The sequence below is a fragment of the Kitasatospora sp. NPDC048365 genome (assembly GCF_043200835.1).
Lineage (GTDB): Bacteria > Actinomycetota > Actinomycetes > Streptomycetales > Streptomycetaceae > Kitasatospora > Kitasatospora terrestris.
In genome coordinates, this window is record NZ_JBICYJ010000003.1 from 165,544 (window position 1) to 220,159 (window position 54,616).

Below are 54,616 nucleotides of genomic sequence, written 5' to 3' on the forward strand. Positions count from 1 at the left end.
ACGTCACCCGGCCGTGGATGAACGCGCCCATGGTGCGCAGCTCGTCGTTGAGGAAGCCGTGGAGTTCGTCGTCGACCCGGTGCCAGTCGATCCGGCGGTCCGGCCGCTCGATGTAGCCGTCCAGGGAGACCGACATCATCAGGATGATCTTCCGCATGGCCGTCCTCGCGCGCGATGGGATGGGGGCCGTTTCACGGTATGCCCCGGGGCCGACGGCGGACGGGATGCCAGGATGCGTGTCATGGGGCCGACGAGCGGTGGCGGGCAGAGCTGGGAGCCGGAGGCGGAGGGCGTGCTGCGGCTGCCCTCCGGGCGGCTGGTGCGCGGACGGGCGCTGCGGCGGCCCGTCCCGGACGGCCCCCGGCCCGCCTGGGGCCTGTACCTGCTGGGGCGGCCGCCGGCGGGGACGGCGTGGCCGCAACGCTGGGTCCGCTGGCCGGACTTCCGGCTCCCGGCCGATCCGGCCGACTTCGCCGCCGCGCTGCGCGAGCTGTGGACCCGGGCGGAGCACGAGCGGGTCGAGGTCGCGTGCGGCGGCGGCCGCGGCCGCACCGGCACCGCCCTCGCCTGCCTCGCCGTCCTCGACGGCGTCGCCCCGGCGTCGGCCGTCGGCTTCGTCCGCGAGCACTACGACCCGCGCGCGGTCGAGACCCCCTGGCAGCGCCGCTTCGTCTCCCGCTTCACCGTTGCCCGGTGACCTGCCGTCGGGTGGGGCGGCGGGGGTGTCGGTGGGCGCTGCTAGGGTCGCGATCATGATGAAGCGCGTGCCGTTCACCGGGGACGAGAAGACCAGCCTCCACGTCGCGCTGGACCGGCACCGGGACGCGGTGCTGTGGAAGCTCGACGGGCTGGACGACGAGCAGTTGCGCCGCCCGATGACGCCGGGCGGCAACAGTCTGCTCGGGCTGGTGAAGCACCTGGGCGGCGCGGAGTTCGGCTGGTTCAGCGGGGCGTTCGGCCGGGAGACCGGCCCGCTGCCCTTCGACCTGGACGCGGACCAGGACTCCGACCTGCGGATCGAGCCGGACGAGACGACGGCGGGCGTGCTGGCGTTCTACCGGCGGGCGTGCGAGGCGTCGGACCGGGTGATCGCCGAGCTGGCGCTGGAGGACACCGGCACCGCGTGGTTCGGCGAGACGGTGTCGCTGCGCTGGGTGCTGATCCACATGACGACGGAGACCGCCCGGCACGCCGGCCACCTGGACATCATGCGTGAGCTGCTGGACGGCGCGACGGGCGACCACAACCGGAAGTGATGGCCCGTCAGGCGGTGCGGGTCTCCGGTGTGAGCAGGACGTAGTCCGCGCCGGACGGGTCGAGGCAGACCGCGAGCCGTCCGACGCCGGGTGTGTCGTCCGGCCCCATCTGGACGGACCCGCCGCCGGCCATGCTCGCGGTCACCGCCGTGTCGCAGTCCGCGACCGCGAAGACCGGGTGCCAGTACGGGCGTCCGCCGGTGAGGACGAGCGCCTCGGCGGGGAGTTCCATCAGCCCGCCGTGCATCCGCTCCATCGGCTGCCCGGCGGGGGTGATCATGCTGTAGGTGCCCCCGCCGTCGGGCAGTTCCGTGTCGTCGTAGCGCCACCCGAAGACGCGCTGGTAGAACTCGCGGGCGCCGGCCGCGTCGGTGGTGTACAGCTCGACCCAGTTGAGGCTGCCCGGGCGGTCCACCGCCTCCAGTCCGGGCGACTTGCCCGGCTTCCAGACGGCGAACTGCCCGCCCAGCGGGTCGCTGAACTGCGCCATCCAGGCCCAGCCGCCGGCGTCCATCGGTGGGACGCGGACGGTGCCGCCGGCCTCCTCGACGGCCCGGGCGGTGGCCTCCACGTCGTCGGTGCGGAAGTAGATCATCCAGGCCGAGCGGGCGCCCTCCTCGGTGAGCCGCCCGATCGCACCGACCGCCTCGCCCTCCGAGCTCAGCAGACCGTAGGAGCCCTCCTCCTCGTCGGCCTCGGCCCCTTCCTCGGCGGCGATCGGGTGGTACTTCCAGCCGAGCACCGAGCCGTAGAAGGCCGCGGCGGCGGGCGGGTCGGGTGCGCCGAGGTCGATCCAGCAGGGTGAGCCGGGTACGAATTCGGTGGTGATCATGGCGATTCCCTCCGGTGGATCTTCGCGAACCATTCCGAATTTCAGACTGGCCCATCGGAGGTGGATCCGCGCGCTCCGGAAAGGTGTATCGCCGGGCGCGCTGGAAATGATCTCCGGGGTCGTGCGTGCGGATATCGCGAAGATCCCCGGCCGCTCTGCGTGTCGGGTGCACACCCGGGCAAGCGGACAGGTAGCGGACCGGACCACCCCGCGCCCGGAATTCGCGGAATATCCGCCCCGCAGCCGCGAAATCGTCACCTCCGGCGCGATTGGCGGGCGTGAGGCTGGGCAGAGGCCGCATGGCCCGCAAATGACCGGGGGAAAATCTTCGCCGGCTCCACCGGGACCGACATCGCTTTTGTCGCAGTACAGCAGCAGAAAGGCACGGGCGTGGCACTCAGCGTGAGCTACGGGGAGCGGTACGGCTGGACAGTGGTCCAGGTCGCGGGGGAGATCGACATCGCCGGGGTGGTCGCCCTGCGCGAGCGCCTCCAGCGGCTGGTCACCGACGGCTGCCTGCACCTGGTCGTCGACATCGGTCGACTCGACTTCTGCGACTCCACCGGTTTCGCGGTGCTGGTCGCCACCCGGCGGATGCTCGCCGCGCGCGGCGGCCGGCTGCGGCTCGTCCTGCCGCCGGCCGAGTCGCACACCCGCAAGGTGCTCGCGCTGTTCGGGATCGAGCGGATCTTCGACGTGCACGAGTCGGTGGAGGACGCCCTCTCCGACGCCCGCACCGTGCCGGGCGCACCGCAGGACGTGGTGCCCCGGCAGCGGGACACGGCGGCGGCCGCCACCGAGTGACCGGACGGGCCGCGCGCTACATCGGGGTGCCGAAGTCCTGGGTCCACCAGGGGCCGCCGCTGCCGGTGTGGATGCCGACGCCCATTTCGGTGAACGAGCAGTTCAGGATGTTGGCGCGGTGGCCCTGGCTGTTCATCCAGCTGGTCATCACCGAGGAGGCGCCCTGCTGGCCGCGGGCGATGTTCTCGCCCCAGCGGCTCCAGCGGTAGCCCGTCGCGTCGATCCGCTGCTGCGGGCCGACGCCGTCCGGGTTGGTGTGGTCGAAGAAGTCGCGCGCCGCCATGTCGTCCGAGTGCCGCTGCGCGGCCTGCTGGAGCTGCGCGTTCATCCGCATCGGGCCGCAGCCGTTGCGGGCGCGCTCGCTGTTCACCAGGTCCAGCACCTGCTGCTGGGCACTGGCGGTGGGCGTGCGGGGCGCCGGGGAGGAGGAGACGGCCGTCGGGGTCGGCGTGGGGGTGGGGGGCGGGGTGGGCGAGGGCGTCGGGGTCGGCGTGGGGGAGGGGGAGGTCACGGCGACCGGAACGACCGCGGTGGTGGCCGGCGGCGCCGCGTCCGGCTGGGCCGGGGCGGGGTCGGGCCGGCCGATGGTGAGGACGCCCGCGATCACGACCACCACCGCGGCACCGCCGACCGCCAGCGGCTTGCGGCCGCGCGGCGCGACCCGGCGGCGCCCGCCGCCACCGGCCCGCCGGTGCGAACGCAGCGCGTGACCACCGCCCGAGCCGCCCGCACCCGTGCCGCCCGCGCCCGAGCCGCCCGCACCCGAGCCGCCGCCGGCGCCACCGGTGGCGAGGCCCGCCGTGCCGCCGCCGCTGCCCGCGGCGGCGGTGAGCGCCCAGGTGGAGTGGCCGAAGGCGTCCGGGATCGGGATCATCGCCAGGCCCGCCAGCAGCCCCTCGGCCGGCATCAGCCCGTCGCGCATCCGCCCGCAGCCGTGGCACTCCTTCGCGTGCCGGCCGATCCGCTTGCGCCACAGCGCGCTCGGCGCGCCGTCCCAGCCGGCGGTCAGCTCGGCCAGCCACGGGCAGGGCGGGTTGACGGCGAGCGCGCGGACGACCACCCGGGCCGCCTCCAGCTGCGTCTTCATCCGCTGCACCCGGACCGCGGCGTGCGCGGGCGATATCTCCAGGGCGGCGGCCAGCTCGGCGCGGCTGAGCTCGCCGGCCGCCTCCTGCCACCACAGGGAGAGCAGGTCCTGGTCGCCGGGGTCGAGCCAGCGGGTCGCCTCGGCGACCTCGCGGCGCTGCTCGGACAGGCCGAGCCGGACGATGGTCAACCCCACGAAGTCGGAGCCCGGGTCGGCCATCCCGTACGCCGAGTCGATGTCGTCACCCGGCAGGGTGGGCTGGGCGTCCCGGTGGCGGCGGCGGATCTGGTTCATCGCGATCGCCACCACCCAGGAGCGGAACCCGTACGGGTCGCGCAGCCCGGGCAGCCCGTCGACCGCGCGGAGCATCGTCTCCTGCACCACGTCGTCGGTGTCCGGGTGCCCGGAGAGGGCGCGCCCGACGATGTTGTAGACCAGCGGAAGGTGCCCGCTGATCAGCTCGGCGGTCGCCTGCCGGTCGCCGAGCTGTGCCTGTCCGACCAGCGCCGCTGCGCGTTCGCTCTCCACTGCGCGGTCCACCTCTGTGTGTCGCCTGTCCGGTCCTGCCCTCACGTACTGGGAGATCCGGCGGCCGGGCCCCGATAACGAAAACCTGTTTGGAAAAATTCGAGCCGGCCTGGCCAGGGACCCTAGCCCACCGAAAACCCGGTGCGTCGCGCCGGGTCGGTGCGCCACCCTGGCGCGATGACGGGATCCCTGATGACGACGGCCGCCGAAGGCGCGGCGGCAGGCCTGGGCGTGGCGATGCCCCTGGGTGCGATCGGGGTCCTGTTGCTCCAGGAGGGGCGGCGCGGCTGGCGGCCCGCCGCGAGCGGGGCGGCGGCGGTCGCGGTGGTGGACGGGCTGTACGCGGCCGTGGCAGTGCTGGTCGGGCCGCAGCTGGCGCGGGCGCTGGCCGGGTACGAGGGCTGGGTGCGGCTGCTGTCGGCGGCGCTGCTCGCGGTGATCGCGGTGCGCGGGCTGCTCTCGCTGCGCGGCGCCGCGCAGTCGGCGCAGGCCGGGCCCGGGGAGGCCGCGGGCGAGGGCGGCGCGTTCCGCTCCTTCGTCCGGTTCGGGCTGCTCACCCTGGTGAACCCGATGACGGCGCTCTACTTCACCGCGCTGATCGCGGCCCGGGGCAGCGGCGGGTCCGGCGGGTCGGGCGGGGCGGTGTACGTGGCGGCGGTGTTCGCGGCCTCGCTGCTGTGGCAGGAGCTGCTCGCCGCGGCCGGTGCGCTGGCCGGGGCCCGGCTGCGGCCGGGGGTGCGGCGCGCCACGTACGCGGCCGGTTACGGACTGGTGGCCTGCCTGGCGATCCGGCTCGCCTGGCCGGGCTGAGCGTGTACGGAGAGTGTCCGTGCGGGAGGCGGACCGTGGCCGGTGTGGTCCGGCCCATAGCGGCGGCGGTTGACGGTGGGCGCAGCGTCGAGCGGCGGTCACGGACCGTCGACGCCACCCGTCCGAGTGGCTCCGAAACCGGGTGAAGCGGGTCACTCGGCGCCGCGACCGGCCGCGTGAAATGCGGCCCGAGCGTTGCCGGCGAGCGCGCTGTACCGCCGGTAACCATGCTCTGAGCTGCGAAGACCTGCGAATGCTTGGCATGGGTGCCCAAGACCCGTAACTTCGAAACCGGTGCAGGGCGCACCACCCGGGATCACCCGAGCAGGACAGACTCCCCGGCGCGGCGAACACGCCGCCCGCAGGGACGCGGGGTGACCGAGGCGCAGGCCGACCGACCGGTTCGGCCGACCGCCCGCGACAACAGGTACGAGCGAGGACGGGCTCTTCCGAGCCCTGGTTCCGCCTGCCTGCCCCCGGGACTTCCGAAAGGAACCGTATGATCTTCCGTAACGAGACCGCCACCGCGACCGCCACCACCGAGAACGGCGGCCGCAAGCGCAACCGCCTGCGTGCGGCCATCGTCGCCGGCACCGCCGTGGCAGTCCTTCCGGTGGCCGGCCTCGTCGCGGCGACCTCGGCTTCCGCCGCGCCCGTCTCCACCTGGGACAAGGTCGCGCAGTGCGAGTCCACCGGTGACTGGTCCATCAACACCGGTAACGGCTTCTACGGTGGCCTGCAGTTCACCTCCAGCACCTGGGCCGCGTACGGCGGCACCCAGTACGCCGCGCAGGCCAACCAGGCCACCAAGGCGCAGCAGATCTCCGTCGCCGAGAAGGTGCTGGCCGACCAGGGCCCGGGCGCCTGGCCCGTCTGCTCCGTCCAGGCCGGTCTGACCAAGGGCGGCGCCGCGGCCGAGGTGGACACCTCCTCGTCCTCCACCGCCGCGAAGTCCACCACCTCGAAGTCGACCACCGACTCCTCGGCGTCGACCGGCGACTCCTCGGCCAAGGCCTCCCGCTCCGAGAGCCGCGCGCAGGCCCCGCAGGCCCAGCAGGCCCCGCAGGCCGCCGAGCAGAACACCGCCGCCGGCAGCTACACCGTCAAGTCCGGTGACACCCTGAGCGCCATCGCCGGCGCCAACGGCACCAGCACCGACGCGCTGTACGCCAAGAACGCCCAGACCATCGGGTCCAACCCGGACGTGATCTACCCCGGCCAGGTGCTGAGCGTCTGACGCACCGCCGAAACGTGGCCGCCCCTTGTTGTCGGGAAGGGGCGGCCTTCGGCATGCCCGGAAACGTTCCGCCGCCGGGCCTAGGTCGCATGATCGGCATGGAACTGGCCTCGCTCCGCTCCTTCCGCGAGGTCTGCCGGCAGGCGTCGATCAGTGGCGCCGCGCACGCGATCGTGGCGCTCGCCGCGTACCGGCGCGAGCGGCCCGGCGTGCGGGTCGCTTTCGCCGAGGAGGTCACCCCGCGCCTGCTGCCCGCGCTGTGCGAGGGCGAGCTGGACGTGGCGGCGGAGTCGTTCCTGCCGGCGCTGCGGGCGGCGGCCGCCGAGGTCGAGCAGGCGGCGTAGGTCCCCGGCCGCTCGGCGGTCCGGTCAGTACGTGGTCCGGTCAGTACGTGGTGCGTGCCTCGCGGCGGGCGGGCAGGACCTCCTCGACCGCGCTGGTGCCGGAGCCCTCGCGGGACTCCCACGCCCAGGTCTCGTCGAGCCGCAGCCGGCCGTCCGCCAGCCGGGACAGTTCGCTGACGCAGCGTCCGCTGCTGGTCTCCCCGGCCTGGTTGAGCTGGACGTACCGGAATTCCAGGGTGTCGCCGACCCGGGTGCCAACCAGGTGGCCGTGGACGATCTCGCCGCCCTGGTACGAGGCCCAGACCCGGCCGTCCTGCTCGCGGTAGCCGAACCGGGTCGCCGTGTCGACCTCACCGGTTTCGGCCCGGCCGGTGGGGGCGAAGGTCAGTCCGTCGAGGGAGGGCAGCATCGCGGGGCTCCTTCCGGGGAGGTGGAGCGCCCAGTCGATCACGTCAAGGCCCCGCCGGGTGGGGCCTTTTCGCATGGTGGGACGGCCGGCAGCCCGGGGCGCGGCTCAGAGGTAGTCCTCCAGCCGGGCGACGGCGAAGCCCTGCGCGGTGGCGGCGTCCAGGAACCGGCGCAGCATGTCGGTCATGGTGCCCTTCCAGCTGTCCGGGCCGCGGAAGTGGGTGAGGACGATGTCGCCGGGGTGCAGGCGCTGGTCGGCGTAGCGGTACTCGAGGTGGTCGGCGAACGCCTCCTCGTTCCACAGCGGCACGGCGGTGATCCCGCACCCGGCGGCGATCCGCAGGCTGGTCGCGGTGTACTCGCCGTACGGCGGGCGGAACAGGCGCGGGCGGGTGCCGATCTCGCGCTCCAGGCGGTCCTGCTGGCCGCAGATCTCCTGCTGCTGGCGGGTGTCGTCCAGGCGGCGCAGGTCGGGGTGGTTGACGGTGTGGTTCTGGATCGCGACGCCCTGCCGCTCCAGCCGGCGGAAGTACTCGTAGTCGGAGCGGGCCAGGTAGTCGGAGAGGAAGGCGCTGACCGGCACCTCCAGTTCGGCCAGCATCCGGCTGAACTCCGGGTCCTTCTCGGCGCCGTCGTCGACGGTCAGGAAGACCACCTTGTCCTGGGTGGGCACCCGGTACACCACCGGCGGCAGCCCGGCGGTCCGCTTCACGCCGGGGCCCTCGGCCAGCTCCGGTCTGCTACTGGGCGCGGCCGGGGCGCGCAGCGGGACGGCGGCCAGGCCCCAGCGGCGGGCGGTCTGGACGCGGCGCTGCGCGGCGGCCTCGCGCTGCGCCGCGGAGGCCTGGGCGTTCAGCTCCTGCCGGTCGGCGCGCTCCGGCTGGGCGGCGGGCCGCCCGGCCGGGGGAGCGGCGGGGACCTGGGCGGGCGGCGGTGCGGCCTGCTCGGCCGAGGTGCCGCAGCCGGTCAGCGCGGCGGTCAGGACGGCGCTCAGGCAGGCGGCGCCGGTGAGCGCCCGACTACGGCGGGTGGATGATCCGATCGGCATACCGGCGGATCGTCCCCATGCCACGACCGGACCAACCAGCTCTCACCCGGACGGCCCACGGGTGCCCGGCCCGGCAGCGGTTGACAGCCCCCGGCGGCGCGGCGTACAGAGAAGAACATGCGCCAGGGCGTGCCGGCGGACCCGCACAGCCCGCCACCCCTCGGCGGCAGCGACCGGCCCGACCCGTCGCCTGCCGCGACCCCCGACGTCCTCCTGCCCCCCTCCGACGAACTGCTGCAGGTCCTGGACGGGCCGCCGGCCGGAGCCTGGGCCGAGGAGGTCGGGCCGCTGCTGGCCGACACCCTGGTCCAGGCCGTCCGCACCACCGCGGCCTACGGCGGCGTGTTCTACCTGCGCTCCGCCGACCGCCGCTCGCTGGTGATCAGCGCCGTCGCGGGCGTGCCGCTGGCCCTGCTCGACGCCTTCCGGCGGATCCCGGTCGCCGCCCCGCTGCCCGTCGCCGAGACCTACCGCACCGGCCGCACCGTGCTGCTCTCCGGCGCCGACGACGCGATGCGGCGCTACCCCCGGCTCGCCGTCGGCATGCCCTACGCCTACGCCTCGGCGGCCGTCCCGATCGTCGACGGCGAACAGGTCTTCGGCGTGCTCTCCGTGCTCTGGCCCGCCTCCCCGGCCGGGCCGCCGCCCGCCGCCCGCCGCCAGCTGCGCGCCGCCGCCCACCGGATGGGCGCCGCCCTCGCCCCGTTCGGGGAGCGGGTGCACGGTGACGGCTACCCCGCCGCCGTCTCCCTGCCGGACCCGAGCGGCGGCGCCCTGCGGCTGGGCTTCTTCGAGTGGGACCTCGCCGACAACCGGCTCAGCGTGGACGACGAGCTCGCGACGATCCTGGGCATCGAGGACTTCGACGGCCGCGGCGCCACCCTGCTGGAGCGGATCGTCCCCGAGGACGTCGACCTGCTGCGCCAGACCGCCCGCGCGGCGGCGCGCAGCGGCGGCGGGTTCGCCCGGCAGGTGCGCACCCTGGACCCCAACGGCGGCCACCGGGTCCTGGACCTGCGCGGCCGGGCGGTGGGCGGCGGCTCGCACCTGGTCGTCGCCGTGCTCGACGCCGGCGCGGCCGGCGCCGCGGTCGCCGCCGTCGAACGGCTGCGCGACGGGGTCTTCGCCCTCGACCCCGAGGGCCGGCTCGGCTACCTCAACCGCAGCGCCGAGCTGCTCCTCGACACCGACCGCGACCTGATACTCGGCCGGCACCCCTGGTCGGTCCTCACCTGGCTCGCCGACCCCGCCTACGAGGACCGCTACCGCGCCGCGATGCTCTCCCAGCAGCCGACCGCCTTCCTCGCCTGCCGCCCGCCCGACCACTGGCTCGCCTTCTCGCTCTACCCCGACGCCCACGGACTGACCGGACGGATCATCCCCGCCTCCTCGCCCGGCGACCACCGCACCACCCTCCCCGAGGCGCCCCCGCCGACCCGGGCCAGCGTCGGCGCGGTCTACCACCTGCTGCAACTGGCCAGCGCGCTCACCGAGGCCGTCACCGTGCAGGAGGTCTGCGACTGTGTGATCGACCAGATCCTGCCCGGCTTCGGCGGGCAGGAGATCGCGCTCTACCTGGCGCGCTCCGGACGGATGCACCTGGTCGCCCAGACCGGCTACCCCGCCGGATTCCTCGAACCCTTCGAGGGCACGCCGCTGCGCGCCCGGCTGCCCGGAACCGAGGCGCTGGTCAGTGGCGCGCCGATCTTCTTCGAGTCCGAGGGCGAGCTGGACGCCGCCTACCCCGGCATCACCCGCGACGAGATGCACGCCTGGGCGTTCCTGCCGCTGATCGCCTCCGGCCACCCGGTCGGCAGCTGCATCCTCGGCTTCGAACAGCGGCGGACCTTCACCGCCGAGGACCGCGCGGTCCTCTCCGCCCTCGGCGGCCTGATCGCCCAGGCCCTCGAACGGGCCCGCCTCTACGACGCCGAGTTCGCCCTCGCCCGCGGACTGCAGCAGGCGCTGCTCCCGCACCGGCTCCCCAAGGTCCCCGAACTCACCATCGCGGCCCGGTACCTGCCCGGCACCCGCGGCATGGAGATCGGCGGCGACTGGTACGACGCCGTCGCCACCGCCGGCGGGGTGTGGCTGGTCATCGGGGACGTCGAGGGCCACAACGTCGGCGCCGCCGCAGTGATGGGCCAACTGCGCTCCGCCGCACGGGCGTTCGCCACCGGCGGCAGCTCGCCGCAGGACGTCCTCGCGCGCACCAACCACCTGCTGGTCGACCTCGACGCCGGACTGCTCGCCAGCTGCTGCCTGCTGCGGCTCGACCCCGCCGACGGACGCTACATCGCGGCCCGGGCCGGACACCTGCCCCCGCTCCTGCGCCGCGCGGACGGGCGCACCGAGATCCTCGACGTGGCCGGCGGCCCGCTGCTCGGCATCGACCGCAGCGTCGAGTACCCGGTGACCCGGGGCACCCTCCCCGCCGGGGCGATCATCGCGCTCTACACCGACGGCCTGGTCGAACGGCCCGGCACCGCCGTCTCGGAAGGCATCGACCGGCTGCGCACCACCCTCGCCCACGCCGCGGCCCCCGACCTGGAGGCCCTCGCCGACCTCCTGCTCGGCCGCGCCAGCCGCATCGAGCACCGCGCCGACGACGTTGCCCTCCTGCTCACCCGCCGCGAACCCTCCGGGTAGGCCGTCGCTCCCGGACCACACGGGGAGCCGGCCTCCGTACCGCCCCGTGGGCGGACCCGGCGGGGAGCGACTTTCGTCGGAGGCGGGGGCGACTTTGGAGGGCAGTCGGCGCCGGATCGTCCGGGTTAGCCTCGGCGGGTGAGCGAGACGGTGAAGGGGCTGGTCCGGCGCGCGCTGCCCGGGCCGTGGGACCGGCGGGCCCGGGTACGGGAAGGGGCCGGGGCCCTCCTGCTGGCGCTGCTCGGGGCGGGGATCGAGATCCTCGGCACGGGGCAGCCGCTGCGGGCGGCCGCGGTCGGCGCGGCGACGGCCGCGCTGTACCTGCTGCGCCGGGGCCTGCCCGGCCCGGTGCTGGTCGCCGCGGCGCTCTGCTCGGCCGGGCCGGGCGGGTTCGTCCCGCTGCTCACCGTCGCCGGGTACTCCGCCGGCCGGCGGATCGTCCGCGCGCTGCCGGCCGCCGCCTGGTTCCTCGGCTCGCTGCTGCTGGTACCGGCCACCGCGTTCCTGATCGACCCGGACGACCTGCCGCTGCCCGGCCTGCTCGGGGTCACGGTGACCGGGTTCCTGCTGCTCGCCGTGCTGCCCGGCGTGTTCGGCCGCTACCGCGCGCAGCGGCACACCCTGCTCAGCACGCTCCGCGAGCGCAACGAACAGCTGGTCCGCGAGCGCGCGATGATCGCCCACCAGGCCCGGCTGCGCGAACGCCACCGGATCGCCCAGGACATGCACGACAGCCTCGGCCACCAGCTCGCCCTGCTCTCCGTGCACACCGGCGCGCTGGAGGTGGACCGGACGCTGACCGACCGCCAGCGCGAGACGGTGACCGTGCTGCGCCGGGCCGCCACCGGCGCGATGCGCGAACTGCGCGAGGTGGTCGGCTTGCTGCGGGACGACTCGGTGCCCGAGGCGGGCGGCGTCGACGCGGTGCAGAAGCTGGTCGAGGCCTCCCGGGCCGCCGGCACCGCCGTCGAGCTGCGCCGCGACGGGGAACCGCACCCGCTCGCCGCCGCCACCGGCCACGCCGCGTACCGGATCGTCCAGGAGGGGCTGACCAACGCGCACAAGCACGCGCCGGCCGCCCCGATCACGGTGGCGCTGCGCTGGGAGCCGGACGCGCTGCTGGTCGAGGTGGTCAACGGCCCCGCGCCGCAGGGCGGGCAGCCGGCCGCGGTCAGCGGCGGCCAGGGGCTGACCGGCCTGCGGGAGCGGGCCCGGCTGCTCGGCGGGATGGTGCACTCGGGCGCCGCGCCCGGCGGCGGGTTCCGGCTCGCCGGGGTGCTGCCGTACCGGGCGGACGGCCGGCCCGGCGCCGAGACCGCCGAGGACGAGGACCTGGCCCAGCTGCCGCCCGCCCTCGACCCGCCGCGCCGGCGCAGCCCCGCGCTGGGCTGCGCGTGCGGTGCGCTGGTGGTGGTCGCCGCGGTGCTCGGCGTCCTGGTGTGGGGCGTCGTGCAGTTCATCGAGGCGGCGGAGAACTCGACCGTCCCGCTGAGCGTCTACGAGTCGATCGAGGTCGGGCAGGACCAGGCGGCCGTCGACGCCCGGCTGCCGCGCGGCAGCCGGATCCTCACCGGCGACCTGCACAAGCTGCTGCCCGACGAGCCGCCGGGCGCGGACTGCCGCTGGTTCACCACCGACACCGAGGTGGGCTTCAGCACCACCCAGGACGCGGTGCGGTTCTGCTTCCGCGACGGCGTGCTGATCGACAAGCAGCACGTCCGTGGCAAGGTATAGCCGACCGCCCGACCACCCCCACCGGGAGACTCCGCACGTGATCCGCGTCCTCGTGGCCGACGACGAGCCGCTCATCCGGGCCGGCATCCGGATGATCCTCACCTCCGCCGACGACATCGAGGTGGTCGGCGAGGCCGCCGACGGCCGGCAGGCGCTCGACCTGGCCGGCCCGCTGCGCGCGGACGTGGTGCTGCTGGACATTCAGATGCCGGTCATGGACGGGCTCGCCGCCCTCGCCGAACTGCCCCGGGTGGCGCCCGGCGCCCGGGCGATCGTGCTCACCACCTTCGGCGAGCGGGACAACGTGCTGCGCGCGATCGGCGCCGGCGGCGCCGGGTTCCTGCTCAAGGACACCGCGCCCGGCGAACTGATCCAGGCGGTCCGCGCCGCCGCCACCGGCCACGCCTTCCTCTCGCCCGCCGCCACCCGACACATCGTCGACTCGCTGGCCGCCGGCCCCGCCACCGTCCGCGGCGAGGCGGCCAGGCAGCGCCTCGCCGCCCTCACCCCGCGCGAACGCGAGGTGGTCGACCTGCTCGGCGAGGGCCTCTCCAACGCGGACACCGGTGCCCGGCTCCACATGAGCGAGGCCACCGTGAAGACGTACGTCAGCCGGATCCTCGCCAAGCTCGGCTGCGAGAACCGGGTCCAGGCCGCACTGCTCGCCCGCGATGCCGTCCTGTGACCTGGGTGTGCCTATGATCGCCCGGTGAAACACGAGGTCATCGACACGGTTCCGGTTCTGTGGGCGGAGGCGCCCGGCCCGCTGGAGGCCGTCCTGGTCTTCGGGTGCGGCGCCCGGGACGAGACGCTGCGCACGCTCGGCGTCACCCACCTCATCGAGCACCTGGCGATGAGCACGCTGCCGCGGCTGCACCACGACCACAACGCGTCGGTCGACCTGAGCCTCACCCAGTTCACCTGCACCGGCCGCCCCGAGCAGGTGGCCGCCTTCCTGGAGCGGGTCTGCACCGCGCTCGGCGCGCTCCCGCTGGAGCGGATCGACCAGGAGGCCGGCGTGCTGGCCGCCGAGGGCGGCCGGGTCGCCGACCCGCAGACCGGCGAGCTGCTCTCCCGCCGCTACGGCATCCAGGGCGTCGGCCTGGCCGCCTACCGCGGGCCCGGCGCCGACCGGATCCCGCCGGAGGCCGTCCGGGAGACCGCCGCCCGCTACTTCCACGCCGGCAACGCGGTGCTGGTCCTCACCGGCCCGCCGCCGGCCGGCCTGCGGCTGCCGCTGCCCGCCGGCGAGCGGCCCGTGCGGGGCGCCGCCCAGCCGGTCCTGAACACCGGCCCCTCCTGGGGCGAGGACTGCGTCCCCGGCCCCGGCCTCGCCCTGCACGGCGACCTCGACGACCAGGCCCTGGCCCTCGCCACCCAGGTGCTCGCCCAGCGCCTGCGCGAGACCGTCCGCCACCGGCACGGGCTCTCCTACGACGTCGGCTCCGCCTCCGTGTACACCGGCCCCGGCGCGGGCGAACGGACCATAAGCCTGGACGCCCGCGAGGGCCAGGAGCAGAAGGTTGCCGAGCTGCTCTGGGAGGAGGCCCTGCGCCTCGCCCGCGACGGCGTGACCGAGCAGGAACTGGCGGACGAGGTGGAGAGCCTGCGCGAGGTCTGGCAGGACCCGCGCTCCACCGTGTACGAGCTCGGCGAGGCCGCGGCCGAACTGCTCTTCGACGGGACCTACCGGGCCCCGGAGGCCCGGCTCGCCGAGGCCGCCGCGACCACCCCCGAGCAGGTCCGGCAGGCGTTCGCCGCCGCCCTCGACACCGCGCTCGTCGTCGTCCCCGAGGACGTCGAGCTGGACGTGCGCCGCCCCGACGGCTCGCCGCTCCCGCAGAGCGCGTGCACCGCCACCGCCGACGGCCTGCCCGCCGAGGGCCGGGTCTTCCGCGCCCCGCTGCTCGACCGGCTGCGCTACGGCGCCGCCCGCCGGGCCCGGCTGGTCGTCACCGACACCGGCCTGTACGCCCGGGAGCCCGACGGCACCGTGCACCACGTCCCGTACACCGAGGTGGTCGGCGTCGAGATGCGCGGACCCGGCCGGATCGTCTTCGGCCGCTCCACCTGCGTCATCCCGCTGCTGCCCGACCTGTGGGCCGACCTCGGCCCCGCGGTGCGGGCCGTCGACGACGCCGTGCCCGCCGAACTGCGCTACGCGGCCTCGGCGTTGCGCCCCGCCGACTGACCCGCGCCCGTCCCGTCCTGTCCCGTCCCGTTCCCGACGTACGAGAGAACCACCGTGCCCACCTACGCCGTCGTCACCGCCGCCCCCGCCGACCGGGTGCTGACCGCGCTGCAGAGCGCCAAGCTCGGCGGCTACCTCTACCCCGGGACCGACCGGGCCGGCGGGACGGCCCTGCTCTTCGACCCGCCCAAGCCGCGCTTCGGCCGGATCTCCCGCGGCCGCCTGATCGACCCCGCGTGGCGGCTGGCCGGCGAGCTCAAGGCCTCCACCTGGCTGCTGGAGGCCGGCGACGGCGGGGCGGGCGCCACCGCCTTCTACCCGGGCGGCGGCTACGACTCGATCGGCTGGGCCGAGGACTGGACCCCGCCCGAGGACCCGGCCGCGCGCGAGGCCGACCTGCACGACTGGCACACGTGCTGCGCGAAGGTCGCCGCCAAGGCCGGGCTGCCGGACGTCCACGCGCTCGGAGCGATCCGCAACGACCCCGCGCCGGACGGCACCCGCACCTCGTCCGAGGACCTGCTGCGCAGCCTCTGCGCCCTGGTCGGCGCGCCCGACACGGTCGTCGGGCAGTCGCTGTTCTGCCAGGCCGGCCCGGCCGGACGGGACTTCACCCGCTTCGAGGCCAAGGGCCGCTGAACGCGACACGGCCGTGGCCGGCGGATCCGGAAGGATCCGCCGGCCACGCGTCGTCGATGTCGGTCGGTGTCGGTGTCGGTGCCGGTGGGCGTCAGGCGGCCGCGGGGGCCGGGACGGTGCCGTACTTGTTGGCCTCCGTGCTGCCCTCCTGCGCCCAGAACCAGATCAGCGGGACGATGCCGATCACGGTGATCGACAGCAGCTGCCACCAGCCGGAGCGGCCGGTGTCGTGGAGTCGGCGGGCACCCACCGCGAGGCTCGGGAGGAGCACCGCGAGGGTGTAGAGGTTGTCGATGACCCGGATGCCCAGGATCCGGTCGATGATCGTCAGGACGATCGAGATGACCACGCTCACCAGCGTGAACATCCAGAACTCCCGGCGGTGCGCCCGGCCTTCGAATCCGGCGTAGTTCTTGAGCACCGCGAGGTACCACTCCATGGCCGTTCCCCCTGTTCCCCCAGGACGGTGAGCCAGGTGACCGTACGGCGGGCCGCAAGGGGCGTCAAGGGAGCCGGAGGGGCCCGATGCGTGAATGTGACACGCAACTCCCATGGCAGTGGCGGGTGGTGACGGTGTGTCAGGAGTGCGCCGCGCGGGCGAGCTGCTCCTGGGCGCGGTCGAGCTCCCCGGCGAGCTGCGCGCGCAGGTCCGGCAGCAGGGCGAGCGCGGCGCGGGCGGCGTCCGGCACCGGTTCGGGGTCCGCCTGCGCGGCCGTCACCGCGGTGCGCAGCGGCAGCGTGGCCAGCGCGGTCTCCCACGCGGTGCGGTGCACGCCGGTCGCGTAACGGGCCGTCAGGTACTCGAGCGGCCGGAGCGCCAGCCCGTCCCGGTCGTCCGGGCCGGCGAGGCGGTCGGTCGGCAGCAGCCACGCGATCCCGTGGCGGGCGACGAGCTCGAAGGCGCGGGACTCGTCGGGCGCCGACCAGCGGCCGCCCTCGGTGGCGGCGGCGAGCAGGCGCTCCAGCATCGCCGCCTCACGCGGGCCCTCCGGGCGGTCGGGATCGGCCCGGTCGACGAGCAGCTGCTCCAGGTGGTAGCGCTGGCCCCAGCTGCCCACGAAGCGGTGCATCGCCCCGGCCCGGGTCTCCCGGATCGCGGCGAGCGCCAGCGCCCGGGTCGACACGTCCCGCCGGACCAGCACGGCCGCGTGCTCCGGCTCCGCCCGGCCGAGCGCGGCCCGGACCGACTCGGCCGTCGGACCGTCGTACCAGCGCAGCGTCCAGGAACGGCGGCCCTGGTCGTACTGCGGGGAGATCGCGGTGCGGTACTGGGCGCTCAGGCGGTCCGCGAGCTGGCGGACGCGCGGCCCGAACGAGGGCTGGGGGGTCGGCATGCCGGTACGGTAGCCAGCCGACTCGCGCCACCGCGCGACGGCACGCTCCGGCTCACCTGACCGGCCCCCTGGATCGGGTGATCCGCCGGGCGAAGGAGTGAACCGCCCCGCCGCACCGTGCCCCCGGCCGCGCCGTGACTCCGGCCGCCCCGGTCGGGGTGCGGCGGCGGTCAGTCGGTGAACTCGATGTCCTGGAGGTCGCGGGCGGCGGGACGGTCGAGGAGGACGGCGGTGGCGAGGCCGGTCGCGGTGGGGCCGGCGGTGTCGAGGCGGGTGCGCAGAGCGGCGGTGGCGCGGCGGTGGCGGGCGAAGGCGTAGGTGGAGACGCGGCGGCCGCGGGCGCGCTGGCCGTCGGCGGCCTCGGCGGGGCTCGCGTCGAGCAGGATGAGGTGCAGGGCCCGCCCCTGCCGGGCGGCGGTGCGCGACAGCCAGGTGCGGACCCACGGCAGCGTCCCGCAGTCGTGCACGACGAGCGGACCGCCCGCGGCGAGCGCCCGCCGCAGCCGCCGGTAGTGGAAGACGCGCACCAGCGGCCGGTACAGCGCGTACGGCAGCAGCCGGGGCAGCCGGTGCTCGAAGAGCAGCCGGGAGTGCTGGGAGTCGATGATCGGGGCGCGGGCGCAGCGCCGCATCAGGGTGCTCTTGCCGCCGCCGGGCAGCCCGGAGACGACCACCAGGTCGCCGGCCGGGTAGCCGAGCACGACGGGCGCCGGGCGGCCGCGCAGGTCGTGCAGCCCGCTGGGCCGCAGCGCGCCGGCCGGGCCCACCCGGTCGCCTTGCCCGGGCGTGGTGGGTATGTCCTGCACGTGGACCGTTCTGGCGGAGTCCCGCACCCTGCCTCCTTGCCGTCGTCGGTAGTCTTCCCCGCTCGGGAAAGGAATCACCAAGGGAGCGTAATGCCGTGGCCATGCCCAGGGCGCGGCTGTTTCACGGCTGTGGCCTGCGGGGACGGCTTCGGGACGGAGTTGTGACGACGGACCGGGTGCGGTGGCCCGCTGTGACCCGGTTGTTGCGGTTTCAGGACCGGTCGGGCGATCTTGGCCGGGCCATCCGTGGCATCCTGGGGCGCTGGAACAACCCCGGGCGATCCCCGGGCGGGGACGGGAGCGTGGTGGGGGATGAGGTTCTGCTTTCTGGTCGAGGAGCACTACCGCAACGACGGCATGCCGCTCGACGTGGTGCGCCGGCTGACCGAGTGGGGTCACCGGGTGGACGTGCTGCGCCCCGGTAGTTCGCTGGTCGACCTGGCCGCCGAGGTCCGTTCCGGCCGGCACGACGCCTGGGTGCTGAAGACGGTGTCGGGCGGGCCGGGGCTCGGGCTGCTGGAGGCGGCCGCGGCCGTGGGCCTGACGACGGTCAACGACGCCCGGTCGATCCGTCCGGTCCGTGACAAGGCGCAGGCGGCCGTGATCGCCGCGCACCGGGGCCTGCCGGTCCCGCCGACCTGGGCGGCGGTGGACGTGGCGGAGTTCGCCGCGATACCCGAGGCGCACTACCCGCTGGTGGTGAAGCCCGCCGACGGCAGCTCGGGGCGGTCGGTGCACCTGGTCGAGCGGCCGGAGGAACTCGCCCTGCTGGCCGGACTGGTGGACGGCGAGGGCCTGCTGATCGCGCAGCCGTACGTGCCCAACGCCGGGCTGGACCTGAAGGTGTACTGCGCGGGCGGCGAGCTGTTCGCCACCGAACGGACCTCGCCGCTGCACCCCCACCACCCGCACCGGGAGCGGCCGGTGGCGCTCGGCGCGGAGGTCGCGGCGGTCGCCGCGCAGGTCGGCGAGGTGTTCGGGCTGGACCTGTACGGCGTGGACATTCTGCTCGGCCCGGACGGCCCGGTGGTGGTCGACGTCAACGACTTCCCGAGTTTCCGGCAGGTGCCGGACGCGGTCTCCACGGTGGCCCGGACGGTGGTCCGGCTGGCGACCAACGGCTCCTCCTGGCCGTCGGTCACGGTGCCGGTCCAGTCGGTGCGGGCCGCGTCGTGACGGTCGCCGTCGGACTGCTGACCCACGCGCCGGACCATCCGCTGCTGGCCGGCGCGGCGCAGGTGCTGCGGGCCGGCGGCCACCGGGTGGTGCCGGCGGGGGAGGGCTGCGACGTGGTGCTGCTCAAGGCCCGGACGCCGGCCGCGCTCGAACAGGCCCGGCGGCTGGAGGAGTCCGGCACGCCCGTCCTCAACTCCGCCGCCTCGACCGGGTTCTGCCAGGACCGGGTGGCGATGGCGCGGTGCGCCCGCGACGCCGGACTGCCGTTCGCCGAGACCTCCCACGCCGGCCCGGTCGACCGACTCGCCTACCGGCGGCCGGTGGTGGTGAAGAGCCGGCGCAGCAGCAAGCAGGACCTGGTGGCCCTGGTCTCCTCGGCGCAGCAGCTGGCGGAGCTCGCCGCGCAGTGGCCGGGCGAGGACGTGGTGGTGCAGGAGCCGGCCCCGGCGGACGGCTGGGACCACAAGCTGTGGGTGGTCGGCGGACGGCTCTTCGCCGAGCTGCGCCACTCCGAGCTGGCGGACGGCCCGGTGCGGGCGTCCCGGAGCTTGGACCTCGACCGACTGCCGGACGGCTACCGGGAGTTGGCGTTCTCCTGCGGCGAGGCGTTCGGGCTGGACGTGTACGGCGTGGACGTCCTGGACGCGGGCGGGCGGCCGGTGGTCGTCGATGTGAACGCCTTCCCCGGGGTCCGCGGCCAGGCGGGCGCGCCCGAGGCGCTGGCGGCCCTCGCGCTGGCCACCGCGGCCGGCCGGCACCGCCCCCGGCGGCTGCCGGAATCGGCAGCCTGATGCGGGTGCACAGGCGGGCGTGAACCTGCCAGGATGGCGCGGGTGGAGACGATCACGCGTTCGGCCGGCCAGGCTCTGGGCACCACCCTGAGCGACCCCCTCGACCTCGGCGGCAGCCCGCGCAGCACCGTCCTGCGCTGCCGGACGGCCGACGGCGGGACGGTGGTCCTCAAGGCGTTCGCCGACGAGGAGGGCGCCCTGCGCGCGTTCGCCGCCGAGGCCGCCGGACTCGCGCTCGGCCTCGGCGGCCCCGAGCTGCTCGCCGCCCTCCCCGACGAGGACCGGCCGATCCTGGTGATGACCGACCTGGGCACCGCCCCGACCCTCGCCGACCTGCTGCTCGGCGACGACCCGGACGCCGTCCGGGACGCGCTGCTCGCCTGGGCCCGCGGCCTCGGCGCGCTCGGCGCCGCCTCCGTCGACCGGCGACGGGAGTTCGAGGCGTCGGCGCTCCGCTACGCCCGCACCGAGCTGCCGATCTGGTCGCTCGACCCGTGGCAGGCCCGCAACGCCGAATCGCTGCCCGCGCTGCTGGAGGCCGCCGGCCTCGCGGTCGAACCCGGCCTGGCCGAGGAGCTGGCCGCGATCGGCACGGCCGGCGGCGCGGACTACCCCGCGTTCACCCCCGGCGACACCTGCCCCGACAACAACCTGATCACCGCCGGCGGGCTGCGGCTGATCGACTTCGAGACCTGCGGCTACCAGTCGGTGTTCCTCACCGCCGCGTACTGCCGGATGCCGTTCTCCACCTGCTGGTGCGTCTTCGACCTCCCCGCCGACCTCGCCGACGCCGCCGAGCGGGCGTACCGCGCCGAGGTGGTCGGCCGGTACCCGCGGCTCGCGGACGACACGGTCTGGGAGGCCGGGATCCGGCAGGCCGTCGCCGTGTGGACGGTGGACGCCACCGTCCGGCTGCTCGCCCGCAGCGCCGAGGACCGGCCGCTGCACCGCACCCGGCGGCCCGTCGCCACCGTCCGCCAACTGCTCGTCCACCGCTGGCGCCAGGCCGCCGGACTGACCGAGTACCCCGCGTTCGCCGCCACCATGCGCGCCCTGCTGGACCGGGTCGCCGCCACCTGGGACGCCCCGCCGCTGCCCGGCTACCCCGCACTGGCGAAGCGGTAGGGACGCGCCTCAGCCGGTGACCTCGAAGCCGGAGGCGCCCGAGGGCTCCTCGTCCGAGATCCGGACGTCGCCGACCACCGCGCGGCTCGGCCCGCGCCGGCACCAGGCGATCATCCGCTCCACCGCCTCCGGCTCACCCTCGAACGCGGCCTCCACCCGCCCGTCCGGCAGGTTGCGCACCCAGCCGGCGACACCGAGACCGGCCGCCTCCCGGCGGCAGGTGTCCCGGAAGAACACGCCCTGCACCAGCCCCGACACCAGCACCCGCCGACGGATCACCGCGGCCACCTGCCTCTCCGTTCCCCCGCAGGTATACCGCACCCGCCGCGCCGACCCGGCCGTCCGGGAGGCCGTGTCGCCCGCCCCCGCACCGGAGTTGGGGCCAACGGGTGACTCGGCGAGGCGGTGCTGTGGCAACATGTGGCGGTGTGTCAGATGTGACGATGAGCATACGGCTGAACGACCTCGGCGCTGAGCCGGAGGAACTCGACGAACTGACCGCGGCGGTGCACACCGAGCTGCTCGACACCCCGGTGACCGAGGTGGCGCAGGCCCGCACCGAGGCCCCGGACGGCGCCCGGGCCGTGGACGGCGGCACCGTCGGCGAACTGGTCGTGGCGATGGGCGCCTCCGCGGCGCTGCTGCGCACCGTCGTCCAGGTGCTGCGGGCCTGGCGGGAACGGCGACCCGAGCGGACCGTCGAACTGACGGTCGGCGACGCCACCCTGGTGCTCGGCGACGCCACCGCGGAGCAGCAGGAGCGGGCCGTGGAGGCGTTCGTCGCCGCCGTCCGCAGGGACTGAGGGCGTGCCGGGCCGCCGCCGGGCACTGCTCGTCGCCGTCGACACCTACCTGGACGACCGCCTCCCCGCCCTCGCCACCCCGCTGCGGGACGCCGAGGCGCTGGCCGAGGTCCTGGCCGACCCCTCGCTCGGCGCCTTCGAGGTGGAGGTGCTGGCCAACCCGCGCAGCTGGGAAGTGGCCGAGCACCTGGAGGAACTGCTCGCCGGCAGCGGCCGACAGGACGACGTCCTGCTGCACTTCGGCTGCCACGGCCTCAAGGACGACGGCGGCGGGCTCTACCTCGCGGCGAGCAACACCCGCCCGCAGCGCCTGGTGTCGACCGGCGTCGACAGCGCGGCCGTCCTGCGCATGATGCGGGCCGGGCGGGCGTCCAGCGCCCTGCTGCTGCTCGACTGCTGCTTCGCCGGCGCGTTCGCCCGCGGCACGCTGGCCCGCTCCACCGACGCCCTCGACCTCGGCGAGCGGGTCGGTGAGGCGATCTCCGGCGGCCGCGGCCTCGCCGTGCTCACCGCCTCCAGCGCCACCGAGTGGGCCCTCGAGAAGGACGGTACCGGCCGGCACGGCGAGCCTGCCGCCTCGGTCTTCACCAGCGCCCTGGTCGAGGGCATCCGCTCCGGCGACGCCGACCGCGACGAGGACGGCCTGGTCTCGCTCGGCGAGCTGTACGAGTACGTCGCCGAGCGGGTCCGCGCCGAATCCCCCCGACAGACCCCGGACCGCTGGGAGTTCGGCATCCGCAAGAGCCTGTACGTGGCCCGCAGCCCCCGGCGCGCGGTCACCGAGGGCGAACTGCCCGCCGACCTGACCCGGTTGCTCGCCGAAGCCGACCCGCGGATCCGCGAGATCGGCATCGGCGACCTCGGCGCGCTCGCCCGCAGCGCCGATCTGCCCGTCGCGTTGGCCGCGCTGCGCCGCCTGGAGGAGCTGTCCGGCGACGACAGCCGCCGGGTCTCCACCGCCGCCGACCGTGAACTGGCCGACATCCGGCTGGAGTTGCCCGCCACCCCGGTGGACCTCGGTCTGCTCCGCCCGGGCGCCGCCCGGCCGACCGCCGAACTCGCCCTCGGCGCGCTGCCGCTGGCCGGACTGTCGCGGCTGCGGACCGAGGGCCCCGTCCGCGCCTGGATCGACGGCGACCGGCTGCGGGTCACCGCCGCCCGGGTCGAACCCGGCCCGCTCGACGGCCGGGTGACGCTCGACGGGCCGGTCGGCACGGCCGCGGTCGCGGTGACCGGCTGGGCGCTGCCCGACCCCGCCGGCCTGCTGGACCGGGCGTTCGACCTGGCCCGTACCGTCCACGGCAACCCGCTCGGCGAACTGCTCGCCCTGACCGGGCTCGCCCTGGTGGCCGACCGGTGCGGCGAGCGCCCGCGGGCCGCCCGCTACCTCCGGCCGGTCCCGCACCTGCTGCGCTCACTCACCGACAGCACCCTCCGGACCGCGGCCGGCGCCGGGTACGCGTTCGCGCTCGACCGCGCCGGGGACCGGCCGGGCGCGGTCCGGCACGCCCAGCTGATCCAGGACGCGCAGCGCAGGGCCGTGCGCAGCGACACGGACCCCGGGGAGGAGCCGGACCCGTTCAGGGCCGTCCTCGCGGTCGGAGTCGAGTGGGTGGGAGCCCGGCTCGGCCTGCCCGGCGGGGCGAGCGGCCAGTTGGACCGGGTCCGGGCGCTCGCGGAGGCCGTCGCGGACGGCGACGAGGCGGGCCACGCGTTCGCCCTGACCGCGGTGGCGACGCTGTACGCGGCCGCCGGGCTGCCGCACCGGGCCGCCGATCTGGTCCGGCTGGCCGAGGGCCGCGAACTCGACGGCGAGGACCAACGGATCGTGCGGGTCGCCGGCGCGTGGGCGGGCACCCGGGGCGCCCCGAAGGGACGCCTGGCCGAACTGATCACCACGCTGGCACCGGCCTTCGACGACCTGGAGGCCGGCGAGAAGGGCATGGGCCTGGCCGCGCTCGGTTGGCTCGCCGGCCGGACCGGCGGCCCGGAGCAGGGACGGCCGTACCTGGAACGCGTCCTGGAGACGGCCCGCGCTGAGGGCGCCGCGGCCGGCGACCGGATCATGCTCGGCCTGCTCGCCGGCTGGGCGGCCGCCCACCTGGGCCTGCACGAGCTCGCGACCACCGCCGCCGGCGAGGTCGTGGACGGCGACAGGCTGAAGGACGAGGACGGGCTGGGCCGGGGCCTCGCGCACGTCCTGGCGGCACTGATCGCGGTCATGTCCGGGCGCGTCGACCTGCACCGGCAGTGGCTGGCCCGGGCGGCGGACACCGACGAACTGGCCGACACCGACCGGCTCACCCTCGACTCCACCACGCTCTGGGTGGGCGCTCTGGCCGGCGAACCGGACACCGCGGAATTCCTGCGGCAGGCGGCAGGGCTGCTGGGCCGGGCCCTGGACGACGACGCGGAGGTGGTGGGCCGGCTGGCGATCGTGCTGGCCTCCGCCTGGTTCGGCCTGGCGGGCGGTCCGCCGGCCGAGCTCGTCGCGGAGATGTTCGAGGGCGTCGAGGAGGAGATCGAGGAGCTGGCCGACGAGGTCCTGCAGGACGCGTCGCTCCCCGGCGTCGCCCTGGCGACCGCGTTCGCCTGGGCGGCCGTGCAGGCGGGCGACCGGGAACGGGGGCTGCGCCTGGTCGGCGTGCTGCGGACGGCGGCCGAGCGGTGGGCCGAGGCCGAGCCACTGGCCTCGGCGGCGCTGCTCGGCGCGCTGGCCTGGATCTGCGCCCTCGGCGACGGACGGCCGCACCGGCTGCTCGTCGACGCGGTCCGGGTCCTGCTGCCGACCGAGTGCCGCGGCGACCGGACCGACACGCTCTTCCGGCTGCTCGGCGAGCTCGCCGTCCTGCTGGTGCCAGGCGGCTCGGGCGAGTCCGGCGGCTCCGGTACGTCCGGGGGCTGAGCGGGGGTCAGCGCGGGACCGGCCCGCCGGGCCTCAGCGGCACCAGAACAGGACCGGGGTGCAGGTGGGGGAGGGCGAGGGCTTCGGGCTCGGCGGCGTGGTCGCCTGGGTCGGGGGCGCGGCGGTGGTGGGAGCGGCGGTCGTCGGCGCGGCCGAGGACGGGGTGGCGCTGGCGCTGGGCTTGGCGCTGCTGCTCGCGCTGCGCGAGGGCTTGGCCGTGCCGGCGCTCGGCTTGGCGCTGCTCGGGAGCGGCAGGGCGGTCGAGACGGAGGGCTGCGGCAGCCGGTCGGGCTGCGACGTGGGCGCCGGCTGGGCCGGATCCGCACCCGCGTCGGTGTTCGCGGCGGCGAGGACACCGGCGCCGCCGAGGACCAGCCCGGCGGCGGTGAGCACCGCGATCCGCCGGCCCGCGCGGCCGGACGGGCGTCGGCGCCGGTCGGGGGCGGTACCGGGGGTTTGCGCGAGGGAGCCGGCCGGCCGGACGGCCGGCAGCAGGGCGGTCGACGCCTCCGGCGGGTGCGGCGCCTGTGCCGCGTGCGGTGCGCCCGGCACCGGGCCGACGGTGGCCCGGGCGCCGCAGCCGGGGCAGGAGAGTGCGCCGTTGAGGTAGCGCCGGCACGGCGCGCAGTAGCTCATGGGTGTCTTTCGGCTTCCACGGTTCGGGAGGATCTGCCGAGCCTAGGCATGGCACGGCGACCGGGGACAGGTGCCGCCTGTGAGGCATTCGCGGAGATCTCTTGCGCACGCGAACCGGTGTGTGCAGAGCCGCGGGCGGCTTGGCGAATCCTCGGCCGACACTCTTGACGTGGACATGTGACGGCTCGACACTTCCCCACAGTCGATCCCGGGCATGCACCGTCCGGTCGTGCCCGCACCGCCGGCCCCCAACCGCCGGACCGAGGGAGACCCGCATGAGGAACCGCCGCACCAGCCGTCGCGCCGCCGTCCTCGTCACCGCCGCCGCGACCCTGCTCACCGGTACCGCTCTCGCCCTGCCCGCCCAAGCCGCCCCCACCACCCCCTTCTCCGCCGAGCGCGCGAACGCCGTCGCCGCCGACCTGGACGCCCGCCTCGGCGCCGACCGGACGGCCGGCTCCTACCTCGACGACGCCGGCCGGCTCGTCGTGACCGTCACCGACCGGGCGGCCGCCGACACCGTCCGCGCCACCGGCGCCGTCCCGCGCACCGTCGCCCGCAGCGGCACCCAGCTGCAGGCCGCCACCGCGGAACTCGACCGCTCCGCCGCGATCCCCGGCACCGCGTGGGCCGTCGACCCCGCCACCGACCAGGTGGTGGTCACCGCCGACGCCACCGTCACCGGCGCCGCCCTGGAGCGCCTCCAGCACACCGCCCGCGGCCTCGGCCAGGCCGTCCGCGTCGAGCGCACCGCCGACACCCTGTCCACCCGGCTGGCCGGCGGCGACGCGATCTGGGGCGGCGGCTACCGCTGCTCGCTCGGGTTCAACGTGCGCTCCGGCTCCACGTACTACTTCCTGACCGCCGGCCACTGCGGCAACGTGGTCTCCACCTGGTACGCCAACAGCGGGCAGACCACCAGGCTCGGCACCACCAGCAACTCGCGCTTCCCGAGCGACGACTTCGCGCTGGTGAAGTACACCAACGGCACCGTCCCCCCGTCCGCCGTCGACCTCTACAACGGCACCACCCGGCGGATCACCGCCGCCTCCACCCCGTCGGTCGGCGCCACCGTCTACCGCAGCGGCTCCACCACCAAGGTGCACAGCGGCAAGGTCACCGCCCTCAACGCCACCGTCAACTACGCCGAGGGCACCGTCCGCGGCCTGATCAAGACCACCGTCTGCGCCGAGGGCGGCGACAGCGGCGGCGCCCTCTACTCCGGCAACACCGCCCACGGCCTCACCTCCGGCGGCAGCGGCAACTGCGGCAGCGGCGGCACCACGTACTTCCAGCCGGTCACCGAGGCGCTCAGCGCCTACGGCGTCAGCGTGTACTGACCCCCACCGCCCCACTGACCCCCGCCGGCACGCCGAGGGCGCCGGACCGCGACATCGCGGCCGGCGCCCTCGGCGTTCGAGCCCGGTCAGGCCTCCTGCAGCTGCGCGTACGGCGCGAGCTTGCGGATCGACTCGATGCTCTTCAGGCACTGCTCCCGGCTCTCCTCCGGGTCGCCCGTCACCACGATCGCCCCGTTGCTCGCCTTGAGCCGGAAGCGGTGGTTGCCGGACTCGTCCACGTACAGCTCGAACTTACCTGCCATCGGAATGCGCACCTCTCATCGGGAAGCCCCCTCACTGGGCAACGTAGGGTCACCGTCCCGTGACTGCCCGTCGGAACGAGCATTCGGGTCACTCCGGGTCACGGTCGGGCGGGTCGTCATGGCCGGGGTGGTGGGGCGGTGTAGAGATCGGGGCGTCGGTGGTGCATGCCCGTCGGAAGGTTCGTGCAATGACGATCAGGTCCTCGATGGCGCGCTGTCTCGGTGCCGCGATGCTGGTGCTGGGGCTGACGACCCAGGCCGCGGCGGCGCCCTCGACCCCCGTGCTGGGGCATGCGGGTCGGTGGCTCACCGACGATCAGGGGCGGGTGATCACCCTGCACGGCGTCAACCTGGTGTACAAGAAGCCGCCGTACTTCCCCGCGGCCGGCGGATTCGGGGAGAAGGACGCGCAGTTCCTCGCGGACAACGGCTTCAACGCCGTCCGGCTGGGATTCGCGTGGAACGCGGTGGAGCCGCAGCCCGGGGTCTACGACGACGGCTACATCGAGCAGATCGTGCAGACCCAGCAGTTGCTGGCCCGGTACGGCATCCACAGTCTGGTCGACTCGCACCAGGACGCATTCAACGAGTCGGTGGGCGCGAGCTGGAGCGGGTTCCCGGAGTGGGCGACGTTCCCGGACGGGCTGCCGGTGCAGCCGAACCCGGGCTTCCCGCTGGTCTACTTCACGAGCCCCGCGCAGAACCAGACCTGGGCGAACTTCTGGCGCGACCGCGCCGCGCCCGACGGCGTCGGGGTGCAGGAGCACTACGCGGCCATGTGGGCGCACGTCGCGCAGCGCTTCGCGGACCGGCCCTACGTGCTGGGCTACGACCTGATCAACGAGCCGTGGCCCGGCTGGGACTACCCGACGTGCTTCCCGAACGGCTGCCCGGACTTCGAGCGTGGGGTGCTCGCGCCGTTCCAGGCGAAGGCCATGAAGGCGATCCGGGAGGTCGACCGGAAGCACCTGCTGTTCTACGAGCCCTCCCTGACCAACGACTTCGGCACGCCCGACTTCATGCCGAACCCGACCGGCGACCCCGACGCGGGCCTGAGCTACCACGACTACTGCGTGGGCGAGGACACCTGCGTGACCAACGGGCTCGACCGGGCGGTGGCCGACGGCGTGGCCGCGGTGGTGACCGAGTTCGGCGCCACCACCGACGCGGCGAGGCTCACCCGCCTCGCCGACCGCTTCGACGACAGCATGGTCTCCTGGATGTTCTGGTCCCTGGCGCAGAACCAGACCCCCAACCACCCGCAGGAGCCGCCGACCGGCCCCAACCTGATGGACCCGGCGATCGTGCGGCCGTACCCGCGGGCGGTCGCCGGCACCCCGCAGCAGTGGAACTACGACACCACCACCGGAACCTTCACCCTCTGGTACGGCGCCGCCGGCATCGACCCCGGCCGCCCGGTCGCCGCGGACGCCGTCACCGAGGTGTACCTGCCGCCGAGCGCCTACCCCGACGGCTACCAGGTCCAGGTCCAGGGCGGCACCGTGGTGTCGTCCCCGGGCGCCCGGCTGCTGCAGCTCGCCACGGCCCCCGGGCAGGGCACCGTCCAGGTGACCGTCACCCGCCCCTGAGGCCGTGTCCGGCGCCCGGCGCGCGGGGTGCTCCGGGGCCGTCCGAAATGCGATGGCGGCAGGTGCCTCAGGGGCCCATGATCCGTGTCGGGCGGCCGGACCGGTCGGCCCGGTCGAGGAGGAGCAGGGCGATGGGTGCAGCGGTGAGGATCGCCGTCGAAGGTGTCGTGGGGGAGGCCGACGGGGCGGTCGTGTGCCTGGCCCGGGTGGTCAAGGGCCCGGTGGAGGTCGGTGACGGCTTCGACCGGGCCGTCCTCGCGGACGGGAGCGAGGCGCCGGTGGAGCTGCGGATCGTGGCGATCCGGCGGAGCGGTGTGGAGCTTCGCGACCTCCCGCCGGGCGTGAATCGGATCGAGCTGTCGGGCATGGACGCCGAAGCGCTGCGCGGTGTCCGGGAGTTGAGGGGCCGGACGGAGGGCCCGGTCTGGGTCTGGCCCGCGGACCAGGTCCCCTGGCAGCGGGCGTTCAACGCGATGATCGAGGACCGGGTGGTGACCCGGGAGAACGGCTGCCCGGAGTGCGGGACCGGGACGCTGTACCTGGCGTTCAGCATCGACGGGCCGGAGAGCCGGTGGGTCGAGCGCGGCGAGGCGATGTGCGGCGTGGGGCGGCACTGGCAGTGGTGCGCCCAGTGCAGTACGGCCGAGTACTACTGCCGGGCGATGGTGCCGGAGTGGGCCCGCGCACATGTCGTGGCCGAGGTGACCGGGTGGCGGGATCCGCGCGAGGTGGTGCGACTGCTCGGGCTGTGAGCGCAGGCGCCGGGCCGGCGGCCCACCCGCCGGCCCGTCGGGCCCACCCGCCGTTCCGGCACCACGCGCACCAGGGACCGCACGGTTTCCCGGACATTCCTTCCGGTATCTCCAGAAAGAATTACCACTCCACTTCCTGACGGTCCGTCAGGGAATTTTCGTCGGTTCGACGGCGAAACGCAGCAGCTCAATCGGCGGCGTCCCGAAATTGGATCTCCGCGGTTCATCGTGGTTCACATCGCGTCTATTGACGTGTCATATTCAACCGGGCAGGGTTGCTCCCGCCCGGCCGTCCGGTCGGGACAACAGCGAGCAGGGAGGTTCTTGTGAAGTCGACTGCTGCACTGAAGAAGACGGCCAAGAAGATCACCGTCCGTCGGACCGGCGATGTGCGTCTGACCTCGGCCGCGTGCCAGTGCCCGTACCACGTCAACGCCTGACGGTGACCCTGTGAGTCCACCCGCGCGCGCCGGATCCGTCCGGTGCGCGCGGGTGCGGCGGGAATGCCGGGCAGATCGGTTCATTCGAGGTTTTGGAGCACCGTGAGCGAATCGACCATTGCGCTGTACGAGTTGAGTTTCGTCCCGGAAGGCGACGAGGTGCTGGTCGGCCGACTCGACACCGGCTCGTACGCGGTATTTCCGGCGGACGGCGCGGAGCTGCTCCGGAGGATCGCCGAGGGGATGCCCTTGGGCCGGGCGGCCGAGTGGTACGAGGAGACCTTCGAGGAAGAGGTCGACGTCGAGGATTTCCTCGACACGATCCGTGAATTGGGCTTCGTCCGCGATGCCGGGGCCGAGCAGGCGGACGCCCCCGCGGCGCCCGTCCGGTTCCGCCGGCTGGGCCGCGCGGCGTTCTCCCCGGTGGCGTGGTGCTGCTACCTGGCGGTCGTGGCGCTGTGGGCGGTCGCCGCCGCCGGGCACGGCGACCTGCGCCCGCACCCGTCGCAGATCTTCTTCGTCCGGTCGCTGCTGGTGGTCCAACTGGTGATCACCTTCGGGCAGGTGCCGCTGCTGCTCGCCCACGAGGGCTTCCACATCCTGGCCGGCCGCCGGCTGGGCCTGCCGACCAAGCTGCGGCTGAGCAACCGGCTGACCTACATCGTGGCCGAGACCGAGACCAACGGCCTGCTCAGCGTCGAGCGCCGCAAGCGCTACCTGCCGTTCCTGTCCGGCATGCTCTGCGACGCCGTGGTGCTGGCCGCACTCGGCCTGATCGCCCAGGCCGGCCGCGACGCCGACGGCGCCCTCTCCACCACCGGCCGGGTCTGCCTCGCCCTCGGCTTCACCGTGGTGATGCGGATCTGCTGGCAGTTCCAGCTGTACCTGCGCACCGACCTGTACTACGTCTTCGCCACCGCCCTGGGCTGCTACGACCTGCACGACGCCGCCAAGGCCGTGCTGAGGAACCGGATCTGGCGCCTGCTGGGCCGCCCGGAGCGGCAGGTCGACGAGAACCAGTGGACCGAGCAGGACCGCCGGGTCGGCACCTTCTACGGGCCGTTCATCGTGCTCGGGTTCTGCGTCCTGGTCGGGATCACCGCCTTCGCCAGCATCCCGATCACCCTCGACTACCTGCGGATCGCCGCCCACGCCCTCGGCTCCGGACGCGTCGACGCGCACTTCTGGGACTCGCTGCTGTCCCTGCTCCTGAACGCGGCCCAGGGCGCCACGCTGATCGTCCTCGCCCGCCGCAAGCGCCGCGAGCAGCGCCGGCCCGCGCCTGCGTCCGCGCAGGCCTCCGCGTCCGCGAGCGTCCCGACAACGACCGTCCCGATGGAAGGGTGAACCGACATGCCCAGTCACCGCTGGATCGTCAGCGAGCTTCCGGCGGTGCCGCCGCAGTCGGCGCAGTCTGCCGCCACCGAGATCGTCGCCGGCTGCCACCGGCGCCTGCGCGGGCCGTACACCGGAGTCGACACCGTGCTGCGCGCCGTGCTGCCCGAGGCCGTCCGCCGGTGGCCCGACCTGGTGGACTTCCACCGCGTGGAACTGCTGTACGGGATGCCCGACCTGGCGGACCTGATCGGCCCCGCGCCGCAGACCCTGGCGATCGAGTCCACGTTCGAGGAGCGCACCCGGTTCTTCGGCGCCGGGATGATCCGCTGCATGAGCCAGGGCGTGGTCTCCTTCCTGATCGCCCACGCCGCCCGACTGCGCACGGCCGGCGAACCCGCGCCGCACCTCGTCCTCCACCAGGTGGACCGGGCCGAACCGACCACCCAGGAAGTGATCGCCCTCCTGCTGCGCCGGGCCGACCCCGCCCAGCTGCGGCTGACCGTCCGCACCGGCACCGGCGACCTGCCCGAGGAACTCCACCGCGCCCTCGAACGCTGCGCCGAACGGGCCTGCGAAGTGGACGAGTCGAGCGCCGAGCCGCTCGTGCGTACGGACGAGGAGTTGGTGCGCGCGTACGTCCGCGGCGACTGCGTGTCCGACGACCCCGCCGAGCTGCGCGCCTACCGGGAGGCACCGCCCGAGCTGCGGGCCCACCTGCACGACCGGCGCGCCGAGGAGCTGGAGGCCGCCGAACTCCACCCGGGCGTACGGGTCGGCGCGCTCACGCACCACCGCGAGCACGGCAGCGACCCGTCCGGGGCGGGCCGGACCGCGCTGCTCGCGGCCCAGCGGCACTGCGTCGAGGTCGGGTTCTCGGCGGCCGTGATCGACCTCGGCCTGCGCGGACGCGCCGTCACCGCCCCCGACGTCCACCCGCACGACTTCTGGGAGTTCACCCACCAGGCGGCCGCGGCCTGCATCCCGCTCGGCCGCCACGAGCAGTCGATGGACCTCTACCTCGACGTCATCCAGCGGTTCACGGACCCCAAGGTCCACATGATGACCAGCTACTCCATCGCCATGCTGCACACCCGCTTCCTGCGGCCCCGCGACCACGACCTCGCCCTGCGCTGGCAGAACAACGCCGTCGCCATCGCGAGCATCCTCCCCGACCCCGCCGACCGGCTCACCTACAGCGTCTTCCACGACAACGGCCTCGCCCTGGTCGAGATGCACCGCGGCAACCTCGGCCGGGCCCTGGAACTGGTCGAGTCCTGCATCGCCCGGCTCGACGCGCAGCTCACCGACGCGCAGTGGCGGCTGCACCGCTCCCAACTGCTCTACAACCGGGCCCGGTTGCTCACCGCCACCGACCGGCTGGACGAGGCGTACGCCGACTACTCCACACTGGTCGAACTCGACCCCTACTACACCGACTACCTCTCCGAGCGGGCCCGGATCCACCGCACCCGCGGCGACTTCGACGCCGCCCTCGCCGACTACGACCGCGCGGTCGACCTCGCGCCGCCGTTCCCCGAGCTGTACTACAACCGCGGCACCGCCCGCGTCGAGGCCGGCGACACCAAGGGCGCGCTCGCCGACTTCGGCTACGTCCTGGAAATGGAACCCGACGACCTCGACACCCGGCTCGCCCGTGCCGAACTCCTCCTCGACCTCGAGGAGTTCGAGGCCGCGGACGCCGACGTCACCGCCGGGCTGACACTGCGCCCGCTGGACCCCCGACTGCTCTGCATGCGCGGCACCGTCGCCCTGCAGTGCGGCGAACTCGACCGGGCCCGCGAAGCGCTCGACGCCGCCCTCGCCCTCGACCCCGAGTACCCCGCCGCGCTCCTCAACCGCGCCGTCGTCCACCACGAACAGGGCCGTCACCCCGACGCCGTCACCGACCTCACCACCCTCCTCGACCTGATCGGCGACGACCCCGACGTCCTGCTCAACCGCGGCATCGCCCACCAGGCCGACGGCCGCCCCGACCTCGCCCTCGCCGACTACCGGCGCGCCCTCGCCCTGCCCGGCGCCGACCGGACGGAACTGGAGGCCCTCAGCGCCGAATGCGCCGCCACCGGCTGACGGCAACCGCCGCGCGCCGCACCCGAGCCGCGCGCCGCGTCCGAGCTGCGCGCCGCACCTGAGCCGCGCGCCGCATCCGAGCCGTGCGCCGCATCCGAACCGACCAGCAGAAAGCGGGGCAGCCGCCATGACAGGCCCGGTCAGAATCGCCGTGCTGTGCGGCAGCGCGTCCACCCCCTCGTCCACCGAGCGCCTGCTGCGCCGGGCGGCAGCCCACGCAGAGGCGCTCGGCGCACGGGTGGACCTCTTCACCGGCGAACGCCTCCGGCTCCCGCTCTACGGGACCCCCGGTGCGGCATCCGACGGCGCGGCCCTCGACCTGGTCGCGTCCGTCGCCGTCGCCGACGGCCTGCTGCTGGGATCGCCCTGCTACCACGGCTCCGTCTCCGGCCTGCTCAAGAACGCCCTCGACCACCTGGAGGAACTCCGCGACCGCCCCGCCCCCTACCTCGACGGCCGGGCGGTCGGCTGCCTCGTGACCGGCCAAGGCACCCAGGGCCCCGCGAACGCCCTCCGCACCCTGCGCGACATCGTCCACGCCCTCCGCGGCTGGCCCACCCCCCTCGGCATCACCGTCGACGGCCCCGTCCGCGGCGCCCCCGCCGACCGCGACCTCGAAGCCCGTCTCCACCTCCTCGCCCACCAGGTCGTCACCTTCGCCCAGCACCACCGCACCGCCACCACCCCCGACATCGCGGCCGTCTCCCGCTCCGCGTGACACCACTCCCCGCGGCGCCACCACCTTCGGCCGATGCTCCGTGTCAAAACTCCTTGCCGATCCACGGACGGCGACCTGTCGCCGATCGGCCCGTACCGCCCCCGAACGGAAGCTGTCGTGGTGTCGGAGAGTCCGCGCATCATCGACCTCTGGGTTTCGCCCGAAGACGGTCCTGAGATCAGTGCATGCGCGCCTGAGGCCGGGCCGCCGGCCGCAGCGGGGAAAAGCGGGTGCCATGGGGTGGGGGGCTGGTCTAGCGTCGTGGGCTGCCCTGCCCGCTGCTTCGTGATCGGTGCTGCCGTGAGACTCGCCCTGCCGTCGGTTCTGCGTGACGAGCCGTTGTTCGCCCGGTTGTTCTTCGGGCAGTCGCTGTCGGTGCTGGGTGACCGGGTGACGTTCGTGGTGCTGCCGTTCGCGGTGCTGTCGGTGGGTGGTTCGGCGGCGGACGTGGGGTGGGTGACGGCGGCGGGGCTGGTGCCGCTGCTCCTGCTGGTGCCGGTGGGCGGGGTGTGGGCGGACCGGCTGTCGAGGCACCGGGTGATGCTGGTGGCGGACGCGGCGCGGTTCGCGGTGCAGGCGGCTGCGGCGGCGCTGCTGCTGGCGGGCCGCTGCGGGGTGGGCGAGCTGGTCGCGCTGATGGCGGTGTCGGGGGTGGCGACGGCGTTCTTCACGCCGGCGTCGAGCGGGCTGCTGCCGCTGCTGGTGCCGACGGAGCGGCTGCGTGAGGCGAACGCGCTGCGCGGGGTGGTGATGTCGGGCAGCGTGGTGGTGGGTCCGGCGGTCGCGGGAGGGCTGATCGCGGCGGTCGGTCCGGGTGGTGCGCTGGCGTTCGACGCGGTGAGTTTCGCGGTGAGCGCGGTCTTCCTGGCCCGGTTGAGGGTGGCGCGTCCGGCGGACCGTCCGGCGGAGCGGGAGTCGTTCCTGCGGGAGTTGCGCGAGGGCTGGGACGAGGTGCGCAGCCGCCCGTGGGTGTGGGCGGGCATGGCGGGGATGTCGATGTACCACGTGGTGGTGCTGCCGGCGGTGTTCGTGCTCGGCCCGGTGCTCGCGGACCGCGAGTGGGGCGGCGCGAACAGCTGGGCGCTGGTGACGGCCGCGTTCGGGGTCGGCGCGCTGGCCGGGGACCTGTGGCTGTACCGGCTGCGCCCGGACCGTCCGATGGTGGTGGCGGCCGCCGCCCTGGCGGTGGCGTCCTGTCAGGCGGTGGTGATCGGCTGCGGCGGTCCGGTGGTGCTGATCGCGGTGCTGGAGGCGGTGACGGGTGTCGCGGTGTCGGTGTTCTTCGTGCTGTGGGAGACCGCCCTGCAGACGCACATCCCGGAGCGGTCGCTGTCGCGGGTGAGTTCCTTCGACCACCTGCTGTCGGCGGGGCTGATGCCGCTGGGTCTGGCGCTGGCGGGTCCGTTGACGGAGGTGGTGGGCGTGCGGACGGGGCTGGTGGCGATGTCGGCGGTCGCGGTGCCGTGTGCGCTGGCGCTGCTGGGGCTGCGCTCGGTCCGGACGCTGCCCGCGGAGCCGGTGAAGCCTGCGGGGACCGAAGCGGTGGTGGCGGCCGCGGCCGGCTGACGGCCGGTCATTCGCGGACGACCTCGGCGGCCGGGCGGTCGTGGCGGAGTCCGAGGAAGCGCGGGGCGCGCAGCCGCCCGTCCCGCGTCCACTCGGTGAAGGCGACCTGGGCGACGAGCCGGGGCTCGACCCAGTGCGGTCGGCGCAGCGGCACGTCCTCGCCGAACGGGCTGTCGGCGCGGACGAGCCCGTCCAGGACGGTGCGCAGCGCGTGGAGCGTCCGGGTGTCGAAGCCGGTGCCGACCTTGCCGGCGTACCGCAGCCGTCCGCCCTGGTGGTAGCCGAGGAGCAGCGCGCCGAAGCCGGCCCGGGTGCCCGCCGGGTCGGTGAACCCGCCGACCACGAACTCCTGCCCGGCCTCGCACTTGAGCTTCAGCCAGTCCGCCGAGCGGCGCGGCAGGTACCGGCTGTCCGCGCGCTTGGCGATCAGCCCCTCCCAGCCGGCCGCGCACGCCGCGGCGAGCGGTACCGGCCCGGCGGGCGCCCGCCGGTGCTCGGTGTAGCGCAGCGGGCCGGCGAAGGCGATCGACTCGGCGAGCAGCGCCTTGCGGTCGGTCAGCGGCAGCGCGGTGGTGTCGTGTCCCATCAGGGAGACCACGTCGAAGAGGAAGTACGTGACGGCGACGCCGCCGGCCACCGCGCGGACCGGGTCGTGCAGGCCCATCCGCTGCTGGAGCAGCGCGAAGCTGGTGACGTCCCCGTCGAGGGCGACGATCTCGCCGTCCACGGTGAAGCGCGGGACGGGCTGGGCGGCGAGCGCCGCGACCAGTTCCGGGTAGCCGGCCTCCAGCGCCTGGCCGGTCCGGGACCACAGCCGCACCCGGTCGCCGTCCCGCTCGGCGAGGGCCCTGATGCCGTCGAGTTTCCGTTCCAGCACCCAGCGCTCGTCGAACGCGCGGCGCGTACTCGCCGTGGCCAGCATCGGACGGATCTCCACACCTGATCGTGTACCCGCCGCCGGACCCGGGCCGCGCCCGCCGGACGGGTACGATCGCCGGGTGAACAGCTACTGGCACGTCGTCCTGCCGCCGCTCGCGGGCTGACCGGGCGCGCGACGATCCGACCCGTGTGACGGCCCCGCCGAGGGGCCCGTTGTCGTGCGCCCGTTCCGGAGCAGATCCCGAACGCCCGCGACGACGGAAGAGTCACCGCCGTGCCGAACCGCACTTCCCCGCTCACCCCTGCCCGCACCTCCCCGCTCGCCGTTACCCGCGCCGCCCTGCGGACCGGACCCGCGCCGGTCCTCGGCGCCGCCGTCCTGTGGGGCACCACCGGAACCGCCGCCTCCCTCGCCCCCGCCGGGGCCCCCGCCGCCGCGATCGGCTGCGCGGGCCTCGCCCTCGGCGGCGTGCTCCTCTACCTGACCTCCCTGGCCGGCTGCCCCCGCCCGGCCTGGACCCGCCGCGAACGGTGGCTGCTCGCCGCCGGCGTCCCGGCAGTGGCTGGCTACCCGGTGGCGTTCTACCCGGCCGTCGCCCGCACCGGCGTCGCCGTGGCCACCGTGATCGCCCTCGGCAGCGCCCCGGTCTTCGCCGGGCTGCTCGCCTGGGCCACCGGCCGGCACCGGCCGACCGCCCGCTGGGCCGCCGGGACGGCCGCCGCCGTGCTCGGGTGCGCGCTGCTGGTGCTGGGTGGCGCCGCGGGGCAGATCGATCTGGCGGGGGTGCTGCTCGCGGCGGCCGCCGGGCTCGCGTACGCCGGGTACTCGCTGATCGGCGGGCGGCTGATCGGCGCCGGACGGCCGTCGGACGCGGTGATGGGCGTGCTGTTCGGCGGCGCCGGGCTGGCCGTGCTGCCCCTGGTGCTCGCCCTCGACCCGCGCTGGCTGGCGACCGGCGGGGGAGCCGCCGTGGCCGGCTACCTCGCACTCTTCACGGTCTTCCTCGCCTACCGGCTCTTCGGGTACGGGCTGCGCCGCACCCCCGCCGCGACCGCCACCGCGCTGACCCTCGCCGAACCGGCGGTGGCGGCGGTGCTGGGCGTGGCCGTGCTCGGCGAGCGGCTGCCCGGCGCGTCCTGGTGCGGCCTGGCGGTCCTGGCGGCGGGCCTGCTGCTGCTCACCGCGGGCGAACGCGTCACTGCGGGCGAACGCGACGGCTGACCACCCGTCGGCGGGCTGCCCGTCGGCCGGTCATCCGTCGGCGAGGGCGATGCGGTGGTGGACGGTCGCCGGGTCGCCGAGGTGGGTGACCAGCCAGGTGGCGACGGTGGCGCGGGTGGCGGTGCCGGCGCGGGGGAGTGGACGGTCGTAGGCGGTGAGGGGCTCGGGGGCGGCGGGGCCGTCCTTGAGCATCGGGACGCGCAGGACCGTCCACGGCAGGTCGGAGGCGGCCAGAACGCCCTCCATCCGCTCCAGGTCGTGGTGCACCTCGCGGTAGACGCGGTCGACCACCAGCCGGGTCACCAGCCGTTGGGCGAACGGCAGGTGGTCGCTCTCCAGTCCGGCCGAGGACATCACGAGGACGTGCCGCAGCCACGGCAGGCAGGTGAGTTCGCGGGCGGCGTCGGAGAAGACGGTGGTGGCCGCGCGGCTCGCGGTGCCGAGCGTGGAGACGACGGCGTCCTGCCCGGTGAGGGCGGCGCGCAGCGCGCCGGGCTGCTGGACGTCCGCCCGGACCGCCTCGGGGGTGCCGTGGGCGAAGGCGGGCAGCTTGGCGGGGTCGCGGACGACGGCGGTGACCTGGTGGCCGGCGGCGAGGGCGAGGTCGGTGACGAGCCGGCCGGTGCGGCCGGCGGCTCCCAGGACGGCGATGCGCATCGGTGGTTCCTTCCGGAAGGCGGTGGGCCGACGGGTGGCGGTGGGCGCGCTGTCGGCCTTGGCAATTCAGTCAGACAGGCTGTATGACTGAAACCAGTGAACCACACCCACCACGCCACACCGAAGGGCGAGGAACCATGGACGACACCCGCTACCCCGACCTGGCCGGCCAGGTCGTCGTGATCACCGGCGGCAGCCGAGGCATCGGCGCCGAGACCGCCCGCGCCTTCGCCCGCCAGGGCGCCGCCGTGGCCGTGCTCGGCCGCGACACCGCCGCGCTGGACGCCGTCGCGGACCAGCTGCGCGAGGCCGGCGCGAAGGCGCTCGCCGTCACCGCCGACTGCACCGATGCCGACGCGCTCGCCCGGGCGGCCGCCGCCGTCGCCGAGCGGCTCGGACCGGTCGAGGTGCTCGCTGCCTTCGCGGGCGGCGACGGCTACCCCGTGCCGACCGTCCGGGAGAGCGAGCAGCACTGGCGCTCGGTCCTGGACGGCAACCTCACCGCCACCTTCCTCACCGTCCGCGCCTTCCTGCCCGGCCTGGTCGAACGGCGCCGCGGCTCGGTCGTCACCATGGCCTCCACCGCCGGCCGGCTGCCCAGCGGCGCGAGCGCGGCGTACGCGGCCGCCAAGGCCGGGGTGCTGATGCTCACCCGCCACCTCGCCGCCGAGGTCGCCGCGGACGGTGTGCGGGTCAACGCGATCGCCCCCGGGGCGGTGCGCACCGAGCGGACCGCCGCGCAGATGCCGCCCGAGGTGCAGCGCCAGGTGGCCGCCGCGCACCCGCTCGGCCGGCTCGGCGAACCGCGGGACATCGCCGACGCCGCGCTGTTCCTCGCCTCCGGCGCGTCCGGCTGGATCACCGGCCAGACGCTGGACGTGAGCGGCGGCCGCGTGATCCTCTGACCGGCCGTCCGGGGGATACTGCCAGTCTCACCAGCTCGATCAGACGCAGTGGAGGCGAGGCGATGAGCCCCCGGTCGTACCGGATGGGACAGCGGCAGGCGGACGTCGAGGAGACGCGTGCCCGGATCGTCGAGGCCGCCCGCGTGCACCTCGCCGAGACCGGCGCGCTCTCGCTCGACGCGGTCGCCCGCCGAGCGGACGTCGCCCGCGCCACCGTGTACTACCAGTTCGGATCGCGCACCGGCCTGCTGGAGGCGGTCTGCGACGCGCTCGCCGCCGAGGGCGGCCTGGACCGGCTCCCCGAGGTGTTCACCACCGCCGACCCGTGGCAGGCGGTCGACGGCTTCGTCGCCGCGTTCGGCGACTTCTGGGCTGCCGACCGGCTGTGCACCCGCCGACTGCGCGCCCTCGCCGCGCTCGACGAGGAGACCGGCCGGGTCGTGGCGGAGCGCGACGCCCGCCGCCACCAGGGCGCCCGCGTCCTCACCGCGCGCCTGCCCGACGCCCCCGAGGACGCCGGTGCGCTGCTCGCCGCGCTGACCGGTTTCGAGACCTACGACGCGCTGGCCCGCGAACTCGCCGGCCCCGACGGCGACCTGCGGGCCGCCGTCCCCGCGCTCACCCGCACCGTCCGGGCGGCGCTCAGCCCCTGAGAATGTGCTCCGGGCCGCCCAGCACCGCCCACCAGGTCGACATGTCGTCCTCCGGGTCGTCCGGCCGGACCTCACGCCAGGCCACCGCCGCCTGCACCAGGGCGTGCTCGCCGGGCTCCATCGGCGGCAGCACCCACGCCAGCCCCAGGTGGTCGGGCCGCACCTCGGAGCCCCACTTCGCGGAGTTCCGGTACACCTGCTTCAGCAGCCCCTCCCAGCGGGCCGGTACGCCGTCGCCGGCCCGGTGGCACAGGTCCTCGGCGTCGGGCCCGCCCAGGTGCAGCACGGTCCGCCCGTCGTGGAGCTCGACCGCGGTGAGGCCCTGGCCGCCGTCCCACTGCGCCTCGACCCCGGGCGGTACGGCGGCGAAGGCCGCGGCGAGCCGCACCAGCTGCAGCGGCTCGTGGGCGGTGACCCGCCAGACCGCGCCCCAGCAGCCGTCCACGGGCCGCACGAGGTCAGGGTCCGAGCACGGCGGTTCGAAGGGCTTGACCACCAGCTCCAGCCCGAACCGCGGGTGCGACCAGCGGAGACCGTCGGCCGTCGCCTGCTCCGCCACGCCGGGCACCAGGTGGCCGTCCACCACCGCGGAGAGGCGGAGCACCCCGAGCGGGGTGCGCACGCCGGGGACGGGGACGGTGGGGACGGGATCGGCCATGCCGTGACGCTAGCAAGGCGCCGCAAGGGGTTTCCGGTGTGGAGCTGCCGCCCCGGTGGGGCGGGGCGATACTCGGAGGGCGGGGGACGATCGCGAGCGGAGGTGGGCGAGATGGCCCAGGACGTGAGTGCGGGGAAGCGGCCGAAGCGGCCGAACATGTTCCGGCGCTTCTACGCCTTCGTGACGGCGAAGCACAACACCTCGCTGGTGTTCCTGCTCGCGCTGTCGATCGGGGTGCTCATGGTGGCGGTGCAGTACGACAACGAGCCGGCGATGACGGGCGTCTTCGCGCTGATCTGGTTCGTCACCTTCGTCGGGCTGGTCGGCCAGTTCTGGGGCCGGCACCAGGCGGCGCAGCACCGCCTCGCCTGACGCCGGCCCCGGACGGGTACGGCGTCAGCGGCCGTTCCAGACGGTGGTGATGTTGCAGAACTCGCGGATGCCGTGCCCGGACAGCTCCCGCCCGTAGCCGGAGCGCTTGATGCCGCCGAACGGGAAGGCGGGGTGCGAGGCGGTCATGCCGTTGAAGAACACCCCGCCGGCCTGCAGGTCCCGGACGCACTCCGCCTGTTCGGCCGGGTCGGTCGTCCAGACGTTGGAACTCAGGCCGTACGGTGAGTCGTTGGCGATCGCGACGGCCTCCGCCAGGCTCTCCGCGCGGTACACGGTGGCGACCGGGCCGAACGCCTCCTCGTGGTGGATCCGCATCCCGGGCGTCACCCCGGAGAGCACGGTCGGCAGGTAGTACCAGCCGGTCGGGCCCTCCGGCCGTTCGCCGCCGCACTCGACGACGGCGCCCTGCGCGACCGCGTCGGCGACCAGCTCCTCCAGGTCGGCGCGGCCTTGGCTGGTGGCCAGCGGGCCGACCTCGGTGGCCTCCTCCATCGGGTCGCCGACGACCAGCTCGCGCATCCGGTCGGTGAAGGCGGCGAGGAACGCCGCGTACACCTCGGCGTGCACGATGAAGCGCTTGGCGGCGATGCAGGACTGCCCGTTGTTCTGCACCCGCGCGGTGACGGCCTTGGCGACGGCGGCCGGCAGGTCGGCGGAGGGCATGACCAGGAACGGGTCGCTGCCGCCGAGTTCCAGGACGGTCTTCTTCACCTCGTCCCCGGCGACCGCCGCGACCGCGCGGCCCGCGCCCTCGCTGCCGGTGAGCGTCACGGCCGCCACCCGGCGGTCCCGGATGACGCCCTCCACCCCGGCCGAGCCGATCAGCAGCGTCTGGAAGCACCCCTCCGGGTAGCCGGCCGCCAGGAACAGCTCCTCCAGCGCCAGCGCGGTGCGCGGCACGTTGGACGCGTGCTTGAGCAGCCCCACGTTGCCCGCCATCAGCGCGGGCGCCGCGAACCGCACCACCTGCCAGAACGGGAAGTTCCACGGCATCACCGCGAGCACCGGGCCGAGCGGCCGGTAGCGCACGTACGCGCCGGTGCCGCCCGAGTCGGTGACGTCCTCGGGCGCCGGGCGCTCGTCGGCGAGCAGGGTGTGCGAGCGGTCGGCGTACCAGCGCATCGCCTTGGCGCACTTGGCGGCCTCCGCGCGGGCCGCGCCGATCGGCTTGCCCATCTCGAGCGTCATGGTGCGGGCGATGTCCTCCTGCCGTTCGTCCAGCAGGTCGGCGGCCCGGTGCAGCAGCCGGGCGCGCTCGGGGAAGCCGGTGGTCCGCCAGGACGCGTACGTCCGCTCGGCGAGGGCGAGGCGCCGTTCGACCTCGTCCAGGCTGAGCGGAGCGAAGGTCTCCAGGGTCTGGCCGGTGGCCGGGTTGACGGTGGCGATCGGCATGGCGGGGTCACTCCTCGTCGTCGGGCGGTTCGGGTGGTTCGGGCGGTTCGGGTGTGCGGCGGGCCGGCCGGCGCCCGGGCGGCTGGACGGGCTCGGGCAGCGGACGCGGTTCGGGTACGGGCAGTGTGACCGGTGCGTCCCGGGTCAGCGTGAACGGCTCGCCGTGGTGCCACAGCTCCAGCTCGGGTCCGTCCAGCAGCCGGTACTCGGCCCGCTCGGCCGCCACCTCGACCCGCACCAGCCGCCGCTGGAAGCGCACGGTGAAGCAGAGCCCGGTCAGCCGCTCCGGCAGCCGGGGCGCGAAGGCGAGCACGTCCCCGTGGTGCCGCATCCCGCCGAACCCGGCGACCAGGCCGATCCACGTCCCGGCGAGCGCCGCCAGGTGCAGGCCGTCGCGGGTGTCGTGCTCCAGGTCGGCCAGGTCCATCAAAGCGCTCTCGGCCAGGTAGTCGTACGCCAGCTCCAGCTGCCCCACCTCGGCCGCGAGCACCGCCTGGCTGTGCGCCGACAGCGAGGAGTCCCGGACCGTCAGCGCCTCGTAGTACGCGAAGTTGCGGGCCTTCTGCGCCGGACTGAACGCCTCCCCGCGCAGCTGCATCGCCAGCACCAGGTCCGCCTGCTTGACCACCTGCTTGCGGTACAGCTGGAAGTACGCCCGGTGCCGCCACAGCGGGTACGCGTCCGGCGGGGTCCGCTCGAAGTCCCACACCTGGTGGCCGGTGAACCCCGCGGACTGCTCGTGCACCCCCAGCAGCCCGTTGTACGGCAGCGCCAGGTGCAGCGCCGCGTCCCGCCAGGCCGCCGTCTCCGCGTCGCTCACCCCGAGCGCCAGCGCCAGGTCGGCGTTGCGTTCGGCCGCGTCCGCCGCCGCCCGCAGGTTCTGCTGGGCCATCAGGTTGGTGAACACGTTGTCGTCCACCACCGCGCTGTACTCGTCCGGGCCGGTCACCCCGTCCAGGTGGAACGCGCCCCGGTGGTCGACGTGCCCCAGCGAGTGCCACAGCCGCGCCGTGTGCACCAGCAGCTCCAGGCCCGCCTCCCGGTCGAACAGCAGGTCGTCGGTGGCGGAGGTGTAGCGCACCACCGCGTCCGCGATGTCCGCGTTCACGTGGAACGCTGCCAGTCCGGCCGGCCAGTACCCCGAACTCTCCTCGCCGTTGATGGTCCGCCAGGGGAACGCCGCCCCCTCCAGACCCAGGCGCGCCGCCCGCCGCAGCGCGGCCGGCAGCGTCCGGTGCCGCCAGCGCAGCGCCGGCGCGACCGCCGACGGGAAGGTGTAGCAGAGCACCTGCAGCACGAACAGCTCGCTGTCCCAGAAGCAGTGCCCGTCGTACCCCGGGCCGGTCAGCCCCTTCACCGGCACCGCCCGCTCCTCCGCCCGGGCCGCCGCCTGCACCACCTGGAACAGCCCGAACCGCACCGCCAGCTGCAACTCCTCGTCCCCGTCCACCCGGACGTCCGCGCCCGCCCAGAGCGCGTCCAGGAAGCGCCGCTGCTCCGCCACCAGGCCGTCCCAGCCGGTGTCGCGGGCGACGGTCAGCGCCGCGTCCACCTGGTCGGCCACCGCCGGGCGCGAGCGCACCGCCGACCAGCCGTGTGCCACCAGCTTCTCCAGCCGCAGCACCTGCCCCGGCCGCAGCCGCGAGGTCACCGTCAGCCGCGCCAGGTCCGGTCCCGCCGAGGCCTGCACCGCGGTGCCCGAAGGACCGTCGACGGTGTGCTCCGCCGCCACCGCCACCCGCAGCCCGCTGTGCCGGGTCCGGTGCACCAGGCGCAGGGCGGTGCCCTGCGCGGCGTGCTCCTCGCCGAGCAGCACGGCGTCGTCGTCGGCGTGGACGGTGCCGTTGGCCAGCAGCTCGGACTGCAGCACGATCCGCGCCTCGCCGTCCACCGGCTCCACCTCGTACGCGATCGCGCCGATCGCCCGCTGGGTCAGCGACACCAGCCGCCAGGACCGCACCCGGACCGTCCGGCCCGACGGCGAGGTCCACTCCACCACCCGCTCCAGCACGCCCGAGCGCAGGTCCAGCACCCGCCGGTGGCCGCGCAGGCGGCCGTACCGCAGGTCGAACGGCTCGTCGTCGACCAGCAGCCGGACCAGCTTGCCGTCGGTGACGTCGACCACCGCCTGCTCGGTCTCCGGGCTGCCGTACTGCGGCTCCGGGCAGTGCTGCCGGTGCCCCTCGTACACGCCGTTCAGGTAGCTGCCGGACAGGCCGCGCGGCTCGCCCTCGTCCAGGTTGCCGCGCCAGCCCAGGTGCCCGTTGGACAGCGCGAACAGCGACTCGCTCTGCGCCAGCACATCGGTGTCCAGCCGCTCCTCGCGCAGGCACCACGGATCGACCGGGTACGCGGGGTGGACGATCACGGCACTGCACCTCCGGAGGGCGGACGGGCCCGGCTACGTCCACCCTGAACCCGTTCCGCCCCGGGCGCCTGCCCGGGGCGGAACGGTGTCGCACCGGTCGTGCCGGTCAGCCCGCGATCAGCGGGTAGTGGTCCGACAGGTCGGTGTACGTGTAGTCCTTGAACCAGCTGGTCACCGTCCACGGCGAGGAGTGGAAGCGGTGCACGGTGTTGGTGTACGCCTGCGGGCGGGCATGGTCGGCCCGGTACAGCACGTAGTCCAGGTCCTCCTTCGGCTCGCCCGGGTAGCGGTAGGCCGCGATGGAGTTGTCCACCGTGTCGAAGGAGTTCGTCCAGCCGTCCCGGGTGGAGGCCGGCGCCAGGTTGCCGTGCGCCAGCATCGACGGGTACTCGGAGTCGTGCGAGTTCACGTTCAGGTCGCCCGCGATCACGATCGGCTCGCTCGCCGGGATGTTCTTGGCGTCCAGGAACGCCTTCATCGCGTCCAGCTGCGCCGCCCGCACGGTGGCCGGCTGGCCGCTGGAGCAGCCCGAGTCGGTGGACTGCAGGTGGGTGCCGACCACGTGGGTGCGCTGCCCGTTGACGTTCAGCACGGCGTAGACGAAGCCCTTGTTCGACCACCAGTCGGCGCCGCACGCGTCCTTGAAGACGTACTGCTCCTTGCGCAGGATCGGCCACTTGGAGAGCAGCGTGACACCGCCGTCCTCGGGGGTGGCCGAGTTGTAGTTGCCGCCGGTCGCGTCCCAGCCGCCGGTCGACCGGCCGACCACGGGGGTGTGGTACGGGTACGCGGCCGAGGCCTTGGCGGTCAGCGCGTCGGAGGCGGCGTTGTCGAACGCCTCCTGCAGGACCACCACGTCGTGGCCCTGGAAGAAGTCCGCGGTCGCGATGGCGTTGGCGCGGTAGTCCTGGCCCCAGTTCGGGTACAGGTTCTTGCTCATCAGGAAGACGTTGTACGTCAGCACGTTGAGCGGTGCCACGGTGGCCGGCGCGGTCTCCGCGTGGGCCGGCGCGGCAGCCAGCGGACCGGTCGCCAGGGCGGCGGCGGTGGCGACGGCGGCGGTCAGCCGCGCGGCGCGACGAGGGTGGGTCTGGGGCATGGATGCTCCGGAAAAGGTATGTCGAGTGCCCGTCAACTCGCGGGCTGTTGTGTAGTCAACTCGGGCCCGTGTACGCGCTACAAGACATCGGTCGAGCATTGGATGAACTCGGCCGAAACAGAAACTACTGGCCGGTAGTCGCCGCTCGGGCGGCCGTCCGGTGCGGCTCTGCGCCCGCCGAACGGTCGGCGACCAGACGGACCGCCCACCGTCCGAGCAGCTCCTCCACCGGCGGGTGCGCCAGGCCGACCGCCGCCTCCAGGCGCTCGGCCGACGCGGTGTCGTACCGGTCCTCCGACAGGAACGACAGCGCCTCCCGGTCGACCCCGGTCAGCCGCTCCGGCAGCAGTCGCACGAGGGCGAGCGGCACGGTGAGGCGCGGCGCCCGCACGCCCAGGTGCCGGGCCACCTCCGCGACCAGCTCCGGCAGCGGCGGGGTCGCCGGGTCCAGGACGGTGTGCAGCTGCAGGGGCTCGGAGTCGTGCTCCGGGACGGCCGCCAGGAACGCCGCCAGGTGGTCCACCGCGACCACCGGAACGAACGTCCGCCGGCTGCCCGCCAGGGCCGGCAGCCGACCCTCGTACAGCTGCTCGACCAGTGGCGCCAGACCGAGGAACTGCTCGCACTCGCCGGTCACCGAGTGCCCGATCACCACGGCCGGATTGACCACCGTCACCGGCACCCCCAGCCGCGGCGCGAGGACGCGCACCGCCGCGTCGCCCTCCCGCTTGGACGCCTCGTACGCGCCCTCGGCGCGGTAGCGCTCGTCCGCGTCGGGCAGCGGGTACGCCGTGGACGGCGCGCTGCCCACCCGGTAGCCGGACAGGTGCACCAGGCGACGCAGCCGCGGCAGTCCCGCCGCCCAGCGGACCGTGTGCGCCGCGCCGTCCGCGTTGACCGCCGCCGCCTCGGCGCGGGTCAGGCCGAAGCGGTAGAGCGCGGCCAGGTTGTATATGTCGCGGGTGGTGGCGGACAGGCGCTCGTGGTCGGCGGGGGAGAGGCCCAGGTCGGGGCGGGAGACGTCGGCGCGGACGGTGGTCAGCGCGCGGTCGTCCGCGCCGTGGTCGCGCAGCCAGGCGCGCAGGGCGGTGTCCTCGCCGCGGACGGCGGCGGTGACGGGGGAGGCGGTGTCTTCGCGGGTGAGCAGGTGGAGGGTCAGCCAGCGGCCGATGAAGCCGTTGGCGCCGAGGACGAGTGCGGTCATGGTGCAGCTCCCAGTGATGTTTAAGTGGACCGATCTGCATATTTTGAGGTCATGAAAGGGTGGAGATCCGCCGCCGGTCAGGCGAGCAGCAGATCGACCGCGCGCGCGGCCTGTTCGAGCGGCAGGCGGCTGTGCTGCACCCGGGCGAGCAGCAGCGCGCCCTCCACCAGGGCGAGCGCCGAGCCGGCCGCCGCGTCCGCCGAGCCGCGGTCGCGGCCGTCCCGGACCAGCCGGTCCGCGAGCGCGCCCTGCCACTCGGCGTACGCGCTCTCGCAGACCCGCCGCAGCTCCTCGTGTCCGGCCGCCGTCTCCAGCGCCACGGTGGCCAGCGGGCAGCCCTTGGCGTACCCGGACTGCTCCATCCGCTCGCCGAAGGCGTCCAGCAGCCCGCGCACCACCTCGGCGGCGGACAGCTCACCGCCGGTCATCCCGGCGATGAGCAGCGCCACGTCCCGCCCGGCCTCGGCCAGCGCCTGGGCGACCAGCTGGTCCTTCCCCTCGGGGAAGTGGAAGTACAGCGAACCGCGCGGCGCGCCGCTCTCCGCCAGCACCTGGTTGAGGCCGGTGCCGTAGTAGCCCTGCGCCTCGATCAACTGCCGGGTGGCCGCGACCAGCCGGGCCCGGGTCTCCTCGCCCTTCGCTCCCATGCCGGAAACAGTAGACCGATCGCCATATTCCTGTCGAGCCGCTCCTGCCGACCGCTGCTCAGCTCACGCCGCGCGAGGCCCAGAAGTCGGCCCGGGCCAGCAGCGAGGTGTCCGTGTTGTCGGTGAAGAAGCCGTCCACACCCTGCTCGTACAGGTGCCGCGCCCAGCCGATCGCGTCACCGTACGCCGCCGGGTCGGTGCCCTTGCGGAAGTCCGTGGGGAGGAAGGAGTTCTCGTTGCGCACCGTGTACGGGTGCAGCAGCAGCCCGGCCGCGTGCGCGTCCGGCACCAGGGTGGTGGACGGCTGCAGCTTGCCCGTCGCGTCGACCGGCGCGATCAGCTGGGTGGTCGGGCCGATGCCGTGCGCGAACGAGGCGATCCAGCGCAGCCCGTCCTTCGTCACCAGGTCCGCCACCGTCCGCTTGTCGCCCGCCAGCACGAAGTCGTACGGCTGGGTGCCGGCGGCACTCAGCAGCTGGATCCGCGGGTTGTCGACCAGCTTCGCCAGGCGCTGCAGGCTGCTCGGCTCGAAGGACTGCAGGATCGCCCGACCGTTGCGCCCGGCCAGGCCGCCGCGGCGCAGCTCGTCCGCCAGGCGCTCCTCCAGCGGCAGGCCGATCGAGCGGAAGTAGGAGGGGTGCTTGGTCTCCACGTACAGCCACACGTCGCGGCCGAGGGTGCGCGAGCGCTTGTTGGCGAACTCCACCACCTCGCGGAAGGTCGGCACCGCCCAGCGGCCGTCGTAGAGCGTGTTGCGCTGGCGCTGCAGCGGCAGGCGTTCCTTGGCGCGCAGGGTGCGCAGCTCGGCGAGGGTGAAGTCCTCGGTGAACCAGCCGGTGATCGCCGTGCCGTCCACCGTCTTGGTGGTGCGGCGGGCCGCGAACTCCTTGTGGTCCGCGACGTCGGTGGTCTCGGCGATGTTGTTCTCGTGCCGGACGACCAGGTGCCCGTCCTTGGTGGGGACGAGGTCCTGCTCGATCACGTCCGCGCCCAGCTCCAGCGCGAGCTCGTACGCGCCGAGCGTCTCCTCCGGGCGGTAGCCGCTCGCGCCGCGGTGCGCGACCACCAGCGGGTGCGGCAGGCGGTCCAGCGCGGTGCCGGTACGGACGGGCGGGCGGGTGCCGGTCTGGCGCTTGGCCTCGCCCTCGTTGCCCTGACTGCCCTGGCCCTGGCTGTCGTCCGCGAACGCCTGCGACGCGCCGGCGCCGAGCGCCACCGCGCCCAGGCCCACCGCGCCGCTCGCGCGCAGGAACGACCGGCGCGAGGCGGTCGGGTCGTCGATCGGACGGTGCGTCATCTGGCTCTCCCCGGTGGCGAATCGGCGCTGACGTGCCCCGCACGCTGCTTCGTGTGCCGCCGCGGAGCCCTCCGGGGACCCTAGGCGCCCCCGCCCCACCCCGGGTGAACTCCGGCCGAAGCCCGCACCAACTCCGCGCAGTCCCCGCTCCGGACCTGCCGCAGTGCCGTTGATTTCAGCCACTCCCGTCACGCCGGTCCCTGTGGTCCGCTTCACGTTTGGCTCCGCGAGCCGTTCCATTTGTCACGCGAATGTCCGACTTCTGATGAGCTGTCTCCGAATATCGGACGGATATCACGTCTGGGGCGGGACTTGGCAATGACCGGTTATGGCTCTGGTCAAGGATGTGCGCACGCATAGGATCGAATTGTTGCGAGCTGGTCAACTTCAGTTCCGCGACAGACAGTTCGGATCCATTTCATCCTTCACAAGGAGTGGGGAATGCGAGCTTTCAAGAAGGTTGTCATCGGCGTGGTCAGTGCCGCCGCGCTCACCGTCGGCATGGCCGGCACCGCCTCGGCCGGCAGTTACAACGGCGTCTGCGAGTCCGCCGGAGGCGGCGAGGCGTGCCTCTACTACACCTACGACTACGCGGGCTGGGTGTACGACACCCTGTACAGCAAGCCCAGCTACACCGGCACGTACTACGGAACCGAGATGCCGATCAACGACAGCGTCGGCTCGGTCTGGAACCGTGACCCCGACAGCTCGCTGAAGCTCTTCACCGGCACCAACTACACCGGCAGCGTGAAGGTCGTGGGCGGCGGCGGCAGGTTCAACGCCCTCAACACCGTCTTCAACAACGCCTTCAGCTCGCACTGTTTCTCCTCGAACGCCGGCTGCCCGTAAGGAATTCCGGGGCGCCCCCGAATTCCCGGGGGCGCCCCTTTCCCTTGCCCCCGACCGGAATTCCGAAATCCAGGAGAACCGCGTGGCCCCGCGTCCCCGGACCCGACCCCGGCCCCGACCCCAGCCCCGGCTGCTCGGCGCGGCCGCGCTGCTCGGTGCCCTCACCGCCCTGACCGCACTCACCGCCTGCCAGGCCGACCGGCCGGCCGCCGAACCGAGCGCGTTCTCGTCCGCGCTGCCGACCCGGACGGTCGCCGGGGCGGTCGTCCCCGTCCTGCCGCTCGACGCGTACCGCCTCACCGCTGCGCAGCAGGACCGCCTCCAGCAGGCCGCCGACCGGATCGCCGCCGACTGCATGCGCGCCCAGGGCCTGACCTGGCCCGCCAGGCCCGCCGTGCAGGGCGTCGAGCACGACAGCGACGAACGGCGGTACGGCGTCAGCGACGCCCGGACGGTGGCCGCGATCGGCTACCGCGTGCCGCCGCCCGTCGGGGTGACCGCCGAGCAACTCGCCGAGCGCAAGCGCGCCGTGGAGGCGCGGAACGCGGCCATGACCGAGGCCGTCGTCGCCGCGTACACCGGCGAGAAGCCCGGCGCCACCACCCCGCAGGAAGCCGGGCGGGGCGGCTGCCGCGGCGAGGCCGAACAGCGGCTCGGCCTGCCCACCGGGTACGCCGACGGTACGGACGCGGTGGAGACCGCCGTGCAGGAAGGCTGGAACAGGACCGCCGCCGACCCGCGCGCCAAGGACGCCGACACCCGGTGGAGCGCCTGCATGCACCGGTCCGGCTACGACTACGCCGACCCGCACCAGGCCGCCGGCGACCCGGCCTGGCGGCCCGGAGCCCCGGGCGTCGGACCCACACCGGACGCCCGCGAGAAGGCGGTGGCCGTCCGCGACGTGGAGTGCAAGCGCAGCACCGGGTACCTGACGGCCTGGCAGACCGTCGAGATCGAGCAGCAGAACGCCCTGATCAAGGACCGGGAACCCCAGCTGCGCGCGGTCGCCGACCAGTGGCACCAGGCCCTCGCCCGGGCCGGGCAGCAACTCGGCTGACGCACCCCGGCCCCTGTCCTACCGGTACGGGTCCGACCTACACTCCCACCGTGACCACGGACCTGAGGTGCACCCACTGCGGGAACACCGGACTCGACCAAGGCTTCGTCGAGGACAGCGGCCAGGGCAGCGTCGGCTACGCCCGCTGGATAGCCGGCCCGCTGGAGCGCGGCCCATTGGGCGGCGCCAAGCGGCTGGGCCGGCCCCGCTTCCAGATCGACGCCTTCCGCTGCCCGCACTGCGGCCACCTGGAACTGTTCGCCAGTCGGCAGACCGGCTAGCGGTCCCCGTTCGGGTCGACTCCCCGCGGGTGGGAGTGGTGTCGGGGCGGGTCCTCGGGCACGACGGCGGCGATCCGTACGGTGGGCGGCTGCGGTGGCGCGGGGGAGTAGGCATGGACCACGTCGACGGCGGGACGGCCGGCGGCCGGGTCGCCCTCGATGCGGGTGGAGTACAGCTCGACCCGCAGGTCGCCCTCGGTGACCGTACGGATCGGCCGGCCCAGGCGGGGCCGGAACTGCAGCTCGCGGCGCAGCCGCTCCAGGACGTCCTCCGCGCCCAGCTCCTTGGCCCGCCGGGCCGCCCGGTCGGTGACAACGGAGACGGCGTCGCCGTCCTGGTGGTCCGGGTCGCTCACTCGGCGGCCTGCCGGGTGAGCAGGTCGGCGACGGCCCGGTCGACCGCGTCGACCGCGTCCGGGTCGGCGGCCAGCAGCACCCGGCCCCGGTAGGCGGCCAGGATCTCGGCGACCGTGGCCAGGTCGACGACGGTGCCGAGCTCGTCGACGTCGACCACCCGGTCGACCGGCACCCGGCGCAGCAACTGGGCGGCGAGCTCGCCGTCCAGGCGCTCGGCGTCACCGGGGAAGCCGTGGCCGGCCCGCAGCGCGGCCCGCAGCTCCTGCACGGTGTCCATCGGCGGCAGCCCGAAACGGCCCCCACCGTGCTCGGTGGGCTGGGCGCTCATCCCCACCACCGCCCTCTCGCGCTCGGCTCACCCGGGCCCGGTCCGGGCCCGTACTGACGACGGTAGCGCCACGAGCCCGCCGGCGGGAGCCGACCGGGCAACCGGCCGGAGTGGAGGGGTTGCCCCGGGGGCGGGGCTGTCACCTCCCGAACCAGCGGGCAAGCCGGCCTCGTGGCCTCGCGCGCCCGGCGGGCGGCCGAAGGCGACGTTCCCCAGGAGCACCTCCGTAGGCCTGGAAGGTGATGCGGGCGAGCCAGCTCACGTACCAATCATGGAAGTCCACGCTGTCCGTTCCGGCGGAGCACGGACTGACGGGGACCTCGGCCTCCCAGGAGACGGACCACACGGTGCCACGTTCCGGCCCGGTAACGGCGAGCCAGGTGTACGTGCCGCAGCCCTGCGAGCTGAGGCATATCGCCCCTGCGATCATCTCTTCTCTGAGCGTGTCCCACTCGTCGTCCCACGCGGTGAACGCCCTGCGGTACGACTGCTCGTCAGGGAAGTCCTTCCGATCCGGTTCGCGGGCGTCGAAGTCCTCCTCCCAATGGGCCCGCTCCTCCATGGAGGGGAACGGCCGGTCAAGGAGGGAGCTGTCGTGGCGGAACCCGAACTCGTCGGCCCAGTGCCACCCCCGCTTGTCGCGTCGCAGGGAGAAGAGCCCGTAGTGCGGTCCGGTTCCGCCCGCACCCACCTCGAGCAGGAACGTGCGGTAGGACGGAGGGAAGGAGACGCCGAGCTCCCGCTCGGCTGCCGCCACCTCGGCCTCGCTGAGTGGCCGGTCCAGTCGGACGGGCCCGGAGCTCGACCCGCCGGCGCCGAAGGCCCGGCGCGGGAACGGCGCCTCCCGCAGGGCCAGCACCTGCTCGCGCGCTCCCGGCCAGCTCACGTCCGATTGCATCCCGTACCACCTCCGCGTGCGTCCCCGGCGAGGGCGTCGGGTCTCGATCGGCGAGTTCGGGTCGCGTCACGGCGGCCAGTGTCGCAGCGGCGCGCCGCCGGGGCATCCGGGTTCCGGCGGCGTCGGACGGCGGTGCCGGGTCCGGGGGCGGTCAGCAGTGGGTGCGGGCCTGCTTGATGCCCGGTTCGGCACGGTGGAGGTCGAAGGTGGTGGAGTACGTCTGCCGCGCGGCGGCGAGGTTGTCGGCGAGCGGCTGGTACTTGGTGTCCTGGAGGGCGGCGATCCGGGCCAGCTCCGCGGCCGTGCCCAGGCGGCCCACCGCGACGTCGTAGGCGTGGTCGGACGAGTCACCGGCGGGCTCGTCGGGCATCCGGTCGGGCAGCATCCGCACCAGGGTGCAGGCCAACTCGCCGTCGCTGCGGGCCTGGTGGCCGGTGGACTCGCCCGAGCTGCAGGCGGCGAGCGCCAACAGTGCTGCGATTACTGGAACAAGACGCCTCGTCATGTGCTGATTCCTTCCCCCGGGAGAACGCACCTGGCAACCCTAGCGTGTGAGCTGCCCGGAGTGGCGAGGTTCGGCGCAGGCCTGCGGCGGGGTTCCGGGGTCAGCGTCCGGATGGCCGGAGTGGTGACCCGGTGCCGACGTCGAGGAGGCGGGTGCCGTCGCCGACCGCGGCAGCGTCGAGCAGTTGGGGCACGGGGTGGGCGCACAGGCGGGCGAAGCTCCCCGCGTACGCCTCGGCCCGCCCGGCCCAGGTGCGGCGCTCGTACGCGTCGAATGCGGTGGTCGTCATCGTTCGGTTCCTCCCCCGGCCGCGCCGCGCGGATGATCAAGATCGCGGCCGGGGGCGACCCTAGCCCACGCGAGACGGGGGACGAGCCGCCGGACGCGCGGGGCGCCGCGCTCCGGGTGGGGAGGGCGGCGCCCGACGGCGGGGCCGTGCCGGTGGCCGGCAGGGGCCGGACTACTTGGGCTGGTTGATGCGGACCATGTTGCCGGCCGGGTCGCGGAACGCGCAGTCGCGGACGCCGTACGGCTGGTCCATCGGCTCCTGGAGGACGTCGGCGCCGGTGGCGCGGACCTTCTCGAAGGTGGCGTCGACGTCGTCGGTGCGGAAGATGACGCCGCGCAGCAGGCCCTTGGCCATCAGCTCGGCGACGGCCTGCCGGTCGGCGTCGGAGGCGTTCGGGTCGGCGAGCGGGAGTTCGAGGACGATCTCGACGTCCGGCTGGGAGGGGGAGGCGACGGTCACCCACCGCATGTTCTCGAAGCCGACGTCGTTGCGGACCTCGAGGCCGAGGGCGTCGCGGTAGAAGGCGAGGGCCTTCTCGTGGTCGTCGACGGCGATGAAGCACTGCGAGAGCTTGTTTTCCATGCCTTCACGCTACGGACGGCCGGCGGCTTTCGCTTCTCCGTTCCTGACGGGACGGGTGTGCAGTTTGACGATGCAGGCGGGGATGGCGGCGCTGTGCCGGTGGTCGCGGGCGCGGTACGCGCTGGGGCTCTCGCCGACCAGTTCGGTGAACCGGGTGCTGAACGAGCCGAGCGAGGTGCAGCCGACCGCCATGCACACCTCGGTGACGGACAGGTCGCCGCGCCGCAGCAGTGCCTTCGCCCGTTCGATCCGGCGGGTCATGAGGTAGCTGTACGGCGTCTCGCCGAACGCGGCGCGGAAGCTGCGCGAGAAGTGCCCCGCCGACATCAGGGCGACCTGGGCGAGCGCGGGGACGTCGAGCGGCTCGGCGTAGTCGCGGTCCATCCGGTCCCGGGCGCGGCGCAGCCGGACCAGGTCGTCGAGCGGCACCTTGTTGTTCACGACGTGTACTCCAGGTTCGGCCCCCAGCGGGCGGATCGGTGGGCCCGACAGCGGCGCCACCTCTTCCGACGGTACCCGGCGGCACGGACAAGTCGACCCGGCCGATAAATCGGACGACCCGGGGAGCGGGCGCGGGTAGCGTGGACGGCCTTGATCGAGAGGGGGCCGGGGCGGATGAGCAGGCTGCACGAGGGCGAGCCGGAGATCGACGAGGCGCTGGTCCGGAGGTTGGTGGCGGCGCAGTTCCCGCAGTGGGCGGGGCTTCCGGTGGCGCGGGTGCGCTCGGGCGGGACGTCCAACGTGATCTACCGGCTGGGGGACGGGCTGTCCGTCCGGCTGCCGCGGATCGCCGCCGCGGCCGAGGACCTGCTGCGCGAGGACGCGTGGCTGCCCCGGCTGGCGCCGCTGCTGCCGA

General features: G+C 74.6%; 58 protein-coding genes (2 of these 58 running past the window's edge). 31 read left to right on the forward strand and 27 right to left on the reverse strand.

All coding sequences use genetic code 11. From position 1 onward, the window contains the following. Positions 1-157, reverse strand: the beginning of a protein-coding gene (locus tag ACGFX4_RS04010) for a dihydrofolate reductase family protein (RefSeq protein ID WP_393070019.1). It extends 413 nt beyond the left edge of the window; only the first 157 of its 570 coding nucleotides appear in the window; it begins with the start codon at positions 155-157; the stop codon falls past the left edge of the window. A gap of 84 nt (positions 158-241) precedes the next feature. Between ACGFX4_RS04010 and ACGFX4_RS04015 the strand changes: the two genes are divergently transcribed. Together ACGFX4_RS04015 and ACGFX4_RS04020 are read left to right on the forward strand one after the other, a co-directional pair. After that, positions 242-697, forward strand: a complete 456-nt coding sequence (locus ACGFX4_RS04015; RefSeq protein ID WP_393070021.1) for a protein-tyrosine phosphatase family protein — start codon at positions 242-244, stop codon at positions 695-697. A gap of 55 nt (positions 698-752) precedes the next feature. After that, on the forward strand, positions 753-1,256 hold the full coding sequence (locus tag ACGFX4_RS04020) for a DinB family protein (protein WP_393070023.1): 504 nt from the start codon (positions 753-755) through the stop codon (positions 1,254-1,256). A gap of 7 nt (positions 1,257-1,263) precedes the next feature. On the opposite strand, the gene ACGFX4_RS04025 is transcribed toward ACGFX4_RS04020, so the two are convergent. Continuing rightward, positions 1,264-2,088, reverse strand: a complete 825-nt coding sequence (locus tag ACGFX4_RS04025) for a VOC family protein (protein WP_393070025.1) — start codon at positions 2,086-2,088, stop codon at positions 1,264-1,266. A gap of 390 nt (positions 2,089-2,478) precedes the next feature. On the opposite strand from ACGFX4_RS04025, the gene ACGFX4_RS04030 reads away from it, so the two are divergent. After that, entirely contained in the window at positions 2,479-2,892 is a 414-nt protein-coding gene (locus ACGFX4_RS04030) for an STAS domain-containing protein (protein WP_393070027.1), read from the forward strand. A gap of 16 nt (positions 2,893-2,908) precedes the next feature. Here ACGFX4_RS04030 and ACGFX4_RS04035 read toward each other — a convergent pair whose 3' ends face one another. Further along, entirely contained in the window at positions 2,909-4,507 is a 1,599-nt protein-coding gene (locus tag ACGFX4_RS04035; RefSeq protein WP_393070029.1) for a sigma-70 family RNA polymerase sigma factor, read from the reverse strand. Between the two features lie 177 nt (positions 4,508-4,684). Here ACGFX4_RS04035 and ACGFX4_RS04040 point away from each other — a divergent pair, with 177 nt between their 5' ends. The 3 genes from ACGFX4_RS04040 (at position 4,685) to ACGFX4_RS04050 (ending at position 6,898) form a co-directional block, all read left to right on the forward strand. Next, a complete protein-coding gene (locus ACGFX4_RS04040) occupies positions 4,685-5,317 on the forward strand; it encodes a LysE family transporter (protein WP_393070031.1) in 633 nt (210 codons plus the stop codon). Positions 5,318-5,816: 499 nt separating this feature from the next. Beyond that, a complete protein-coding gene (locus tag ACGFX4_RS04045) occupies positions 5,817-6,554 on the forward strand; it encodes a transglycosylase family protein (RefSeq protein ID WP_393070033.1) in 738 nt (245 codons plus the stop codon). Positions 6,555-6,643: 89 nt separating this feature from the next. Continuing rightward, complete coding sequence (locus ACGFX4_RS04050; RefSeq protein WP_393070035.1) at positions 6,644-6,898, forward strand: hypothetical protein; 255 nt, start codon at positions 6,644-6,646, stop codon at positions 6,896-6,898. A gap of 40 nt (positions 6,899-6,938) precedes the next feature. Here the strand turns inward: ACGFX4_RS04050 and ACGFX4_RS04055 are convergent, their stop codons facing one another. After that, positions 6,939-7,307, reverse strand: coding sequence for a hypothetical protein (locus tag ACGFX4_RS04055; RefSeq protein WP_393070037.1), 369 nt, complete (start codon positions 7,305-7,307; stop codon positions 6,939-6,941). Positions 7,308-7,412: 105 nt separating this feature from the next. Beyond that, positions 7,413-8,354, reverse strand: a complete 942-nt coding sequence (locus tag ACGFX4_RS04060) for a polysaccharide deacetylase family protein (RefSeq protein WP_393070039.1) — start codon at positions 8,352-8,354, stop codon at positions 7,413-7,415. Positions 8,355-8,471: 117 nt separating this feature from the next. Here ACGFX4_RS04060 and ACGFX4_RS04065 point away from each other — a divergent pair, with 117 nt between their 5' ends. The 5 genes from ACGFX4_RS04065 (at position 8,472) to ACGFX4_RS04085 (ending at position 15,567) form a co-directional block, all read left to right on the forward strand. After that, positions 8,472-11,003, forward strand: a complete 2,532-nt coding sequence (locus ACGFX4_RS04065) for a SpoIIE family protein phosphatase (protein ID WP_393070041.1) — start codon at positions 8,472-8,474, stop codon at positions 11,001-11,003. Positions 11,004-11,141: 138 nt separating this feature from the next. Further along, positions 11,142-12,737, forward strand: coding sequence for a sensor histidine kinase (locus ACGFX4_RS04070; protein ID WP_393070043.1), 1,596 nt, complete (start codon positions 11,142-11,144; stop codon positions 12,735-12,737). A 37-nt stretch (positions 12,738-12,774) separates the two neighbouring features. Further along, complete coding sequence (locus ACGFX4_RS04075) at positions 12,775-13,422, forward strand: response regulator (protein WP_393070045.1); 648 nt, start codon at positions 12,775-12,777, stop codon at positions 13,420-13,422. A gap of 24 nt (positions 13,423-13,446) precedes the next feature. Next, positions 13,447-14,928, forward strand: a complete 1,482-nt coding sequence (locus ACGFX4_RS04080) for a M16 family metallopeptidase (protein ID WP_393070047.1) — start codon at positions 13,447-13,449, stop codon at positions 14,926-14,928. 54 nt (positions 14,929-14,982) lie between these two features. Next, complete coding sequence (locus tag ACGFX4_RS04085) at positions 14,983-15,567, forward strand: hypothetical protein (protein ID WP_393070049.1); 585 nt, start codon at positions 14,983-14,985, stop codon at positions 15,565-15,567. A 91-nt stretch (positions 15,568-15,658) separates the two neighbouring features. Here ACGFX4_RS04085 and ACGFX4_RS04090 read toward each other — a convergent pair whose 3' ends face one another. From ACGFX4_RS04090 to ACGFX4_RS04100, 3 genes are all read right to left on the reverse strand, one after another. After that, the gene (locus tag ACGFX4_RS04090) at positions 15,659-16,006 is read right to left on the reverse strand and encodes a DUF805 domain-containing protein (RefSeq protein WP_393070051.1); all 348 of its coding nucleotides are present in this window, start codon (positions 16,004-16,006) and stop codon (positions 15,659-15,661) included. Between the two features lie 139 nt (positions 16,007-16,145). Continuing rightward, positions 16,146-16,901 carry a hypothetical protein gene (locus ACGFX4_RS04095; RefSeq protein WP_393070053.1) on the reverse strand — a complete coding sequence of 252 codons (756 nt, stop codon included), beginning with the start codon at positions 16,899-16,901 and terminating at the stop codon, positions 16,146-16,148. A 170-nt stretch (positions 16,902-17,071) separates the two neighbouring features. Next, a complete protein-coding gene (locus tag ACGFX4_RS04100) occupies positions 17,072-17,707 on the reverse strand; it encodes an AAA family ATPase (protein ID WP_393070055.1) in 636 nt (211 codons plus the stop codon). 312 nt (positions 17,708-18,019) lie between these two features. Here ACGFX4_RS04100 and ACGFX4_RS04105 point away from each other — a divergent pair, with 312 nt between their 5' ends. The 3 genes from ACGFX4_RS04105 to ACGFX4_RS04115 are packed head-to-tail and all read left to right on the forward strand — an operon-like array spanning position 18,020 to position 20,799. Beyond that, entirely contained in the window at positions 18,020-18,883 is an 864-nt protein-coding gene (locus tag ACGFX4_RS04105) for a RimK family alpha-L-glutamate ligase (RefSeq protein ID WP_393070056.1), read from the forward strand. Beyond that, a complete protein-coding gene (locus ACGFX4_RS04110; RefSeq protein ID WP_393070057.1) occupies positions 18,880-19,674 on the forward strand; it encodes a RimK family alpha-L-glutamate ligase in 795 nt (264 codons plus the stop codon). The genes ACGFX4_RS04105 and ACGFX4_RS04110 overlap by 4 nt, the downstream gene beginning before the upstream one ends. Positions 19,675-19,716: 42 nt before the next feature. Next, on the forward strand, positions 19,717-20,799 hold the full coding sequence (locus tag ACGFX4_RS04115) for a hypothetical protein (protein ID WP_393070059.1): 1,083 nt from the start codon (positions 19,717-19,719) through the stop codon (positions 20,797-20,799). 9 nt (positions 20,800-20,808) lie between these two features. On the opposite strand, the gene ACGFX4_RS04120 is transcribed toward ACGFX4_RS04115, so the two are convergent. Continuing rightward, positions 20,809-21,078 (reverse strand): acylphosphatase, encoded by a 270-nt coding sequence (locus ACGFX4_RS04120; RefSeq protein WP_393070277.1) that lies wholly within the window; start codon positions 21,076-21,078, stop codon positions 20,809-20,811. Between the two features lie 164 nt (positions 21,079-21,242). Here ACGFX4_RS04120 and ACGFX4_RS04125 point away from each other — a divergent pair, with 164 nt between their 5' ends. Together ACGFX4_RS04125 and ACGFX4_RS04130 are read left to right on the forward strand one after the other, a co-directional pair. After that, entirely contained in the window at positions 21,243-21,602 is a 360-nt protein-coding gene (locus tag ACGFX4_RS04125) for a hypothetical protein (RefSeq protein WP_393070061.1), read from the forward strand. 4 nt (positions 21,603-21,606) lie between these two features. Next, a complete protein-coding gene (locus ACGFX4_RS04130; protein WP_393070063.1) occupies positions 21,607-24,507 on the forward strand; it encodes a caspase family protein in 2,901 nt (966 codons plus the stop codon). Positions 24,508-24,540: 33 nt separating this feature from the next. On the opposite strand, the gene ACGFX4_RS04135 is transcribed toward ACGFX4_RS04130, so the two are convergent. Further along, positions 24,541-25,143: a hypothetical protein gene (locus tag ACGFX4_RS04135; RefSeq protein ID WP_393070065.1), complete on the reverse strand. Its 603-nt coding sequence runs from the start codon at positions 25,141-25,143 to the stop codon at positions 24,541-24,543. Positions 25,144-25,418: 275 nt separating this feature from the next. On the opposite strand from ACGFX4_RS04135, the gene ACGFX4_RS04140 reads away from it, so the two are divergent. Continuing rightward, complete coding sequence (locus ACGFX4_RS04140) at positions 25,419-26,483, forward strand: S1 family peptidase (RefSeq protein ID WP_393070067.1); 1,065 nt, start codon at positions 25,419-25,421, stop codon at positions 26,481-26,483. An 86-nt stretch (positions 26,484-26,569) separates the two neighbouring features. Here ACGFX4_RS04140 and ACGFX4_RS04145 read toward each other — a convergent pair whose 3' ends face one another. Next, the gene (locus tag ACGFX4_RS04145; protein ID WP_345700959.1) at positions 26,570-26,746 is read right to left on the reverse strand and encodes a DUF1508 domain-containing protein; all 177 of its coding nucleotides are present in this window, start codon (positions 26,744-26,746) and stop codon (positions 26,570-26,572) included. 188 nt (positions 26,747-26,934) lie between these two features. On the opposite strand from ACGFX4_RS04145, the gene ACGFX4_RS04150 reads away from it, so the two are divergent. From ACGFX4_RS04150 to ACGFX4_RS04175, 6 genes are all read left to right on the forward strand, one after another. Beyond that, a complete protein-coding gene (locus ACGFX4_RS04150) occupies positions 26,935-28,335 on the forward strand; it encodes a cellulase family glycosylhydrolase (protein ID WP_393070070.1) in 1,401 nt (466 codons plus the stop codon). Positions 28,336-28,466: 131 nt separating this feature from the next. Further along, the gene (locus ACGFX4_RS04155; RefSeq protein ID WP_393070072.1) at positions 28,467-29,087 is read left to right on the forward strand and encodes a hypothetical protein; all 621 of its coding nucleotides are present in this window, start codon (positions 28,467-28,469) and stop codon (positions 29,085-29,087) included. A gap of 542 nt (positions 29,088-29,629) precedes the next feature. After that, a complete protein-coding gene (locus ACGFX4_RS04160) occupies positions 29,630-30,874 on the forward strand; it encodes a hypothetical protein (RefSeq protein WP_393070074.1) in 1,245 nt (414 codons plus the stop codon). 6 nt (positions 30,875-30,880) lie between these two features. Next, complete coding sequence (locus ACGFX4_RS04165; protein WP_393070076.1) at positions 30,881-32,956, forward strand: tetratricopeptide repeat protein; 2,076 nt, start codon at positions 30,881-30,883, stop codon at positions 32,954-32,956. A 127-nt stretch (positions 32,957-33,083) separates the two neighbouring features. Beyond that, a complete protein-coding gene (locus ACGFX4_RS04170) occupies positions 33,084-33,674 on the forward strand; it encodes an NADPH-dependent FMN reductase (RefSeq protein ID WP_393070078.1) in 591 nt (196 codons plus the stop codon). A 300-nt stretch (positions 33,675-33,974) separates the two neighbouring features. After that, on the forward strand, positions 33,975-35,240 hold the full coding sequence (locus ACGFX4_RS04175) for an MFS transporter (protein ID WP_393070080.1): 1,266 nt from the start codon (positions 33,975-33,977) through the stop codon (positions 35,238-35,240). Positions 35,241-35,247: 7 nt separating this feature from the next. Here the strand turns inward: ACGFX4_RS04175 and ligD are convergent, their stop codons facing one another. Beyond that, positions 35,248-36,177: a non-homologous end-joining DNA ligase gene (gene ligD / locus ACGFX4_RS04180; protein WP_393070082.1), complete on the reverse strand. Its 930-nt coding sequence runs from the start codon at positions 36,175-36,177 to the stop codon at positions 35,248-35,250. A gap of 216 nt (positions 36,178-36,393) precedes the next feature. On the opposite strand from ligD, the gene ACGFX4_RS04185 reads away from it, so the two are divergent. Further along, complete coding sequence (locus ACGFX4_RS04185; RefSeq protein ID WP_393070084.1) at positions 36,394-37,341, forward strand: EamA family transporter; 948 nt, start codon at positions 36,394-36,396, stop codon at positions 37,339-37,341. Positions 37,342-37,371: 30 nt separating this feature from the next. On the opposite strand, the gene ACGFX4_RS04190 is transcribed toward ACGFX4_RS04185, so the two are convergent. Further along, a complete protein-coding gene (locus tag ACGFX4_RS04190; RefSeq protein ID WP_393070086.1) occupies positions 37,372-37,998 on the reverse strand; it encodes an NAD(P)-dependent oxidoreductase in 627 nt (208 codons plus the stop codon). A gap of 137 nt (positions 37,999-38,135) precedes the next feature. Here ACGFX4_RS04190 and ACGFX4_RS04195 point away from each other — a divergent pair, with 137 nt between their 5' ends. Next, positions 38,136-38,903 carry an SDR family NAD(P)-dependent oxidoreductase gene (locus tag ACGFX4_RS04195; protein WP_393070088.1) on the forward strand — a complete coding sequence of 256 codons (768 nt, stop codon included), beginning with the start codon at positions 38,136-38,138 and terminating at the stop codon, positions 38,901-38,903. 62 nt (positions 38,904-38,965) lie between these two features. Further along, positions 38,966-39,556: a TetR/AcrR family transcriptional regulator gene (locus ACGFX4_RS04200; RefSeq protein WP_393070090.1), complete on the forward strand. Its 591-nt coding sequence runs from the start codon at positions 38,966-38,968 to the stop codon at positions 39,554-39,556. Here the strand turns inward: ACGFX4_RS04200 and ACGFX4_RS04205 are convergent. Continuing rightward, entirely contained in the window at positions 39,546-40,214 is a 669-nt protein-coding gene (locus tag ACGFX4_RS04205; protein WP_393070092.1) for a hypothetical protein, read from the reverse strand. The genes ACGFX4_RS04200 and ACGFX4_RS04205 overlap by 11 nt on opposite strands. A gap of 111 nt (positions 40,215-40,325) precedes the next feature. Here ACGFX4_RS04205 and ACGFX4_RS04210 point away from each other — a divergent pair, with 111 nt between their 5' ends. Beyond that, a complete protein-coding gene (locus ACGFX4_RS04210) occupies positions 40,326-40,586 on the forward strand; it encodes a hypothetical protein (RefSeq protein WP_393070094.1) in 261 nt (86 codons plus the stop codon). 24 nt (positions 40,587-40,610) lie between these two features. Here the strand turns inward: ACGFX4_RS04210 and ACGFX4_RS04215 are convergent, their stop codons facing one another. From ACGFX4_RS04215 to ACGFX4_RS04240, 6 genes are all read right to left on the reverse strand, one after another. After that, complete coding sequence (locus tag ACGFX4_RS04215) at positions 40,611-41,999, reverse strand: NADP-dependent succinic semialdehyde dehydrogenase (RefSeq protein WP_393070096.1); 1,389 nt, start codon at positions 41,997-41,999, stop codon at positions 40,611-40,613. A 7-nt stretch (positions 42,000-42,006) separates the two neighbouring features. Then, the gene (locus ACGFX4_RS04220) at positions 42,007-44,367 is read right to left on the reverse strand and encodes a glycoside hydrolase family 65 protein (RefSeq protein WP_393070098.1); all 2,361 of its coding nucleotides are present in this window, start codon (positions 44,365-44,367) and stop codon (positions 42,007-42,009) included. Between the two features lie 106 nt (positions 44,368-44,473). Continuing rightward, positions 44,474-45,466, reverse strand: a complete 993-nt coding sequence (gene sph / locus ACGFX4_RS04225) for a sphingomyelin phosphodiesterase (RefSeq protein WP_393070100.1) — start codon at positions 45,464-45,466, stop codon at positions 44,474-44,476. Positions 45,467-45,590: 124 nt separating this feature from the next. Further along, the gene (locus ACGFX4_RS04230) at positions 45,591-46,670 is read right to left on the reverse strand and encodes an SDR family oxidoreductase (protein ID WP_393070102.1); all 1,080 of its coding nucleotides are present in this window, start codon (positions 46,668-46,670) and stop codon (positions 45,591-45,593) included. A 77-nt stretch (positions 46,671-46,747) separates the two neighbouring features. Next, positions 46,748-47,317 (reverse strand): TetR/AcrR family transcriptional regulator, encoded by a 570-nt coding sequence (locus ACGFX4_RS04235; protein WP_393070104.1) that lies wholly within the window; start codon positions 47,315-47,317, stop codon positions 46,748-46,750. 58 nt (positions 47,318-47,375) lie between these two features. After that, complete coding sequence (locus tag ACGFX4_RS04240; RefSeq protein ID WP_393070106.1) at positions 47,376-48,614, reverse strand: glycerophosphodiester phosphodiesterase; 1,239 nt, start codon at positions 48,612-48,614, stop codon at positions 47,376-47,378. Between the two features lie 441 nt (positions 48,615-49,055). On the opposite strand from ACGFX4_RS04240, the gene ACGFX4_RS04245 reads away from it, so the two are divergent. The 3 genes from ACGFX4_RS04245 (at position 49,056) to ACGFX4_RS04255 (ending at position 50,801) form a co-directional block, all read left to right on the forward strand. Further along, entirely contained in the window at positions 49,056-49,463 is a 408-nt protein-coding gene (locus tag ACGFX4_RS04245) for a peptidase inhibitor family I36 protein (protein ID WP_393070108.1), read from the forward strand. Positions 49,464-49,545: 82 nt separating this feature from the next. After that, positions 49,546-50,520: a hypothetical protein gene (locus ACGFX4_RS04250; protein ID WP_393070110.1), complete on the forward strand. Its 975-nt coding sequence runs from the start codon at positions 49,546-49,548 to the stop codon at positions 50,518-50,520. A 50-nt stretch (positions 50,521-50,570) separates the two neighbouring features. Further along, the gene (locus ACGFX4_RS04255) at positions 50,571-50,801 is read left to right on the forward strand and encodes a hypothetical protein (protein ID WP_393070112.1); all 231 of its coding nucleotides are present in this window, start codon (positions 50,571-50,573) and stop codon (positions 50,799-50,801) included. Here the strand turns inward: ACGFX4_RS04255 and ACGFX4_RS04260 are convergent. The 7 genes from ACGFX4_RS04260 to ACGFX4_RS04290 all read right to left on the reverse strand — a co-directional run bounded on the left by ACGFX4_RS04260 (position 50,798) and on the right by ACGFX4_RS04290 (position 54,189). Continuing rightward, positions 50,798-51,157 carry a hypothetical protein gene (locus tag ACGFX4_RS04260; protein ID WP_393070114.1) on the reverse strand — a complete coding sequence of 120 codons (360 nt, stop codon included), beginning with the start codon at positions 51,155-51,157 and terminating at the stop codon, positions 50,798-50,800. The genes ACGFX4_RS04255 and ACGFX4_RS04260 overlap by 4 nt on opposite strands. After that, positions 51,154-51,486: a hypothetical protein gene (locus ACGFX4_RS04265; RefSeq protein WP_393070116.1), complete on the reverse strand. Its 333-nt coding sequence runs from the start codon at positions 51,484-51,486 to the stop codon at positions 51,154-51,156. The genes ACGFX4_RS04260 and ACGFX4_RS04265 overlap by 4 nt, the downstream gene beginning before the upstream one ends. 139 nt (positions 51,487-51,625) lie before the next feature. Beyond that, a complete protein-coding gene (locus ACGFX4_RS04270; RefSeq protein WP_393070118.1) occupies positions 51,626-52,384 on the reverse strand; it encodes an SMI1/KNR4 family protein in 759 nt (252 codons plus the stop codon). Positions 52,385-52,535: 151 nt separating this feature from the next. Further along, positions 52,536-52,853, reverse strand: a complete 318-nt coding sequence (locus ACGFX4_RS04275; protein ID WP_393070120.1) for a hypothetical protein — start codon at positions 52,851-52,853, stop codon at positions 52,536-52,538. Positions 52,854-52,989: 136 nt separating this feature from the next. Further along, positions 52,990-53,178: a hypothetical protein gene (locus ACGFX4_RS04280; protein WP_393070122.1), complete on the reverse strand. Its 189-nt coding sequence runs from the start codon at positions 53,176-53,178 to the stop codon at positions 52,990-52,992. 171 nt (positions 53,179-53,349) lie between these two features. Continuing rightward, positions 53,350-53,760, reverse strand: coding sequence for a VOC family protein (locus tag ACGFX4_RS04285; RefSeq protein ID WP_393070124.1), 411 nt, complete (start codon positions 53,758-53,760; stop codon positions 53,350-53,352). 9 nt (positions 53,761-53,769) lie between these two features. Further along, the gene (locus tag ACGFX4_RS04290; RefSeq protein ID WP_393070278.1) at positions 53,770-54,189 is read right to left on the reverse strand and encodes a helix-turn-helix transcriptional regulator; all 420 of its coding nucleotides are present in this window, start codon (positions 54,187-54,189) and stop codon (positions 53,770-53,772) included. Between the two features lie 186 nt (positions 54,190-54,375). Here ACGFX4_RS04290 and ACGFX4_RS04295 point away from each other — a divergent pair, with 186 nt between their 5' ends. Continuing rightward, a protein-coding gene (locus tag ACGFX4_RS04295; RefSeq protein ID WP_393070126.1) for an aminoglycoside phosphotransferase family protein crosses the window boundary here: on the forward strand, positions 54,376-54,616 show its beginning. The gene runs 647 nt beyond the window's last position; the window shows 241 of its 888 coding nt (coding positions 1-241); the start codon lies at positions 54,376-54,378; its stop codon lies off the right edge, out of view.

Bases quoted from the DNA above. Each gene is read 5' to 3' on its own strand.
- ACGFX4_RS04015 (WP_393070021.1), top strand. From the start codon at position 242: ATGGGGCCGACGAGCGGTGGCGGGCAGAGCTGGGAGCCGGAGGCGGAG.
- ACGFX4_RS04020 (WP_393070023.1), top strand. From the start codon at position 753: ATGATGAAGCGCGTGCCGTTCACCGGGGACGAGAAGACCAGCCTCCAC.
- ACGFX4_RS04025 (WP_393070025.1), bottom strand. From the start codon at position 2,088: ATGATCACCACCGAATTCGTACCCGGCTCACCCTGCTGGATCGACCTC.
- ACGFX4_RS04040 (WP_393070031.1), top strand. From the start codon at position 4,685: ATGACGGGATCCCTGATGACGACGGCCGCCGAAGGCGCGGCGGCAGGC.
- ACGFX4_RS04045 (WP_393070033.1), top strand. From the start codon at position 5,817: ATGATCTTCCGTAACGAGACCGCCACCGCGACCGCCACCACCGAGAAC.
- ACGFX4_RS04050 (WP_393070035.1), top strand. From the start codon at position 6,644: ATGATCGGCATGGAACTGGCCTCGCTCCGCTCCTTCCGCGAGGTCTGC.
- ACGFX4_RS04055 (WP_393070037.1), bottom strand. From the start codon at position 7,307: ATGCTGCCCTCCCTCGACGGACTGACCTTCGCCCCCACCGGCCGGGCC.
- ACGFX4_RS04060 (WP_393070039.1), bottom strand. From the start codon at position 8,354: ATGCCGATCGGATCATCCACCCGCCGTAGTCGGGCGCTCACCGGCGCC.
- ACGFX4_RS04065 (WP_393070041.1), top strand. From the start codon at position 8,472: ATGCGCCAGGGCGTGCCGGCGGACCCGCACAGCCCGCCACCCCTCGGC.
- ACGFX4_RS04090 (WP_393070051.1), bottom strand. From the start codon at position 16,006: ATGGAGTGGTACCTCGCGGTGCTCAAGAACTACGCCGGATTCGAAGGC.
- ACGFX4_RS04095 (WP_393070053.1), bottom strand. From the start codon at position 16,901: ATGCCGACCCCCCAGCCCTCGTTCGGGCCGCGCGTCCGCCAGCTCGCG.
- ACGFX4_RS04105 (WP_393070056.1), top strand. From the start codon at position 18,020: ATGAGGTTCTGCTTTCTGGTCGAGGAGCACTACCGCAACGACGGCATG.
- ACGFX4_RS04125 (WP_393070061.1), top strand. From the start codon at position 21,243: ATGAGCATACGGCTGAACGACCTCGGCGCTGAGCCGGAGGAACTCGAC.
- ACGFX4_RS04135 (WP_393070065.1), bottom strand. From the start codon at position 25,143: ATGAGCTACTGCGCGCCGTGCCGGCGCTACCTCAACGGCGCACTCTCC.
- ACGFX4_RS04140 (WP_393070067.1), top strand. From the start codon at position 25,419: ATGAGGAACCGCCGCACCAGCCGTCGCGCCGCCGTCCTCGTCACCGCC.
- ACGFX4_RS04145 (WP_345700959.1), bottom strand. From the start codon at position 26,746: ATGGCAGGTAAGTTCGAGCTGTACGTGGACGAGTCCGGCAACCACCGC.
- ACGFX4_RS04150 (WP_393070070.1), top strand. From the start codon at position 26,935: ATGACGATCAGGTCCTCGATGGCGCGCTGTCTCGGTGCCGCGATGCTG.
- ACGFX4_RS04155 (WP_393070072.1), top strand. From the start codon at position 28,467: ATGGGTGCAGCGGTGAGGATCGCCGTCGAAGGTGTCGTGGGGGAGGCC.
- ACGFX4_RS04165 (WP_393070076.1), top strand. From the start codon at position 30,881: ATGCCCAGTCACCGCTGGATCGTCAGCGAGCTTCCGGCGGTGCCGCCG.
- ACGFX4_RS04170 (WP_393070078.1), top strand. From the start codon at position 33,084: ATGACAGGCCCGGTCAGAATCGCCGTGCTGTGCGGCAGCGCGTCCACC.
- ACGFX4_RS04190 (WP_393070086.1), bottom strand. From the start codon at position 37,998: ATGCGCATCGCCGTCCTGGGAGCCGCCGGCCGCACCGGCCGGCTCGTC.
- ACGFX4_RS04195 (WP_393070088.1), top strand. From the start codon at position 38,136: ATGGACGACACCCGCTACCCCGACCTGGCCGGCCAGGTCGTCGTGATC.
- ACGFX4_RS04200 (WP_393070090.1), top strand. From the start codon at position 38,966: ATGAGCCCCCGGTCGTACCGGATGGGACAGCGGCAGGCGGACGTCGAG.
- ACGFX4_RS04205 (WP_393070092.1), bottom strand. From the start codon at position 40,214: ATGGCCGATCCCGTCCCCACCGTCCCCGTCCCCGGCGTGCGCACCCCG.
- ACGFX4_RS04210 (WP_393070094.1), top strand. From the start codon at position 40,326: ATGGCCCAGGACGTGAGTGCGGGGAAGCGGCCGAAGCGGCCGAACATG.
- ACGFX4_RS04215 (WP_393070096.1), bottom strand. From the start codon at position 41,999: ATGCCGATCGCCACCGTCAACCCGGCCACCGGCCAGACCCTGGAGACC.
- sph (WP_393070100.1), bottom strand. From the start codon at position 45,466: ATGCCCCAGACCCACCCTCGTCGCGCCGCGCGGCTGACCGCCGCCGTC.
- ACGFX4_RS04230 (WP_393070102.1), bottom strand. From the start codon at position 46,670: ATGACCGCACTCGTCCTCGGCGCCAACGGCTTCATCGGCCGCTGGCTG.
- ACGFX4_RS04235 (WP_393070104.1), bottom strand. From the start codon at position 47,317: ATGGGAGCGAAGGGCGAGGAGACCCGGGCCCGGCTGGTCGCGGCCACC.
- ACGFX4_RS04240 (WP_393070106.1), bottom strand. From the start codon at position 48,614: ATGACGCACCGTCCGATCGACGACCCGACCGCCTCGCGCCGGTCGTTC.
- ACGFX4_RS04245 (WP_393070108.1), top strand. From the start codon at position 49,056: ATGCGAGCTTTCAAGAAGGTTGTCATCGGCGTGGTCAGTGCCGCCGCG.
- ACGFX4_RS04265 (WP_393070116.1), bottom strand. From the start codon at position 51,486: ATGAGCGCCCAGCCCACCGAGCACGGTGGGGGCCGTTTCGGGCTGCCG.
- ACGFX4_RS04270 (WP_393070118.1), bottom strand. From the start codon at position 52,384: ATGCAATCGGACGTGAGCTGGCCGGGAGCGCGCGAGCAGGTGCTGGCC.
- ACGFX4_RS04280 (WP_393070122.1), bottom strand. From the start codon at position 53,178: ATGACGACCACCGCATTCGACGCGTACGAGCGCCGCACCTGGGCCGGG.
- ACGFX4_RS04285 (WP_393070124.1), bottom strand. From the start codon at position 53,760: ATGGAAAACAAGCTCTCGCAGTGCTTCATCGCCGTCGACGACCACGAG.